The organism is Sulfurimonas sp. (assembly GCF_029027405.1).
Taxonomy (GTDB): Bacteria; Campylobacterota; Campylobacteria; order Campylobacterales; family Sulfurimonadaceae; genus Sulfurimonas.
Genome location: NZ_CP093396.1, coordinates 1,672,120 through 1,729,790 on the forward strand (window position 1 = coordinate 1,672,120; position 57,671 = coordinate 1,729,790).

General features: G+C 30.9%; 59 protein-coding genes (2 of these 59 only partly in view). 27 read left to right on the plus strand and 32 right to left on the minus strand.

Features of this window, described 5'->3' with window-relative positions:
• Both MOV42_RS07945 and MOV42_RS07950 read right to left on the minus strand, forming a co-directional pair.
• Positions 1 to 8: the start of a thiamine phosphate synthase gene (locus tag MOV42_RS07945; protein WP_324170656.1), read on the minus strand. The gene continues 544 nt to the left of window position 1, outside the view; 8 of the gene's 552 nt are visible here — the first part of the coding sequence; its start codon is at positions 6 to 8; the stop codon falls past the left edge of the window.
• A 1-nt stretch (position 9) separates the two neighbouring features.
• Positions 10 to 456, minus strand: a complete 447-nt coding sequence (locus MOV42_RS07950) for a hypothetical protein (protein ID WP_324170657.1) — start codon at positions 454 to 456, stop codon at positions 10 to 12.
• A gap of 111 nt (positions 457 to 567) precedes the next feature.
• Between MOV42_RS07950 and MOV42_RS07955 the strand changes: the two genes are divergently transcribed.
• Genes MOV42_RS07955 through MOV42_RS07965 form a run of 3 tightly spaced genes read left to right on the plus strand, consistent with a single transcriptional unit; the run spans position 568 to position 3,489 of the window.
• Complete coding sequence (locus MOV42_RS07955; RefSeq protein WP_324170658.1) at positions 568 to 2,676, plus strand: ribonucleoside triphosphate reductase; 2,109 nt, start codon at positions 568 to 570, stop codon at positions 2,674 to 2,676.
• Complete coding sequence (gene nrdD, locus MOV42_RS07960) at positions 2,673 to 2,825, plus strand: anaerobic ribonucleoside-triphosphate reductase (protein WP_324170659.1); 153 nt, start codon at positions 2,673 to 2,675, stop codon at positions 2,823 to 2,825. The genes MOV42_RS07955 and nrdD overlap by 4 nt, the downstream gene beginning before the upstream one ends.
• Positions 2,788 to 3,489 (plus strand): anaerobic ribonucleoside-triphosphate reductase activating protein, encoded by a 702-nt coding sequence (locus MOV42_RS07965; protein WP_324170660.1) that lies wholly within the window; start codon positions 2,788 to 2,790, stop codon positions 3,487 to 3,489. The genes nrdD and MOV42_RS07965 overlap by 38 nt, the downstream gene beginning before the upstream one ends.
• A gap of 2 nt (positions 3,490 to 3,491) precedes the next feature.
• On the opposite strand, the gene MOV42_RS07970 is transcribed toward MOV42_RS07965, so the two are convergent.
• Together MOV42_RS07970 and MOV42_RS07975 are read right to left on the minus strand one after the other, a co-directional pair.
• Positions 3,492 to 4,619 (minus strand): glycosyltransferase, encoded by a 1,128-nt coding sequence (locus MOV42_RS07970; protein ID WP_324170661.1) that lies wholly within the window; start codon positions 4,617 to 4,619, stop codon positions 3,492 to 3,494.
• Positions 4,603 to 5,979, minus strand: coding sequence for an FAD-dependent oxidoreductase (locus MOV42_RS07975; RefSeq protein ID WP_324170662.1), 1,377 nt, complete (start codon positions 5,977 to 5,979; stop codon positions 4,603 to 4,605). The genes MOV42_RS07970 and MOV42_RS07975 overlap by 17 nt, the downstream gene beginning before the upstream one ends.
• A gap of 160 nt (positions 5,980 to 6,139) precedes the next feature.
• Here MOV42_RS07975 and MOV42_RS07980 point away from each other — a divergent pair, with 160 nt between their 5' ends.
• Positions 6,140 to 7,852, plus strand: coding sequence for a nitrite/sulfite reductase (locus MOV42_RS07980; RefSeq protein WP_324170663.1), 1,713 nt, complete (start codon positions 6,140 to 6,142; stop codon positions 7,850 to 7,852).
• Positions 7,853 to 7,872: 20 nt separating this feature from the next.
• Here the strand turns inward: MOV42_RS07980 and adk are convergent, their stop codons facing one another.
• Positions 7,873 to 8,520, minus strand: a complete 648-nt coding sequence (gene adk / locus MOV42_RS07985) for an adenylate kinase (RefSeq protein WP_324170664.1) — start codon at positions 8,518 to 8,520, stop codon at positions 7,873 to 7,875.
• Between the two features lie 191 nt (positions 8,521 to 8,711).
• Between adk and MOV42_RS07990 the strand changes: the two genes are divergently transcribed.
• The 3 genes from MOV42_RS07990 to MOV42_RS08000 all read left to right on the plus strand — a co-directional run bounded on the left by MOV42_RS07990 (position 8,712) and on the right by MOV42_RS08000 (position 11,798).
• A complete protein-coding gene (locus tag MOV42_RS07990; protein WP_324170665.1) occupies positions 8,712 to 8,897 on the plus strand; it encodes a transcriptional regulator/antitoxin MazE in 186 nt (61 codons plus the stop codon).
• A complete protein-coding gene (locus MOV42_RS07995; RefSeq protein WP_324170666.1) occupies positions 8,891 to 9,223 on the plus strand; it encodes a type II toxin-antitoxin system PemK/MazF family toxin in 333 nt (110 codons plus the stop codon). Before MOV42_RS07990 ends, MOV42_RS07995 begins: the two co-directional genes overlap by 7 nt.
• A gap of 208 nt (positions 9,224 to 9,431) precedes the next feature.
• The gene (locus MOV42_RS08000; protein ID WP_324170667.1) at positions 9,432 to 11,798 is read left to right on the plus strand and encodes an N-6 DNA methylase; all 2,367 of its coding nucleotides are present in this window, start codon (positions 9,432 to 9,434) and stop codon (positions 11,796 to 11,798) included.
• 53 nt (positions 11,799 to 11,851) lie between these two features.
• Here MOV42_RS08000 and MOV42_RS08005 read toward each other — a convergent pair whose 3' ends face one another.
• Both MOV42_RS08005 and MOV42_RS08010 read right to left on the minus strand, forming a co-directional pair.
• A complete protein-coding gene (locus tag MOV42_RS08005) occupies positions 11,852 to 12,517 on the minus strand; it encodes a response regulator transcription factor (protein ID WP_324170668.1) in 666 nt (221 codons plus the stop codon).
• 3 nt (positions 12,518 to 12,520) lie between these two features.
• Positions 12,521 to 13,726, minus strand: coding sequence for a PAS domain-containing sensor histidine kinase (locus tag MOV42_RS08010; protein WP_324170669.1), 1,206 nt, complete (start codon positions 13,724 to 13,726; stop codon positions 12,521 to 12,523).
• A gap of 30 nt (positions 13,727 to 13,756) precedes the next feature.
• Here MOV42_RS08010 and MOV42_RS08015 point away from each other — a divergent pair, with 30 nt between their 5' ends.
• Together MOV42_RS08015 and MOV42_RS08020 are read left to right on the plus strand one after the other, a co-directional pair.
• Complete coding sequence (locus tag MOV42_RS08015; protein WP_324170670.1) at positions 13,757 to 15,331, plus strand: flagellar hook-length control protein FliK; 1,575 nt, start codon at positions 13,757 to 13,759, stop codon at positions 15,329 to 15,331.
• A complete protein-coding gene (locus tag MOV42_RS08020) occupies positions 15,328 to 15,576 on the plus strand; it encodes an EscU/YscU/HrcU family type III secretion system export apparatus switch protein (RefSeq protein ID WP_324170671.1) in 249 nt (82 codons plus the stop codon). The genes MOV42_RS08015 and MOV42_RS08020 overlap by 4 nt, the downstream gene beginning before the upstream one ends.
• 383 nt (positions 15,577 to 15,959) lie before the next feature.
• On the opposite strand, the gene MOV42_RS08025 is transcribed toward MOV42_RS08020, so the two are convergent.
• The 12 genes from MOV42_RS08025 to MOV42_RS08080 form a co-directional block, all read right to left on the minus strand.
• Positions 15,960 to 16,166 carry an addiction module protein gene (locus MOV42_RS08025; protein WP_324170672.1) on the minus strand — a complete coding sequence of 69 codons (207 nt, stop codon included), beginning with the start codon at positions 16,164 to 16,166 and terminating at the stop codon, positions 15,960 to 15,962.
• Positions 16,167 to 16,286: 120 nt separating this feature from the next.
• Complete coding sequence (locus MOV42_RS08030; RefSeq protein ID WP_324170673.1) at positions 16,287 to 16,634, minus strand: hypothetical protein; 348 nt, start codon at positions 16,632 to 16,634, stop codon at positions 16,287 to 16,289.
• Between the two features lie 164 nt (positions 16,635 to 16,798).
• Positions 16,799 to 17,008 carry a hypothetical protein gene (locus tag MOV42_RS08035; RefSeq protein WP_324170674.1) on the minus strand — a complete coding sequence of 70 codons (210 nt, stop codon included), beginning with the start codon at positions 17,006 to 17,008 and terminating at the stop codon, positions 16,799 to 16,801.
• A gap of 4 nt (positions 17,009 to 17,012) precedes the next feature.
• Positions 17,013 to 17,306 carry a BrnT family toxin gene (locus tag MOV42_RS08040; RefSeq protein WP_324170675.1) on the minus strand — a complete coding sequence of 98 codons (294 nt, stop codon included), beginning with the start codon at positions 17,304 to 17,306 and terminating at the stop codon, positions 17,013 to 17,015.
• 61 nt (positions 17,307 to 17,367) lie between these two features.
• A complete protein-coding gene (gene polA / locus MOV42_RS08045; RefSeq protein ID WP_324170676.1) occupies positions 17,368 to 20,085 on the minus strand; it encodes a DNA polymerase I in 2,718 nt (905 codons plus the stop codon).
• Positions 20,086 to 20,895 (minus strand): HDOD domain-containing protein, encoded by an 810-nt coding sequence (locus tag MOV42_RS08050; protein ID WP_324170677.1) that lies wholly within the window; start codon positions 20,893 to 20,895, stop codon positions 20,086 to 20,088.
• 55 nt (positions 20,896 to 20,950) lie between these two features.
• Complete coding sequence (locus MOV42_RS08055; protein WP_324170678.1) at positions 20,951 to 21,661, minus strand: sulfite exporter TauE/SafE family protein; 711 nt, start codon at positions 21,659 to 21,661, stop codon at positions 20,951 to 20,953.
• Between the two features lie 7 nt (positions 21,662 to 21,668).
• The gene (locus MOV42_RS08060) at positions 21,669 to 22,175 is read right to left on the minus strand and encodes a hypothetical protein (protein ID WP_324170679.1); all 507 of its coding nucleotides are present in this window, start codon (positions 22,173 to 22,175) and stop codon (positions 21,669 to 21,671) included.
• Between the two features lie 140 nt (positions 22,176 to 22,315).
• Positions 22,316 to 22,789 (minus strand): HD domain-containing protein, encoded by a 474-nt coding sequence (locus tag MOV42_RS08065; RefSeq protein ID WP_324170680.1) that lies wholly within the window; start codon positions 22,787 to 22,789, stop codon positions 22,316 to 22,318.
• 54 nt (positions 22,790 to 22,843) lie between these two features.
• Positions 22,844 to 23,677, minus strand: a complete 834-nt coding sequence (locus MOV42_RS08070; protein ID WP_324170681.1) for a tyrosine-type recombinase/integrase — start codon at positions 23,675 to 23,677, stop codon at positions 22,844 to 22,846.
• Positions 23,652 to 24,641: a hypothetical protein gene (locus tag MOV42_RS08075; protein ID WP_324170682.1), complete on the minus strand. Its 990-nt coding sequence runs from the start codon at positions 24,639 to 24,641 to the stop codon at positions 23,652 to 23,654. Before MOV42_RS08075 ends, MOV42_RS08070 begins: the two co-directional genes overlap by 26 nt.
• A 4-nt stretch (positions 24,642 to 24,645) precedes the next feature.
• Complete coding sequence (locus tag MOV42_RS08080) at positions 24,646 to 25,242, minus strand: hypothetical protein (RefSeq protein ID WP_324170683.1); 597 nt, start codon at positions 25,240 to 25,242, stop codon at positions 24,646 to 24,648.
• Positions 25,243 to 25,360: 118 nt separating this feature from the next.
• Between MOV42_RS08080 and gatC the strand changes: the two genes are divergently transcribed.
• From gatC to MOV42_RS08140, 12 genes are all read left to right on the plus strand, one after another.
• Positions 25,361 to 25,651 carry an Asp-tRNA(Asn)/Glu-tRNA(Gln) amidotransferase subunit GatC gene (gene gatC / locus MOV42_RS08085; protein WP_324170684.1) on the plus strand — a complete coding sequence of 97 codons (291 nt, stop codon included), beginning with the start codon at positions 25,361 to 25,363 and terminating at the stop codon, positions 25,649 to 25,651.
• Between the two features lie 19 nt (positions 25,652 to 25,670).
• Entirely contained in the window at positions 25,671 to 26,753 is a 1,083-nt protein-coding gene (locus tag MOV42_RS08090; protein ID WP_324170685.1) for a type IV pilus twitching motility protein PilT, read from the plus strand.
• Between the two features lie 102 nt (positions 26,754 to 26,855).
• The gene (locus MOV42_RS08095; protein WP_324170686.1) at positions 26,856 to 29,075 is read left to right on the plus strand and encodes a TonB-dependent receptor; all 2,220 of its coding nucleotides are present in this window, start codon (positions 26,856 to 26,858) and stop codon (positions 29,073 to 29,075) included.
• Positions 29,076 to 29,099: 24 nt separating this feature from the next.
• Positions 29,100 to 29,543: a TonB-system energizer ExbB gene (gene exbB, locus MOV42_RS08100; protein WP_324170687.1), complete on the plus strand. Its 444-nt coding sequence runs from the start codon at positions 29,100 to 29,102 to the stop codon at positions 29,541 to 29,543.
• Positions 29,533 to 29,913 (plus strand): biopolymer transporter ExbD, encoded by a 381-nt coding sequence (locus tag MOV42_RS08105; RefSeq protein ID WP_324170688.1) that lies wholly within the window; start codon positions 29,533 to 29,535, stop codon positions 29,911 to 29,913. Before exbB ends, MOV42_RS08105 begins: the two co-directional genes overlap by 11 nt.
• Positions 29,914 to 29,926: 13 nt before the next feature.
• Positions 29,927 to 30,586, plus strand: a complete 660-nt coding sequence (locus MOV42_RS08110) for a sulfite exporter TauE/SafE family protein (RefSeq protein ID WP_324170689.1) — start codon at positions 29,927 to 29,929, stop codon at positions 30,584 to 30,586.
• A gap of 12 nt (positions 30,587 to 30,598) precedes the next feature.
• Positions 30,599 to 32,980, plus strand: coding sequence for a 4Fe-4S binding protein (locus MOV42_RS08115; RefSeq protein ID WP_324170690.1), 2,382 nt, complete (start codon positions 30,599 to 30,601; stop codon positions 32,978 to 32,980).
• Positions 32,967 to 33,947: a 4Fe-4S binding protein gene (locus MOV42_RS08120; RefSeq protein WP_324170691.1), complete on the plus strand. Its 981-nt coding sequence runs from the start codon at positions 32,967 to 32,969 to the stop codon at positions 33,945 to 33,947. The genes MOV42_RS08115 and MOV42_RS08120 overlap by 14 nt, the downstream gene beginning before the upstream one ends.
• On the plus strand, positions 33,940 to 35,217 hold the full coding sequence (locus MOV42_RS08125; protein WP_324170692.1) for a 2-hydroxyacyl-CoA dehydratase family protein: 1,278 nt from the start codon (positions 33,940 to 33,942) through the stop codon (positions 35,215 to 35,217). Before MOV42_RS08120 ends, MOV42_RS08125 begins: the two co-directional genes overlap by 8 nt.
• The gene (locus MOV42_RS08130) at positions 35,217 to 36,026 is read left to right on the plus strand and encodes an acyl-CoA dehydratase activase (protein WP_324170693.1); all 810 of its coding nucleotides are present in this window, start codon (positions 35,217 to 35,219) and stop codon (positions 36,024 to 36,026) included. Before MOV42_RS08125 ends, MOV42_RS08130 begins: the two co-directional genes overlap by 1 nt.
• Before the next feature lie 3 nt (positions 36,027 to 36,029).
• Entirely contained in the window at positions 36,030 to 39,119 is a 3,090-nt protein-coding gene (locus tag MOV42_RS08135; RefSeq protein WP_324170694.1) for an efflux RND transporter permease subunit, read from the plus strand.
• Positions 39,116 to 39,805, plus strand: a complete 690-nt coding sequence (locus tag MOV42_RS08140) for an energy transducer TonB (RefSeq protein ID WP_324170695.1) — start codon at positions 39,116 to 39,118, stop codon at positions 39,803 to 39,805. Before MOV42_RS08135 ends, MOV42_RS08140 begins: the two co-directional genes overlap by 4 nt.
• Before the next feature lie 32 nt (positions 39,806 to 39,837).
• Here MOV42_RS08140 and MOV42_RS08145 read toward each other — a convergent pair whose 3' ends face one another.
• The 5 genes from MOV42_RS08145 to MOV42_RS08165 are packed head-to-tail and all read right to left on the minus strand — an operon-like array spanning position 39,838 to position 45,733.
• Complete coding sequence (locus MOV42_RS08145) at positions 39,838 to 40,845, minus strand: SAM-dependent methyltransferase (RefSeq protein WP_324170696.1); 1,008 nt, start codon at positions 40,843 to 40,845, stop codon at positions 39,838 to 39,840.
• Entirely contained in the window at positions 40,835 to 42,061 is a 1,227-nt protein-coding gene (locus tag MOV42_RS08150) for a TolC family protein (RefSeq protein WP_324170697.1), read from the minus strand. The genes MOV42_RS08145 and MOV42_RS08150 overlap by 11 nt, the downstream gene beginning before the upstream one ends.
• Positions 42,018 to 43,202, minus strand: a complete 1,185-nt coding sequence (locus MOV42_RS08155) for an aspartate aminotransferase family protein (RefSeq protein ID WP_324170698.1) — start codon at positions 43,200 to 43,202, stop codon at positions 42,018 to 42,020. Before MOV42_RS08155 ends, MOV42_RS08150 begins: the two co-directional genes overlap by 44 nt.
• The gene (locus tag MOV42_RS08160) at positions 43,199 to 44,935 is read right to left on the minus strand and encodes a molybdopterin-dependent oxidoreductase (protein ID WP_324170699.1); all 1,737 of its coding nucleotides are present in this window, start codon (positions 44,933 to 44,935) and stop codon (positions 43,199 to 43,201) included. Before MOV42_RS08160 ends, MOV42_RS08155 begins: the two co-directional genes overlap by 4 nt.
• Entirely contained in the window at positions 44,936 to 45,733 is a 798-nt protein-coding gene (locus MOV42_RS08165) for an HlyD family secretion protein (RefSeq protein ID WP_324170700.1), read from the minus strand.
• 103 nt (positions 45,734 to 45,836) lie between these two features.
• Between MOV42_RS08165 and MOV42_RS08170 the strand changes: the two genes are divergently transcribed.
• Positions 45,837 to 46,784, plus strand: coding sequence for a chemotaxis protein (locus MOV42_RS08170; RefSeq protein WP_324170701.1), 948 nt, complete (start codon positions 45,837 to 45,839; stop codon positions 46,782 to 46,784).
• 29 nt (positions 46,785 to 46,813) lie between these two features.
• On the opposite strand, the gene MOV42_RS08175 is transcribed toward MOV42_RS08170, so the two are convergent.
• The 3 genes from MOV42_RS08175 to MOV42_RS08185 are packed head-to-tail and all read right to left on the minus strand — an operon-like array spanning position 46,814 to position 50,185.
• The gene (locus MOV42_RS08175; protein ID WP_324170702.1) at positions 46,814 to 48,139 is read right to left on the minus strand and encodes a sodium ion-translocating decarboxylase subunit beta; all 1,326 of its coding nucleotides are present in this window, start codon (positions 48,137 to 48,139) and stop codon (positions 46,814 to 46,816) included.
• Positions 48,140 to 48,143: 4 nt separating this feature from the next.
• Complete coding sequence (locus tag MOV42_RS08180; RefSeq protein WP_324170703.1) at positions 48,144 to 49,946, minus strand: biotin/lipoyl-containing protein; 1,803 nt, start codon at positions 49,944 to 49,946, stop codon at positions 48,144 to 48,146.
• Between the two features lie 8 nt (positions 49,947 to 49,954).
• Positions 49,955 to 50,185, minus strand: a complete 231-nt coding sequence (locus tag MOV42_RS08185; RefSeq protein ID WP_324170704.1) for an OadG family transporter subunit — start codon at positions 50,183 to 50,185, stop codon at positions 49,955 to 49,957.
• 125 nt (positions 50,186 to 50,310) lie between these two features.
• Here MOV42_RS08185 and MOV42_RS08190 point away from each other — a divergent pair, with 125 nt between their 5' ends.
• Together MOV42_RS08190 and MOV42_RS08195 are read left to right on the plus strand one after the other, a co-directional pair.
• On the plus strand, positions 50,311 to 50,601 hold the full coding sequence (locus MOV42_RS08190; protein WP_324170705.1) for a DUF3817 domain-containing protein: 291 nt from the start codon (positions 50,311 to 50,313) through the stop codon (positions 50,599 to 50,601).
• Positions 50,602 to 50,648: 47 nt separating this feature from the next.
• A complete protein-coding gene (locus tag MOV42_RS08195) occupies positions 50,649 to 50,945 on the plus strand; it encodes a hypothetical protein (protein WP_324170706.1) in 297 nt (98 codons plus the stop codon).
• Positions 50,946 to 50,953: 8 nt separating this feature from the next.
• Here the strand turns inward: MOV42_RS08195 and MOV42_RS08200 are convergent, their stop codons facing one another.
• The gene (locus MOV42_RS08200) at positions 50,954 to 51,448 is read right to left on the minus strand and encodes a thermonuclease family protein (RefSeq protein WP_324170707.1); all 495 of its coding nucleotides are present in this window, start codon (positions 51,446 to 51,448) and stop codon (positions 50,954 to 50,956) included.
• Positions 51,449 to 51,496: 48 nt separating this feature from the next.
• Here MOV42_RS08200 and MOV42_RS08205 point away from each other — a divergent pair, with 48 nt between their 5' ends.
• Positions 51,497 to 51,661, plus strand: coding sequence for a hypothetical protein (locus MOV42_RS08205; RefSeq protein WP_324170708.1), 165 nt, complete (start codon positions 51,497 to 51,499; stop codon positions 51,659 to 51,661).
• A gap of 1 nt (position 51,662) precedes the next feature.
• Here the strand turns inward: MOV42_RS08205 and MOV42_RS08210 are convergent, their stop codons facing one another.
• Both MOV42_RS08210 and htpG read right to left on the minus strand, forming a co-directional pair.
• Positions 51,663 to 52,127, minus strand: a complete 465-nt coding sequence (locus MOV42_RS08210) for a hypothetical protein (RefSeq protein ID WP_324170709.1) — start codon at positions 52,125 to 52,127, stop codon at positions 51,663 to 51,665.
• A gap of 97 nt (positions 52,128 to 52,224) precedes the next feature.
• A complete protein-coding gene (gene htpG, locus MOV42_RS08215; protein WP_324170710.1) occupies positions 52,225 to 54,117 on the minus strand; it encodes a molecular chaperone HtpG in 1,893 nt (630 codons plus the stop codon).
• Positions 54,118 to 54,258: 141 nt separating this feature from the next.
• Between htpG and MOV42_RS08220 the strand changes: the two genes are divergently transcribed.
• Complete coding sequence (locus MOV42_RS08220) at positions 54,259 to 54,585, plus strand: hypothetical protein (RefSeq protein ID WP_324170711.1); 327 nt, start codon at positions 54,259 to 54,261, stop codon at positions 54,583 to 54,585.
• Here the strand turns inward: MOV42_RS08220 and MOV42_RS08225 are convergent.
• Positions 54,582 to 55,481, minus strand: a complete 900-nt coding sequence (locus tag MOV42_RS08225; RefSeq protein ID WP_324170712.1) for an AEC family transporter — start codon at positions 55,479 to 55,481, stop codon at positions 54,582 to 54,584. The genes MOV42_RS08220 and MOV42_RS08225 overlap by 4 nt on opposite strands.
• 83 nt (positions 55,482 to 55,564) lie before the next feature.
• Between MOV42_RS08225 and abc-f the strand changes: the two genes are divergently transcribed.
• Positions 55,565 to 57,520, plus strand: a complete 1,956-nt coding sequence (gene abc-f, locus MOV42_RS08230) for a ribosomal protection-like ABC-F family protein (RefSeq protein WP_324170713.1) — start codon at positions 55,565 to 55,567, stop codon at positions 57,518 to 57,520.
• Here the strand turns inward: abc-f and MOV42_RS08235 are convergent.
• Positions 57,509 to 57,671, minus strand: partial view of a class II 3-deoxy-7-phosphoheptulonate synthase gene (locus MOV42_RS08235; RefSeq protein WP_324170714.1) — the 3' end only. 1,187 nt of this gene lie beyond the right edge of the window; only the last 163 of its 1,350 coding nucleotides appear in the window; its start codon lies off the right edge, out of view; it ends in the stop codon at positions 57,509 to 57,511. The two genes, abc-f and MOV42_RS08235, sit on opposite strands and share 12 nt — an antisense overlap.

The following is a 57,671-nucleotide window of genomic DNA, read 5'->3' on the forward strand; positions in this document are numbered from 1 at the left end:
TTATGCATATTATCTCAAAAGAGGATTTGGGGAACGCAATTTAGGAGCCTCAAAAACTACTTTTCTTGACTCTACTTTAGCTTCATGCCTTTCCTCTACACCTTTAACATGGTATTTTAAGCGTTTAAGCAAGTAAAGTTCATCATCACTATATTTGCCCATAGCTTCATCTAAGTATGCAAGTAAAAAGTCTAATTTCTCTCTCTCATTTTTCAGCTCAATACTATTTATTTGCAAAAGTACACCATCATATTCATCATCACATTCAGATATAAAATCATACGATAAGTCAATAGTTTTCATAGTATCAAGAGATGCTATAAAAGAAAAATGATTATAAAGTAGACAACCTACAAAATACTCAATATCTGAACTTTCAAACTCAGAGTATTGCTTTTCTTCATCACTAAAATGTTCATGCCAAATTTTTAAAGTTTTATCTATTTTTTTATTCATGCATATATTATACACTTTTATCTACTAATGACACATAAGTGACAAAATTTATTATCACTCTTTAACTCATCTTTTTATAAACTTCTTATAATAATTTCATGAGGAATATCAATGGTTGAAAATATATTAAAAAGAGATGGAACACATAAAGAATTTTTGTCTTTTAAAATTGAAGATGCGATTAAAAAAGCTTTTAAGAGTGAACGAACAACCTATGATAGTGCTATATTTTTTAATGTATTAGAAAGATTAAAATCCAAGCGTATTGTAGCGGTTGAAGACATTCAAGATGCTATTGAAAAAGAACTATATAAAGGTCGTTACTTTGATGTTATGCGTTCTTTTATACTTTACAGACATATGCATAAAATGCAAAGAGATAACCTTCTTGATGAAGATACAACCTACATAAACTCAACTCAAACCATTGAAGAGTATATAAATGGAACTGACTGGAGAATCAAAGCAAACTCAAACACAGGTTACTCAAATGCTGGACTTGTAAATAACACAGCAGGAAAAGTTATAGCAAACTATTGGTTAGATAAAATTTACTCAAAAGAAGAAGGACATGCTCATAGAGATGGTGACTACCATATTCATGATTTAGATTGTTTAACAGGATATTGTGCTGGATGGAGTTTAAGAGTTCTTTTAGATGAAGGCTTTAACGGGGTTAGAGGTAGAGTTGAAAGTGACTCACCTAGACATTTTCGTGAGGCATTAGGACAGATGGCAAACTTTTTGGGCATACTACAAAGCGAATGGGCAGGTGCTCAAGCATTTTCATCATTTGACACTTATTTAGCTCCTTATGTTTTTAAAGATAAACTTCCATTTTTAGAAGTTAAAAAAGCTATTCGTAGTTTTGTGTATAACTTAAATGTTCCTGCTAGATGGGGGCAATCTCCTTTCACAAACATAACTATCGACTGGAGTGTTCCTGATGATTTAAAAGACCAAATCCCGACATCAAAGACTCTGCATCTATTTAAAAATCTACTTGATAGTGAGCTTGAGAATGAAGCAAAACAAAGAGGTTGTGACTCTTTAGGAGATATGACATACAAATACTTTCAAAAAGAGATGAACCTAATAAACAAAGCTTACTATGAAGTTATGACAGAGGGGGACAAAACAGGTCAGCCTTTTACTTTTCCTATTCCTACGGTAAATATAACAGAGGATTTTGACTGGTATGGAGAAAACACAGACTTACTTTTTGAGAATACAGCAAAAATTGGTTCTTCTTACTTTCAAAACTTCATCGGGTCTCAATACAAAAAAGATGAAAATGGAAAATTAGTAGAGAATGAAGAAGCATATAAACCCGGGCATGTTAGAAGTATGTGTTGTCGTTTACAACTTGACTTAAGAGAGTTACTAAAGCGTGGTGGTGGGCTTTTTGGAAGTGCTGAGATGACGGGAAGTATAGGCGTAGTTACTCTAAATATGGCAAGACTTGGTTTTTTATATAAAGGTGATAAAGAATCTCTTATGATTAGAATAGACCAACTTATGAATCATGCTAAAAATACTTTAGAAAAAAAACGAGTTTTTATTCAAGAGATGTATGATAGAGGTTTATTTCCTTATACTCAAAGATATTTACCTGGATTTAACAACCATTTCTCAACTATTGGAGTAAATGGAATGAATGAAATGATAAGAAACTTTACCTCAGATGCTTACGATATTTCTTCACAAAAAGGTATAGAGTTTGCAACAGATGTTTTAAACCATATGAGAGAGAGAATGGTTGAGTTTCAAGAAGCATCTGGAAATCTTTACAACCTTGAAGCAACACCAGCCGAAGGAACAACTTATAGGTTTGCAAAAGAAGATAAGAAAAGATATGGTGACAGCATCCTTCAAGCAGGAATGGATGACAATATTTACTATACAAACTCATCGCAAATTCCTGTTGATTTAACTTCTGATCCATTTGAAGCACTAGACCTTCAGGATAATTTACAAACAAAATATACAGGAGGAACAGTCTTGCATCTATACATGCAAGAAAAGGTAAGCTCAACTGAGGCATGTAGAAAGTTAGTTAAAAATGTTATATCTAACTTTAGGCTTCCATATATAACGATAACACCTCTGTTTTCTGTATGTCCAAAACATGGTTATATTTCAGGAGAACATGAATATTGTCCAAAATGTGATGATGAAATCATAAATAAATTTAACAAAGAGGAAGAAAAAGTATCATGAGTAAAAATGAAATATTAGTAAATTTAAAAGAGAAAAGACAAAAGTGCATAGTTTATACAAGAGTAATGGGTTATCATAGACCTGTAGAGAGTTTTAACATAGGAAAAACAGGTGAACATAGGCAAAGAAAACAATTTACTGAGTGCTAAAGTCATATACGACTTAACAAAGTTCACGCATCTAGACTATGAAAACCATCTATCTTGTATAGTTTGGTTTAGTTCTTGTAATATGAGATGTGATTATTGCTACAACAAAGAAATAGTTTTTAGTAAAAATGGAGATTATTCTTACAACGATGTGTTAGAGTTTCTTAGTACTAGAATAAATCTATTAGATGCTGTTGTTTTATCTGGTGGGGAAGCAACTTCACACTCGTTAGTAGAATTTTGTAAAGAGATAAAAAAACTCGGATTTAAAATTAAACTAGATACTAATGGAACTAATTTTTTAGAAATAAAAAAACTTATAGAACTAGAGCTTTTAGATTATATAGCACTTGACTATAAAGCACCAAAAAATAAATTTACCAAAATCACTCATTCAAATAAATATGATGAATTTTCAAAAACACTAGACTTAATTATAGATGCTTCAATAAGTTTTGAAACTAGAACAACTCTGCATAATGACTTGTTAAATGAAAATGACATAAATAAAATTATAGATGATTTAGTACAAAGAAAGTATCTGGGAAAATATTATATTCAAAGATTTTTAGAGACTGATATAAATATAGGGAATCTTAGCGAAGCATCTATGGAATTTGATAAATCACTTCTATCAGATAAGATAAAAGTGATTTGGAGATAATGCTAAAGTGACTCTAACTCTTCAAAAAGTTCTTTTGCCATTATCTCATAGTTACGCTTATGCTTAAGAAGTTTAGCTTGACCAGAGTGTCCCATATCAGCAATTTCTCCTTCACTCATAGCAATACTTTTCTCTATTGTAGCGGTGATTGAATCTACTTCAAAAGAACAAAACAGAGCATCTTCATCAGATAATATTGTACGGTTTTTAGGGTTATCTGTTAATATAGTAGGAATAGCGCAAGTATAATAATCCATAACTTTTGCAGGTATAACGGTATTATAAACCGAAATATCTGGAAGTAAAGCAATACCAATGTCACAATCATCAACTTGAACTAAAAGTTCATCTAAATTACCTGCTTCTCTAACAGTAACCTTTCCAACTAAACTTGGGTAGTTATTTAAAACTGTTTGAGCATACTTTGGATTAAAAGTTGAGATATTCAAATGCCATTCTTGAGATTTGACTCTTGAAAATGCAACTAAGACTTGTGCAAAATTTCTTAAACCATCAAGTGTACCAACATAGATAAAGTTACGATCAGCTCCATCAGAAATACGGTGAGAAGTAATTCTATTTGGACAAAGTCCTGCTGGAAGAGGGTAACTTCTTACGCCACTATCAGCATAAAATACTTCTTCCATATCTTTAGATGTTGGCATAAAAAGGTCACACTCTGACAAAAGGCGTTGTTTGTTAAATTTTTCAAAATAACCACCAACAGTTTTTAAAAGACTTGCCTTATTCTTCTCTTTATTTGCAGCGAGGGCTTCTTCTGTTTTAGGAAAAGATGCTCTATATCCGAGTTTAAAACCAAACTTAGAACGATTTTTAAGAGTATCACTTAAAACATCAAGCATATTTCTTACAAAAACATAACTAAAAGAGTTTAACTCTATATCTTTAGACTCTAAATAATCACAAATATTCTTTGTATATTGTTGAGGAACAATATAATCAGTTCCTTTTTTTTGAAAACTATTTTTATACTTAGTTAAATAAACAACATGAACATCAAGATACTCTTTTAAGTAACCGTTAAATAGCGCACTAATTGATCCATGGTCAGTATACTCATGCTGATCTGTTATATATAATAGTTTTTTCTTTTTATTTTCGTTTGACATTTTTATCTCCTTTGGTAGGTTCTTTATCTACTAATTCATCTTCAAATTGTTTTTTATTGAATTTTAAATTTAAATGCTCACAAATCACTTCAACATCACGAACTGCATTTCCTAAACAAGATGTAGCACCTGGAGATGGAGTCATATTAAATATAATTCCTTCTCCTGTATTTATAGATGCTTCACCAAGCATAATTTTTTGCTTCTTTTTGTCAAGAATCTGAGGTCTAACCCCACCAAAACCTTTAGCATAAGAAATATCATCTTCAGTAAGTGAAGGAACAATTTTTCTAGCGTCTTGAACAAATAGTTTTTTATTAATAAAAGGAACTTCAAACATAAAGTTTTTAAGTACATAGTTGCGAATATCACTATCTTTAAGTAAATCATAAAAGATTTTAATGATATTATGGTCAAATCTTAATGTTTTGATAAAATCAAGATAAGTACCTGATCTAAAACGCTCTAGTTTTGGAAGCATTAGCGCAGTCGGTCCAAATCTAGTAAAGCCATTTACTAAGATATCAGGGTCACCATGAAGTGCAGCAAACGGAAGCTTAGGGTTTTGAACCATATAAACTTTTCCGTTTAATATTTTGCGGTCAGCAAGATAAAAACTACCTGCCATTGGAAGACAACCAAAATCATGACCATGTCCCATCTTATGTGCTAAGAAAAGACTGTGAGCACCTGCATTTACAACAACAAAGTCAGCAGTAAAATGACTCATTGTAGTTTGAATATGGTAAGTGCTTCCGATTTTTTGAATATTTTCCACTTCATTATTAAAGAAAATATCTGTAACTTTGTCTTTAATTTTTATTGTTTCATCTATAAAAGAATCACTCAAACCTTTAAAATCACAAGTAGTATATTCACCTTTTGCGCCCATTCCTACAATATCTTCAGGACGCTCTTGTCCATTTTTATCATAAATGATTGCAGGCTCCATTTCTGCTAGTTGTTCTTTGTTATAAAGCTCCAAATATGGATAAAGACTTTTAAACTCTTTAAAACGGTTTTTTATATACGCAACTTCTTCAAATCCTACACCAATAGCTAGTTTTTGGTGAGCAAACATTACCTTGTCTTCAAGCTTATACTGAAGACAATATTTCTCAACCATTTTAGCAGTTTTCTTAACAGCAGCAGCTTTTTCAAGTGTATAATTTGTTTCTATATCTCCACAATGAATGGTCTGTGAATTTGCAGAACCATTTGAGTTTAACGAAGCAAGCGAGCCGTATTTTTCAAGTAAACAGATTTTACTAGCATCTGTATATCTACCTAATTCATAAAATAGAGCAGCGCCTGAAACACCGCCTCCTACAACAATTACATTATAATGGTGTTGTGTCATTGATTCCTCTTATTCTTTGTTGGATTTTGTATTAGAGAAAATTATACATCAATAATTATTAAACCTATATATAATTTATTGAAATACTTCATCAAATTTTTATCAAATTTTATATAATAATTTGCTAAAATAGGCTCAATAAAAATTGGAGCCTATTTAAATGCAAAATGAAGATTTAAATTCTAAGTTAAACAAAAGAGAAAGATATAAAGCAAGACTTAGACCTTATGATTACTTTAGTGAATTTGAAAGCCTTGACTTTGAAAATCTTGGTGAGGGAGATAGATTTTTTCTTCAAGATTTTGGAATATTTACAACAGATTTTTTAGAAGATGAATTTACTATGCGTATCCGTGTCCCTGCTGGTCGTCTTAGTGCGCAAGAATTTTCATATATTGCTGATGTTGTTGATGAGTATGATTTAACTATCATTATCACAGCAAGAGGAGGTTTACAACTTCACGAACTTGAATGTGATAATGTTTTAGAAATCTGGAAAAAACTCAATACAAATGGTCTTACTACATGGCAAAGCTTTGGTGATAATATCCGAAATATTGTCACAAATGTTTATGATGGGCGAGGAAAATATTGCGAAATAGAAACTTACCCTATTATTATGCAGATGCAAGATTATATAGTAAAAAATCCTCGTTATGTTGGTATGTTACCTCGTCGAGTTTCCATTGGAGTTTCTGGTAATCGTGCAAGTGTTACTTCATTTTTTGCCAATGACCTTTACTTCGCACTAGCACTAAAAGATGGAGTATATGGTTTTAATGTTTACATGGGTGGTAAAAATACAGAGATAGCTAAAGATGCAGATATATTTTTACTTAAAGAAGAAGTTTTTGACTTTTTCAAGGCTTTTGTTGAAGCTTTTTATCTTCATGGCTCTCGTTTTTCTCGTTCAAAAACTCGTTTATTTTATATGATTGAAAATATTGGTTTAAAGACTTTAAAACAACATATAGAAAAAGAGTATGGCAAAACTTTTGAGAGTGCTGGTAAAATTCAACTTGAAAAAGTTGTATTTTCTCAACATGAACAACTTCGAGATGGAACTTACGCATATTGTTATCAAACAGATTTTGCACGCCTAGATGCTAAAGAGATGAAACAAATTTCAAAACTTTCATTAGAAAAAAACTTAGACATTAGACTTGGAATTGATCAAAACATATATCTTCTTGGACTCCCTGATAAAACTACACCTTTTCCTTCACCTGCACAAAGTGCTACTATCATAACATGTGCTGGTAGTTTATGCCCATACTCTTTTTGGAGCATAAAAAATGAAACTAAATACTTACCACTAGAAAAAATTTCAGAGCATAGTATAAGTGTTGGTTTTTCTGGCTGTATAAAAGGATGTGGGAGACATCGTCATACGGATATAGGTTTAGTTGGACTAAAAACAAATAACTTTGGTAATACAGATGGCGGGGCAAGAGTATTTGTTGGTGCTGTTCATACAGATGGTTTAAGTATTAGTAGAATGCTTTTTTCTATGGTACCACTTGTACATCTTCATAAAACTTTAGATTTAATCATAGAGTTATATGAACTAAGCGGATATAAAAATTTCGAAGAGTTCTCAGATGCCATCTTAAATAAATTCTCAGAAGAATTTTTAGCGCTCTGGCTATTAGCAAATTTAACAACAAATAAAGCTATAAAATTAGAGCCGACAGACAGTGGTTTTGAGTATGAAAAAAATCTTTTAAAAGAAACTTTTAGTGAGGTTGATTTTATAGAATCGATTGAAGAAAAATTTGCTCCATCTGTAAGTGCTTTAGCTAAAAAGCTATGGACAGTTGCGGGTGCTGACCCAGTTTATAAACCAAAACTAAACAGAGTTAACTTTCGTTAATTCTGTTTTAGTTTAAAACTCTAACCTAGTTGAGAAGTAATAGCAGTTTCAACATCAGAAATATCTGCTGTTCCATCTACTGTTATATAAGTTAAAGAAGCTTTAGCTTCTGCTTGAGTTTTGTAGTAGTTTATAAGTGGCTGAGTAAGCTCATGATAAACTTTAATACGATCAGCAACTACTTCTGCTTTATCATCATCTCTTTGAACTAAATCTTCACCAGTAACATCATCTTTTCCATCTACTTTTGGTGGGTTGAATGTAACATGATAAGTTCTACCAGATGCTAAGTGAGCACGACGACCTGACATACGCTTTACAATTTCTTCATCAGGAACATCAATCTCAATAACAGCATCTATCTCAATACCAGCGGCAGTAACAGCATCTGCTTGAGGAAGTGTACGAGGAAAACCGTCTAAAAGAAATCCATTTTTACAATCATCTTCTACAATACGGTCTTTAACAAGCCCAATAATAATCTCATCAGTTACAAGTTGTCCAGCATCCATAGCTTTTTTAGCCATTTTACCCATATCTGTGCCAGCTTTGATAGCTGCTCTTAACATATCACCAGTAGAAATTTGAGGTATTCCATACTTCTTGGTTAAAAATTGTGCCTGTGTACCTTTACCAGCACCTGGAGCACCTAATAAAATAATTCTCATATCACATCCTATAATTTAATTTATGCAAGTATAGAATAATTTTCTTTAAAATATTTTATATCCTATACCTTTTAGATTAATTATAAGTTTTTTTGATGTTTTTACCCGTAGTCTTGAACTACTTAAAGTTCTAAGCATCGCGAACAATATCTAAAATATAAAAGGAGGGTTTAAGATTTCCAAAAGATATAATGAAAGAGTTACATTTAACTATTGGTGATAAAATGAAAATTTTAATTGAAAATAAAAAAATTATATTAGAGCCAATAAGAGAAGAAAGAATAAAATATAATATTAATGATTTAGTTAAACAATTACCAAGTAACTACAAAACTTATGAAGAATTTGATAATAAAATTGGACTAGAAGAGTGGTAAAATATATTCCTGCACAAGGAGATATTGTAGCTTTAAATTTTGACCCACAAAGTGGACATGAACAAAAAGGCAGAATACCTGCAATAATTATAAGTAATAAAATATTTAACCAACATTTAGGTTTAGCATTTGCTTGTCCAATCACAAATACAAAAAGAGACTTTCCTTTTCATATTGAAGTGAAAAGTGAAAATATCACAGGTTTTATTATGGGAGAACAAATGAAATCAATAGATTATAATTCAAAAAATATAAAATTTATTGAAAAAGCAAATCAAAAAACTATAAATCATATATTAGGTATAATAGATAGTATCATACAATGATGCGTACAACAAATCAAAGGATAGAACAAGATTATAATGGCGAAAATATCTTCTTATCCAATTAATATTAAATTTTAGATAAAATGCAAATATATAAATTTCTTAATTGGTAATGATTAGTCTATATAAAAACATTACAAAATGACATGCTTTTAAATAAAATTTAATTTTTATGTTAAAATTTACAAAATAAGAATAGGATATTAAAATGGCGAATGAGAGAATTACAGAAGATATAGTAAGAGAACATTTTAAGAATGATATTTTAAATATAGAAAATGAAATATTCATAGAAGAACAAAAATCAAAACATAGATCTAACTTATTTGATAATGCATCAAAAAAAGGAACAAGTAATAAAGGATATCCAGAATTTATAATTTCATTTAAAAAATATCTTAATTTTATTATAATAATTGAATGTAAAGCAGATACAGATAAACATGAAAGTGATAATAGAAATTTGCCAGTAGAGTATTCAGTTGATGGTATTTTACATTATATGAAATGCGTAAGAAAAAAAAATAAAGATATTGATATACTAGGAATAGCCGTTTCAGGATTAAATCAAAATGAATTAAAGGTATCCAACTTTCTATTTAAGCATAATTCTAATATTGAAGAATTACAAGACAAACACTTATTATCATTTAATTCTTATTTTAAACTATATGATATGCACGACTTTTCAATAAATTTACAAAATTTAAAAATTATTGAAAAAGCTGTTGAATATAATGGAAAATTAGAAAACTACTCAATTCCCACTACGGAAAGAGCAACATTAATAAGTGGTATATTACTAGCACTACAAAACAAACGATTTAGAGATAGCTATCAACAAAGTAGTGATGTCGTAGATTTAGTTAATTTTATATTAACATCTTGTGAAATTATTTTAAAATCGAATAAAATTGAAGAAGAACGAAGAGAAAGTATATTAAGAGTATATTCAACAATAAAAAATCATAAAATTACTACTGCTAAAACAATAAAAGATAAAAAAACAAAAAAGAATATTCCTAATACATTGATTAGTGATTTAGTATATGAAATAAAACAAGATATTTATCCTTTAGTAAATTACGATAATTCTGGGTTTGATGTACTAGGAAAATTTTATACAGAATTTATTAAATACTCAGGTTCTGATGGTAAAACTGGTTTAGTTCTTACTCCAGCACATATAACCGATTTATTTTGTGATTTGATTGATTTAAATGTGGATGATGTTGTATATGATTGCTGTTGTGGTACAGGTGGTTTTTTAGTTGCCTCAATGAAAAGAATGATTAGTTTAGCAGGAAATGATGCTGAAAAAATAATTTATATTAGAGAAAATCAATTAATTGGGACAGAAGAAAGAGCTGATATGTTTACATTTGCTTGTTCTAATATGATGATGAGAGGTGATGGGAAATCGCATATTTATAATGAAGATTGCTACAATGATAAACATAAACAAAGAATTAAGAAATTAAAACCTACCGTTGTTATGTTAAACCCTCCCTACTCTGTTGGAGCAGATGGTCAATTAGATTTTATTTTAAATGCTATGGAAAGTTTACCAAAAGGAGGGAGATGTATAGCAATTGTTCAAATGAGTTGTGCATTAGATACTCCAGCTGTTTTAAAAAAACATAGACAATTATTAGAATTGCATACCTTAGAATCTGTAATAACAACACCTATAGATTTATTTTATCCATCGGCAAGTGTCCCAACTTGTATAATGGTATTTAAGGCATATGAAAAACACAATAATAATAAACCATCTTGGTTTGGAGCATTTAATGATGATGGTTTTATAAAAAGAAAAAAACAGGGTAGAATTGATATTGGATGCTACAAGGAAAAACATAATCATTTACTATCTAAATATAGATATTATGAAGAAGCAAATTTTTCTGTTTTAAAAAATGTTTCGGATAAACAAGAGTGGTGTGCTGAAAGCTACATGAATATTGATTATGATAATAATAATGAAGATGAATTTATAAATACAATCAAAGAATATCTAAGTTCACTATTTCTTTTTAGTAAGATTAATTCAATTAGCGAGAAAAGTTTATCTAACAGTAAAACTAATACAACAAACAAAAAATACTTACCATTTTTATTAACAGATTTATTCAATATTGAAAAAGGCGAACGATTAAATAAAGAAGAAAGAGTTTTGGGAGAAATTCCTCTATTAACATCTACTTCAATGCAAAATGGTGTTTCAAATTTTATTAGCTATGATGAATTTAAAGATAGTAAAAAAATATTTAAAGATAAAATAACTATTGATATGCTTTGTAATGTATTTTATCATAATTATGAATATTTCAGTGATGACAATATACATACATTAATATTTGCAGACAAATATAAAAATAATGATAATATTTATACTTGTATTTTTATTGCAACATTATTAAAAAAATTAATTATAAAATTTGCTTATGGAAGACAAGTGAGATTAAAAAGATTAGATGGTGAGAAAATATTACTGCCAGTAACTAATAATAATATAGATTGGGAATATATGAAAAATTATATAAAATCATTGTCATATTCAAGTAATTTATAAAACAGATAACAAATCGTAAAAATCGAACAAGGCTATACTGAGTTTTTCTCTCTTTAACTTATCTTATAACCTACTCCTTTTAGATTTATTATAAGTTTTTTTGATGTTTTTACCCGTAATCTTTTAATAAAAGTTCTAAGTCTATCATCACTAACCTCTTCATTCCATATTTCTCTTTTTATTGCTTTATCATCTAGTATATTGTCTTCAGTATTTAAAATAAGTGTAAAAAATTTAACTTCATTTTTTGAAAGTGCTATAAATTTGGAGTTTTTATAAAGAGATTTACTTGTTTTGTTAAAGTTAAAATCGTCACTTAGCTCTACAAGTTTATCTTCAAATTCATTAGATATAAAACTTATATAATCAAGTATCTCATCAGGATCATAAGGTTTTAAAAAATACTTTATAACTCCCACATCAATAGCTTCAAAAAGTTTCTCTTTCTCACTAAAGGCACTAAGTATAATGATAGGGATACTTTTATCTATCTTTTTTAATTCTCTCGCCATATCTAAGCCTGACATATGGGGCATATTTATATCGGTAATTACTATATCCGGTGAAATTTGCAGAAATTTTTCTATGCCCTCTTTACCATTAGATGCCAATGTAAAGCTATAAAAACTATCTCCTATTGCATTTTTCAAAAGTTTTGCAATATTTTCTTCATCTTCAACAAATAAAACACGCAATTTTTTTAAACTTTTATTTTTCATAGGTTAAGACTTTATCAAAGGAATTTTGATACTAAAAGTTGTTAAACCTTTTTTAGAACTAACACCCATGTAACCCTCTAAACCTTGTTCACAAATCATCTTTGACATAAATAGACCAAGTCCTGTTCCACTACTTTGATGTTTTGTAGTAAAGTATGGTTCAAAAATTTTTTCTATATTTTCTTTCTCAATTCCACCAGCATTATCCTGAATCTCAATATAAGCAAAATCATTATCTTTTTTTGTTTTTATATTTATCTCTCGGATTAAAATACCTTTACTAATAAAAGCATCTGTTGAATTTTTTATAAGGTTTATAATAACTTGAGTTAATTCATTTGAGATGCCAAGAACTTCTAAGTCTATAAAGTCAGTGTTTACACTTATCATCTCTGCTTTTAATATTTTTTTTAAAAGGCTCAAAGATTCATTTATACTATCACTTACATTAAATGGATGCTTCTCTTTATGAGGTCTAAAAAAGTTTGTAAAATCATCTATAGTTTTTGACATATTATTTATAATAGATTTACTTTCTCTATAATACTCCAAAAATTCTTCTTCATCATTATTTAGAGCTGATTTTTTCATATTAAAGTTACTTAGATTTAACTCTGTTAAGGGCTGTCGCCATTGATGTGCGATGTTTGCGAGCATCTGACCAAGAGATGCTAGCCTTGATTGCCAAAACATCACCTTTTGCTTCTCTTCATTTTTACTGATTTCTTTTTTAACGCGATTTTCAAGTGTTTTGTTTAACTCTTCTAGTTCTCTCGTTTTTTCTTGAACACGATTTTCAAGTGTTTTGTTTAACTCTTCAAGTTCTTTTTCTTTTTTTTGCAACTCTTCTTTGTAAAAAACTTCTTGCGTAACATCATAACGGATAGCTATAAACTCTGCTATATTGTCATCTTCATCCAAGATAGGGATAACAGTAGTATTTACATAAAAAGTTGAGCCATCTTTTGCTATATTTTTTACAGTATCTTTATGTATTTTTTTAGCTTTTATTGTGTCCCATAGAATTTTAAATGTTGATACATCTACATCTGGATGCCTTACAATATTGTGGTTTTGACCAATCAACTCTTCTTGTGTGTATCCAGAAATCTTACAAAATTCATCATTAACAAAAGTAATTATTCCTTCCATATCAGTTTTAGAAATTATATTGCTCTTCTCTATGGCTTCTTTATACTGCTTTAACATAATGCCATTATATAGATGCTATACTTAAATATGATTAATATCTCAAATAACAAGCACCTTGATATTATATTACCAAATACAAACAAGGCTTTAAAAGAGGTTTTAAAAAGTGCCTCGCCAAAAGAGTTAGAAGTCTTAACTCAAAGTAAAGACCTAAAATCAGTCATAAACTCCCTGCTTCAAGAAAGTTCCAAAAACTCAGCATCTGATAAAACAATTTTAAATTTAGTTAAAAACAATCCAACTTTAAAAAATCTAGGAACTATCTCTTCAACTATAAAAGACTTACTAAATTCTTTAAAATCAACTCCACAAAATCAAACAACAGAAAAAACTCCACTTCCAATAGAGAAAGTTTTAAAAGAGTTTCTTATAGATATAAAACAATTAAGTGAAAGTGTCTTAAAAACTAAAATCACAAACTCTGGTATTTTTTTAGAATCAAAACTTAAAAATGTACAAAACCCTCAAGTCCAACTAAAAGAAACTCTAAACTCTTTACTAAAAAGTGTTGAGAAAAGTTCTATCTATCCTGTAAAAGTTTTAGATAAATATATAAAAGAAATTTTAAATAGTCTGGTTATAAAAAATACTACAAATAAATCTTTAACTACTAATACACCAGATGATAAACAAGTCTTAAGTAAAGTTGCAAAAATAGTAGAAAAAATCATCCAAACAATGCAAACAAACCTAAAAAATGAAGATATCACTACTACAAAAGAATTTTCAAAAATCTTAGAAAAGCTTCAACATACAATAGAACCAAAGGTTTTAACACCAGAAAATTTTAAAGTAGCATCTATACAAGAGAGCATTGTACAACTTTTACCACAACTAACAAAAAGCCAAGTTCCAGAAGCTAAAGGTCTTTTTGATGCTCTAACAAAAATTTTAAAAATCCTACCAAATACCTCACTAGAACAACTAACACAAACAAAAATACCACAAGAGATAAAAAGTGCCATAGAACCACTAAAAAGTGCTATTGCCAATACTGACACGCTATTTTCAAAAGACACCAAAGCTTTGTTAAACAAACTAACAACTCTTGATACTCCACAAAAACTCAGCTCAACTCAAAATGTAAAAGAGATAATTGCCAATGACTTAAAATCTGTTTTACTAAAAACAGGTGAAGAAATAGCAAAATCTCCTATAACAAACCAAAGTGAAGTTTTAAAACATATAGATAAACTATCTCTGCAGATTGATTATCATCAATTAGTTTCTCATCTAAACAATTCATCTTCTTTATATTTGCCCTTTTCATGGGATGCTTTAGAGGAAGGGACTTTAGATATAAGAAAAGATGAAGATGATAAATTTTACTGTGATATAGAGTTGAAACTAAAAGAGTATGGGGAGTTAAGTTTGCGTTTGGTTTTGTATGAAAAAAACCAAATCAACATCAAAATACACTCTGATAATATAGAGTTTCAAAAAATCATAAAAGAGAATATCCCAACTCTTCGCTCAGGTTTGATAGATGCTAACATAACACCAAGAGAAATTCGTATACTAGATGCTAGTAAAAGAACACCTATATCGCCTTATGAGAGCCAAACAAAAGCTATAAATGTAGGGTTTGAGGTAAAAGCATGAGAAAAGCAGCCGCACTTAGATATAACAAAGACAAAGAATCCGCACCTCGTGTTATAGCAAAAGGAAAAGGTGAAACTGCACAAAACATCATAAAAATTGCCGAGCTTCACAACTTACCAATCAAAAAAGATGAAGACCTCATCGAGCTTCTCTCAAAAGTAGAACTAGACAAAGAAGTCCCAGCAGAACTGTATAAAGCAGTAGCAGAGGTTTTTAGTTTTATTTATAAGGTATCAAAGAAGTAGTAAAATAATTCATATTAATCATACATTTTATTTGATAATTTAAGTGCAAGCTTTTAATTTTTAAGTTAGCTTCTATCTTTCCAGTAGTTTGGCTTTCTGTTGAGTTGCATAACAGCTAAAATAATAATTTTATTATCTCTTTGATAGTAAATTATTTCAAATGGAAATCTATTTGTTAAACATCTTCTTATATTTCCATCTAATTTTTGCCAAGCAATTGGGAATTTTAAAATTCTTTAAATTGTTTTGTAAACTTCATATGCAAATTTTGAACCAAGGTCTTCTTTACACTCTTGATAATAATCAACAGAAGTATTTAATTCTAGTTCAGCATCTGGATGAAAAGAATATGTAATTTATAAATTAAGTCTTTGAAAGATTTTTTAAAAAACTTCATCTCCATCAACAAGAGATACTCTGTTAGTTTCAATATCAATTTTTCTTTTATTTACTTCTTCTATCCATAGTGGATCTATCGAAGTGTTTGCAGGAACGATACTTGCTAATATTTTATCAACAATTTCAGTTTTTAAATCTATTGGTAAAATATCTATCTCATCGAAAAGTTGTTCTTGTTTGAAAGCCATCATAATTAACTCCAATTTTAAATACACACCATTATATCAAAATAATGTATATCTTGAGAAATAGAAAGCCGCGCTTGGCTTTCTATTTCTATCCTATTACTTGTTATATTTACGGTGTTATTTTTATACATCTTGAAGTATGTTTCCTAGTGAGCCAATTAAAATGATTAATCCAGTATAAAATAAAATATTAAATATTGATTTCCAATTTCTAGACTTTTTTGATAATGAAAAAAGCCCAATAATAATTAATGGTAAAGCAAATACTTTACCAAGAATAAATCCTATTGAAGCTTGACTAACAATAAAAGCAAAATATAGATTTACAAAAATTATTAACATTGTAATAATTGCAAATATGCTATTTGGTTTAGAATTTTCTGTAACTTTTTTTTCTTGTTTTGAATAAATTATCATAGGGATAATACCAAAAACAATGACGATTACTAAAAAAATACTGATTTCTAACATGCTTTAAATCCTTTTATAATGAACATAACTATTTATTTAACATCATTATATAGATTAAACTCAAAATAGATAATTATCTACTTCAACTCACCCCAATTATCACCAATGTTCATACTAGCTTTAAGTGGAATACTTAACTCATAGGTATTTTCCATTATGTTTTGTTAGACTTCAGCCCTTGTTAGTTCAATAAGCTCTTTGTCTTTGAATAGTAAATTGTTTACAACTTGAGTAACAGTTGTATTTCGCTCATTAGCAATTTTATTTATAAAATCTTCAAGTTCTGAATCTAAATATATTGGTAAGTGAAAATTTGCATTTTCTTTATAAAACTTTCCTCTTGTACCTTTTGAAAAATCATATTCTTTTTGCATTTGCTTATCCTTCATTATAAAATTTTATTTCATTTTTTGTTGCTTTTCTTGCACTTATAATTCTTATATTATAAGTCTTTTCATTTACTGAAATATAAGTATGAATAACAACAAGTGTTCTGGTTTTCATATCTAATCCAATAGTGGCCCATCGTTCTTCATCTTCACTATGGCTTTCATCAAAAAGGGAGATTGACTTCTTGTCTTTAAAAATTGAGGTTGCATCTTCAAAGCTAATGTTATGTTTAGATAAATTACTTTTTGCTTTTGTTGGATCCCATTCAAAATTATAATTCATTGAAAGCCTTGTATATTTTATATATTGTATCAAAAATAAAAAAATATTACGAAAAACAACTCTATTTCAGTTCACCCCAATTATCACCAATGTTCATACTAGCTTTAAGTGGAATACTTAACTCATAGATATTTTCCATTATGTTTTGAAACTTCTCTCCTAGCATCTGTGCCTGAGGGGCATCTACTTCAAAGATAAGTTCATCATGAATTTGTAAAAGCATCTTGGCATCTAAGCCTTCCTTTTTTATAACTTTTGCTATCTCATTCATAGCAAGTTTGATTAAGTCACTTGCACTTCCTTGAAACACACTATTAACCGACTCTCTATCATAAGCTGCTCTAAACATAGGAGATGCTGTTTCATAGTCAAAGTATCTTCTTCTTTTGAGTAAGGTTTCAATATAGCCCATCTCTTTAGAGTTATCTACGATTGAGCGAAAGTATGTTTTAACAGTTGGAAAAGACTCGAAATATTTTTCAATAATCTCTTTAGCTTCTTTTGTTGTTATACCAAGAGTTTGTGATAGTTTTTTTTGCCCCATTCCATACAGAAGTCCAAAGTTTACAGTTTTAGCAACTGCTCTTTTTTTAGGAGCTTCGTCTTCTCCAAAAAGAGCAATAGCCGTTTGTAAGTGAATGTCTTTATCTGCTTTAAAAGCATCTACTAACACACTATCTTGTGAGTAGTGAGCCAGAAGTCTTAACTCTATTTGTGAATAGTCAATTCCTATAAGCTTCTTACCCTCAGATGCCACAAACGCTTCTCTTATCTTTAAACCCTGAGCAGTTCTAGCAGGGATATTTTGAAGATTTGGATTTTTAGAACTTAGTCTTCCTGTTGCCGTTCCTGTTTGGACAAAAGAAGTATGAATCCTAGAGTCTTTATCTAAAGCTGATAGTTTTAAAAGTGGCTCTATATAAGTAGAGTAAAGTTTATATGTTTCTCTATACTCTAAAAGAGAAGTAATTATCTCATGTTTATCTTTTAGCGAACTTAGTACCTTCTCATCAGTAGAGTAACCTGTTTTTGTTTTTTTACCAACAGGAAGTCCTAGATGCTCAAAAAGTATAACACCTAGTTGTTTTGTTGAATTTATATTAAACTCACTTCCAGCTAAAGCATAAATATCTTTGGTCAACTTAGATAGCGTAACTTTAACCTCTTTTAAAAACTCTTCTAAAAAAGAAGAATCAACTCGTATGCCATCTTTTTCCATATCTAGTAAAGTGTTTATAAAAGGAACTTCTACTTTTTTTGAGTAGTCTATCAGATGCGAAGCATCTTGGAGTTCTAGTTTTTCATTTAAAAGATAAAACAGTTTTAGTGTAATATACGCATCTTCAGCCGCATATTTAGTAGCATCCTCTAGCTCTACACTTGCAAAAGTTTCACCTTTTTTAACTGTATCTTTAAAAGCTACCATTTTATGATTTAAAAGTTTATCTGAGAGTTTGTCAAGACCTAAAGCACTTTCTGAGTTTATGAGCCATGCAAGTATCATACTATCTGCATAAACATCTAAGTCATTCTCATTTAAAAACCTAGTTACAAAATGAAGGTCAAACTTTATGTTATGCCCAACTACTTTAGAATTAAATATCTTTCTCATAGCAGATGCCACAACCTCTTTAGAAATTTGTTCAGGTACTCCTAGGTAGAAGTGAGCGAATGGCACATAAAAAGCTTCTTCATCATTAAAACAAAAACTAAAACCAACTAAAGAGTTTTTATCATAGTCAAGCCCTGTTGTTTCAGTATCAAAAGCGACAATAGTCTCTGGAGTTAAACTATCTAAGATTTTTTGCAACTGTGACACTTCACTTACAAGAGTTGCTTTGAACTCTAAGTTTTTACTCTGTGTTTCTTGTGCTACTTCTGCTTTTACTTGCGTTTTAACTTCATCACTCACCATATTTTTAGCATGGATTACTCTAAGAACAGCATTTTGTTCATACTTTACAAGTTCATCATAAATATTTAAAAATGGATTCTCAACATCCATTTTATACTCTTCAAAATCAATAGAATCTAAAACATCATTTTTAAGCGTTACAAGCTCTTTTGACATATAGGCTGACTCATGTGACTCTTTAAGCTTCTTTTGCACTCCTGGTGGTTTAATCTCATCTATATGAGTATATATAGAGTCAAGTGTCTTATACAGAACTAAAAGTTTTTCAGCTCCAACCTTTCCTATGCCTTTTACACCTGGGACATTATCTGCACTATCTCCTAAAATTGACTGATAATCTATAAACTGCTTTGGCGTTATACCGTACTTTAAAAAACAAGCATCTTCATCCATATTTTTTCTTTTTATAGCATCTATAACCACTACTTTGTCATCTTCTATGAGTTGGTAAAGATCTTTATCGTGAGAAACCACCCTAACTTTATACTCTTTTTCTTTTGCAAGTTTTACAACTGTTGCTATCATGTCATCGGCTTCGAAGCCTACTTTACCTAAGGTCTTGTAACCCATTTTTTCTATCCACTCTATAGCAACTGGAAGTTGCATACTTAACTCTTCTGGCGGTGGCTTACGATTTGCTTTATAATTTGGGTCTATCTCATTTCTAAAAGTAGGACCCTTAGTATCTATTGCAAAGATAATATAGTCACTATCATGCTGTTTTTGTAAAGTTGATATAAAATTTGTAAAACCTGTTAGGAGTCCTGTTGGAAAGCCATCTTTATTTTTAAGATGCTGAGGAAGTGCATAAAAACTACGAAAGAAAAAACCAAAAGTATCTATAACTGTAACTACCTTAGACATCTATAATACATCCAACATATCATCAATAGCATCTTCTAAAAGTTCATGATTATATCCAGCATCACTTGCTTTTTTAAGTCCAAAGTTTATAGAAACCTCAGAAAATGGCTTATTTACAGGAACTACTGTTTTTATAATATGCAGTGCTGTTGCATATTCCTTTATAGACTCGGGTGCAAATGTAGGGGCATCTGAGTATCTAATCATCTCAATAAAATCACTATCAAATCCCCAATGCTTAAATATAATTGCTGTGACTTCAGCACAACTCATATCAACATAAGATTTCTCAACAATAGCGATGTTATTAGTTGTTCCTATCTCAGATGCAAAACTTATAGTTTCATCATCTTCAATAACATCACTAGCTATTAGTATCTTTCCTGTTTCTTGAAGAAGTGTTGCAAAATAGAGTTTGTCTGCTTTGATTTTATCTAAACGATTATACCAATTAAAAATAAGTGCAGATTGTTGTGTTGATATATCTGCAAACTGTTGAGATGTGATGCCATAAGGTTGCATATCAACATTTAAAAGCTTTCGAACAGAATTTCCCAAAGCAATAGAACGGGTCATACTCATGCCAAAAAGGCTTACTGCTTGAGATGCATTTTTTATATCTTTTGAAAAACCATAAAAAGGAGAGTTCGCAGCTTTTAAAAGGTTTGCTATTATCATAGGGTCATGCTCAATTGCTTTTGCCATATCAGCTATTCCAGCTTCTTCATCTGCGTAAACTTTATTTATATCTATTATGGTTTTTGAAAGTGGAGGCAGTGATTTTATACTATCGAGAATTGAGCTTTTCATAAATAAATCCTATTTTAATTTAAACTTATTATATCAGGTTACAAATAAATACTCTTTAAGTATGACACTCTGTTAATGTTTTTTCAGGTCTTGTAATGTAGTCGTAACCATTATAAATTGTATAAACACCATATATAACCACAGCAATAGATGCCAAAGACATCATCATATTTCTAAAACTTGTTGCAGAAGTAAGAGAGGTTAAAAAACCCAAGCCAAACATAGCAGGAACTGTGCTTAGTCCAAATACCGCCATAACTAATGCACCATAGACTGGACTTGCTGTACTAGCCGCAGTTATAGCGAAAAAGTAAACAAAACCACAAGGAAGTAAGCCGTTTAACATTCCAAGTAAAAAGAAACTTAGATTTGATTTGGAGTTTAGTACGCTTTTAAAAGCTTTTTTATAAATAGAAGAAGATGAAAAAGAATGCTCTATAAGAGTTAAGAACTTTATTTTTCCCATCAAGGACAAACCAGCTAAAACCATTGCAATTCCCGCAAAAATTAGTAAAGCTCCATTTGCATTATTACTAAAAGTAACTACTCCACCTATGGCACCAAAAATTGCACCTAAAATAGAGTATGTAAAAACTCTACCAAAAGAGTAGAGTAGATGTGCTACACTTTTTGTCACTTTAGAGCTTTGTGGTTCTATCTTTATGGTTGAGTATGCCAAAACTATACCACCACACATTCCGATGCAATGACCAAAAGAACCTAAAAATGCTATACTCATAATAGTTAATATATTTACAGTTTCCATATTTGTTCTATTTGTTCCCTAGAAGTTGTTTTCTTATATGAGGATTATTAAGAGTTTCTCCTCTTAACATTCTTAACCTCATTGTATCAAAATTCACATATCCGAAAGCTTTTTTTTCATAAGCACCAAAACCATACCCCATTGGTGTTTTATCTATTAAGGAGTAAAATGCATCTCTTGCATCTACCCACTGCTTTGTATCTTTACTCATAACCCAGATTATAGCTTCATCTTTAAACTCTTTATCTTCAAGCCATTTTACAAAACCGCCATGGTCATGAAAAAACCAAGTTTGTGCTGATGGCGATATAACTTGAGAAATATACTCCATATTATCAATAAGCATTCCGCAGTCACTATCTTGATATTTGTTTATTTGCATCTTAATAGGTAGTTTTTTTGTATTGTTTTTTATAGTAACTATCATCTTATTTTGTGAGGCTAAAGATAAAAAAACTGTAACAATAATAGAAACAAAAACAGATATTATAAGAAAAGGTAACAATTTTTTCATCATTTTTACAAACTCCACATATTATTTGATTAATCAAATATAAAATGATATTTCAACTACTTTATAGAACTAATATAGTGTTATAAACTATTTTAGACGAGCATTAATACACATTAATTATCAAAAAAAAATATAATTAATTAAATTCTTCTTTTACCTTTGCCTAAATCATCATAAACAAGAAATCTTGCTAAATCATCTTGCATTTCACTATCAAGATTATCCCAAATTGTTTTTTTACTTTTATATCTTGTTTGATTTTCATGTTGACTCCAGTCCATATCTCTTATAAGATAGTGATAACGAACTATCTGTTTCGTATAGTCACTTAAAAAAAACCAATTTTTTATAAGTTGATAAGAGGTTTCCTCATGGTCTGTAAAACTATACTCAAAAAAAGGCACCTCATCATCATGCTTATCATATGCTACAAATGGTTTTCCAATATCGTGAAGAAATGCTCCACCAATAAGCTTATAGTCTTTTGCCTTTAAAGCATAGTATACAACTCTTAAGGTGTGTAAAAAAACACCGTGTTGGTGCCATTTATTTTGTCTAAAGAGTAACGAAATTAAAAAAGTTTTTGATAACATTTTATTTTTTATATTTTTCATAATTGATATTCATTCTTATTTTCTTAGTTATAATATTATAACAAAAAAAATACTTTATGCCAACGGATGGCAAACTTCCACAGTTTCCTTTAAGTCTTGCTTTTGAACATGCGTATATATTTGTGTTGTCATCAGTGATACATGACCTAACAACTCCTGTACAACTCTTAAATCTGCTCCACCTCGTATAAGTGATGTAGCATACGAATGACGAATAACATGAGGTGAAACTTGTAAATATTTTTTAGTTATCTTATAAGCAGATATACGGCTTAAACTATCTCCTTTATAATTACACCAAATATACTCACTATCTGACTCTCTTTTTTCCATATATACTCTAATAGCATCTACTGCTACTTTAGCAACGGGAACTACACGCTCCTTTTCACCCTTTGCATGTCTTATATGTAACCAACCTTCTTCTATGTCTTCACCTCTCAAAGCCAAACACTCACTAATTCTTGTTCCACTAGCAAACAAGAACAATATTAAAGCATAATCACGAAGCCCTAGCCAACTACTTCTGTCTATGTATTTTAAAGCATTTTGTATATCTTTATATGATAAAAATTTAGGAAGAAGTTTTGGTATTTTCGCAAATCTATATTTTATTTGCTCATCTTTAAACTGACTTTTATAACAAAAATCAAAAAAAGCATTTAGTGTAGATAGTTTTCTATTTAGGGTTCTTTTATTCTTATACTTTGCAAGAACACTTAGAACACTATCTTGATTTAGCTTTATTAAAGAAGCGCAAGTCGCTTCTTCAATTTGTAACAAGTCACTTCGGTAAGCTTCTACAGTTTTTTTACTAAGTGCTCTTGTTACGCTAATGTATTCTAAAAAAGCTTCTAGCTCATTACTCAAATGAGATATACTCATCATCTATGTAAAATATTTTATCTGCTACAAAAATATATCCATCTTCAATATCAACTTCATAAACATCATACTTTAGTAAATCTTTTGATAATTCAATAATATAACCTTCTTTTTCTAAAGCATATATTTTATCTTTATGCATAATTAAGCCTAAAAAATGAGCAAATGGAAATTTAACTTTTGCATTAACTTGTAAATCTGGTGTTAAAGAGATTATCTCACCTTGTTTTGTAGTTATATAAATATATATATCATCATAAGCTATGTTTCTTATCTCATAACTAACTCTTATCTCTTTTTCTGCCATAGAAAGTATTTTATTTCCAGTTGATGCTATTAGTTTTGAGTCAACTACTTTAAAATCAATAATATTATTAAAATTATCTTCAGAAGAGACTATAACAGTTCTTAGTTTCTTTTTTAGTTTTACATTTACAATTACAATTTTCCCATCTAAAGTCAAAAATACAACTAAGTCCTTCATAAAGTAAGGGTTTACTATTTTTGCATTTACAACTACGGGTGGAGAGCCTTGAATTTTTACAAGAAGAGAGTTTTGTGAGATAGAATACAGAGCCATCTCATTATCAGCGAATAAAACAGCTAAAATATCATTTTTAGCACTCGCTGCAGCAATAGTCTTTTTGAGATTAAAAGTTTTTTTCATAGATGCGTCTTCTATGTAGTTAATAGTAAGTTCTCCATCAATACTTGAACTAACAATCCAACCATCACTACTACCAAGAAGTCTATGTGATTCTTCAACCTTAGTTTCAATCACACCATCTTTCAAAAGAACTTTTCTACTCTCAAGCATCGCAACATCAGAAGAAACATCAACAATTCTTTCTTTTTTTGTTCCGTAAAATTTCCAATCATCTTTTACTATTTTTGGCTCATACACTTCTTTTGAACTACATGCTCCAAAAATAAAAGCAATTAAAAATAGTAATAATATATTTTTCAAAATCTTACTTTACTCCATAATGAAGCAGAGCAGATGCAATCTTTGCAAATGATGATTGAAGTGGAACTTTTTCTAGTATTTCATGTGCTTCATCAATTTTAGATTCACTCAAAAGTATGATTGCACTTTGAACTAAAGCTAAATCTTTATATATCGCGTCTTGCTTTGAAGAGTACTCATTTAAAGATTTTACATCTTTATTGTTTTGTGCTAATTCATAAGAAGCTAAATCACCAAGCATAAATGCTGAAGAATTTTTAATCTCTTTTAAAGTTATAAAATCTTCATTTGCAACAGCATTTGAATAAATCCAAACATCGTATAAATTTGGAGATACATTTTTAAGAGTTAACAGTGCTTCAGAATTTGTAGAATCTATATTTAAAGTAGTTAAAGCTTCATTTGCGGAAGTTACTTTACTTTGTTTATTTAAGTCATAAGCTATATTAGCTCCAACCAAAACTATCACTACAACTACTGCGACTATCATTTTATATTTATATTTTTTTACAAATCTTTCAGTAATAACTGCTTTTTCAAAAAACTTTTCTTCAGAATTCAACTCTTCTTTTACCATATTTATATCATTTTTTAAACTCAAAAATATTCCTTATTTCAAATAATTTCAAATAATACCCTTAAGTTTGTTAAAGTTTCATCAAACACATAGAATAATTTTGATACAATTATTTAAAATTAAGTAAGATTAGGAACTATAGATGCAAGTAGACGACGCATTACTAACAAAACTAGAAAAACTATCTTTTTTAAAAGTTTCAGATAACAAAAGAGAATCAATAATTACGCAACTTTCAGAAATAATGAGTTTTGTAGATAACTTAAGCGAGTTAGACACTGATGGTGTTGATGATAAGTTCGCTATGAACAATAACGCAACATTTACAAGAGAAGACTTAATATCTTGTAAAACTAGCGTAAATGACGACATTATAAAAAATGCACCTCTTAGTGGTGACCACTTTTTTATAGTACCAAAAATCATAGAATAAGATATTAGGAGTAATTCAGATGAGTGAAAAAATGAAAAAAGCAGTTGACATAAAAAAACTCCTAAAGAGTGTTTTAGCCTACGGTTCGAGTGATTTACACCTTGTTGTTGGAAGTGAACCACAAATTAGAATAGATAAAGAACTACGCCCACTTAATCTTGCTGTATTAAGTGCAAAAGATATTGAAGGAATGGCTTACGCACTTATAGAAGATAAACAAAAGAAAATTTTTGAAGATATAAACGAACTTGATTTTTCATTTGAGTTACAAGATATAGGTCGTTTTCGTGCTAATTACTACCGTACTATTGGTGGGATTGCTTGTGCTTTTCGTATGATTCCTATTGATATACCAACGCTTGATGAATATGGAAATCCTCCAATTTTTAAAGAACTTATAAAAAAAGAAAAAGGTCTTATTCTGGTTACTGGTCCAACAGGAAGTGGTAAATCAACCACATTAGCATCTATGCTTCATGAGATAAATATGACAGAAAGAAGACATGTTATTACAGTTGAAGACCCAGTTGAGTTTGTTCATAAAAATATAAAATCTCTTTTCTCACAAAGAGATGTCGGGAATGATACTGCTTCATTTGCATCTGCACTTAAATTTGCCCTGAGACAAGATCCAGATATCATACTAATTGGGGAAATGCGAGATGCTGAAACTATTGGAGCAGCATTAACAGCGGCAGAGACAGGTCACTTGGTGTTTGGAACACTCCATACTAACTCTGCACCTGGAACTATTAACCGTATTATAGATGTTTTTGATGGAGAAGAGCAAGCTCAAATTAGAGCGCAATTAGCTTCTTCACTTGTAGCAGTTGTCTCTCAAACATTAATACCTCGTGTTGGTGGTGGTAAAGTTGCAACACAAGAGATTTTAATAACAAACCCTGCTATCCAAAATCAGATTAGAGAAGACAAGGTTCATCAACTATACTCTCAAATGCAACTAAATCAAAATGAGACTCACATGTCTACGCAAACGCAAGAATTAATAGAGTTACTTCAAAAAAGAACAATTACAAAAGAAAATGCTATTAAAAATTCAAACAGACCTGAAGAGCTTATTAAAATGATAGAAGGGTTATAGCACTTAATATTAAATATTACTTAAACATACAACTTAATACATAATTAACACTTTTCCCTTATAATCCACCCGAAGAATTTTAACTATACTCAAGGGAAAGATATGAAAAAAAGAGTTTATCTATCGGTTATCTGTGCGCTTGCAATTAATGTAGCGGCTTCAGATTTAGGAACAATACAGGTTGAATCATCAACAATTGATGATAAATTTGATACAAAAAAGTTCAATGTATCAAGTACAGCAACAATGAGTGCTAAAGAAGTTGAGTCTTTCCATGCAGAAAATATTGCTGATGTTTTAAACACTATTCCAGGTGTTACTGTAAGAAAAAATGAGGGTGATTCGAACAAGATTCACATTAGAGGTATCGCAACTGAGATGTATATGGGAGAAAAACCTGGTGTAGCAATCGTAATCGATGGTGTACCTGTTCAAGAGAGAGCTGGAAGTGTTAATATTGATATTGATAATATTGAATCAATCAAAGTATTAAAAGGTGGAGCTTCATATCTATATGGTAATGATGCTATTGCTGGTGCAATTATTATTACTACAACAAGACCTAAAAATAAGAACCAAGGTTTCGCTACTGCAGAAATAGGAAGTTATGGATATCAAAAATATTTAGCTTCATATAATATGGGTAAAGAAAATTTTGCAGCAAATGTTCAAGCAAGTTATAAAAAGAGTGATGGTTACTGGGAAGATTCAGATTACTCTATTAAATCTATAAATAGTAAATTTCAATACTATATAGATGATAGTAGTGATTTAACAATTGGTGCAGATAAGACCTTAAGATATGAAAATGATACAGGGTCAATAACATATGCTACTTATAATGGAACTACTGGTGTATATACAAATAATGTCAATGATAATCCAAAAAGTGTTGGTCAAGTTGGTTATTCAACTAAAAATGACATTGATTTAACAAAATTATTTTTAACATACTCTAAAAATTTTGATAATGGCTCAAACTTAATGGCTCAAATCTATCACTATGAAGATAGAACTATTAATGATAGTAGCCCAATTGACAGTAATGGCGATGGTATAAGAGATGAGCATAAATCAAAAGTCGATAAAAGTACAATTCAAAGAGGTTTAAAATCTGAGTATAGAATGGATGGTACTACATTGGCTTCTATGCTAGGAGTTGATATAGCTAGAAATGAAGAAACATCAAAAAGTAAATATAGAATTGAATATACAGATACAAGACCTCCTTTCACTGTTCATCCTATTGATGAAGTTACTCGTAATACAGAAGGTAAAGAAGATATCAATGCAATATATGGTGAGTTTAAGTATGTATTTACAAAAGATTTTACTACTACACTAAATGCCAGATATGATAATATAAATTATGATTATAAAAATATATTAACTTCTAATGATTGGAGGACTAATTTTAATGAGAGTTCATATAGAATTGGTGCTACTTATAAACTTGCAGATAAACAAGTGTTGTATGCTAGTGTATCAACAGGATTTAGAGTGCCAACACTGTCGCAATTATATGCAGGTGATATGTCAACATCATCTTACCCTGGAACATACGCCAATAACACAGATATTGATACTGAAAAAACATATAACTATGAAATTGGACTTAGACAAAAAAGTGGTTTACTATCTTATGAATTATCTATTTTTCAACTTGACAGAAAAAATGTTATCGGTAGAAGTAGTGGTAACTACGCATCTACCAAAGGTGTGGATGTATATTATGACAACATGGCTGATGTTCAAAACAGAGGATTAGAGCTTAGTATAAAAAGTGATAAACAAAAAGATTTTTCATTTTTACTTAACTACACATACTTACATTCTGAATATACTAGATATGACAGATATACACATATTCTAAATGAGGGTGGCACTGCAAACGGTACTGACCAAAATGGTGATGGTGATTTTAGAGATGATTATGTTGAAGGTGTTTATAATCTGGCTGGTAACAGAGTACCAAGAACATCAGAACATACAATCTTCCTGGAGGCTAATTATAGACCATTGAAAGGTTTACTGCTTACAGCTGACATAAACTATAGATCAAACCAAAATGCAGATGAGATGAATGAAATAAAAGTTGATGGATATTCGATTGTTAATCTAAGAGCTAAATATAATCTTAAAGTATCAGGTTTAGATATAGAAATATTTGCAAAAGTTGAAAATATTTTTGATAAACAATATTATATGATGCCTCGTGTTACTGGTGATAGAAATGATGATGGACTATACGATGTAAGAGATATGGGATTGACTGTTAACCCTGGTAGAACTTTACTTGCTGGTCTTTCTGCAAAATTCTAATAATAAATAATATAGGTAAATATAATGAACATAGAACTAATAAAAGATATTGTTGACTACGGTGTTATCGGCCTTCTAGGAGTTATGAGTTTCATGACTTTTTGGTTTTGGGTTGAAAGGATTCTTTTTTTTAGAGGAGTAGATGTAAACAGCTTCGAGACAAAAGAAGAGCTTGAAATTGAACTTACTAACAATATCAACATTATCTCAACTTTTGGTTCTAATGCACCATATATTGGACTACTTGGTACAGTATTTGGAATTATCATAACTTTTTACTCTATGGGACAAGGCAGTGACTTGGATGCCAAGACAATAATGACATCTTTAGCTCTTGCTCTAAAAGCTACTGCTATGGGACTTATAGTAGCAATTCCAGCCATAGTGTTTTATAACCATTTAGCTAGAAAAATTGAAGTTGTTCTAGCTTATTGGGATATAAAAGAAAAGAGAAAACTTGCAAATTAAAAAATTTGATTCAATAAATGTAGTCCCGTTTATTGATATTATGCTTGTACTTCTTGTAATAGTCCTTACTACTGCTACATTCGTAGCAAAAGGGATTATTCCCGTTGACCTTCCAAATTCAAAAACTGCAACAAAACAAAATAACAAAAAGAATCTTACTATTACAATAAAAAAGAATGGTGATATTTTATTTGACAAAGTGAAGGTCTTAAAAAAAGACATTATTTTAAAACTTTCAAAATATGATATAGAAATACCTGTTCATATCAACTGTGACAAAAATGCAAAGTTTGACCTGTTTGTTTCAGTTCTAGATTCCCTAGAAGAAAAAGAGTTTAAAAATCTTGGAATAATTACCAAGAAGAATTAAGAAGAAAAATCAGATGGAATATACAGCTTTTATATCAATATTTATCATTGGTCTCTCTTATGGAGCAACAGCATGTATGTTCTCATGTATGCCGTTTCTAAGTCCTATTCTTATTAGTAATTCTAACAATACAAAGCAAGCACTAGGCATAATTGTGCCTTTTAGTCTTGGAAGAATATTTAGCTATACACTTATAGCAATTGTGGCGTATTTGAGTTCTGTATGGGTAAAGCAGATGCTAAATGACAATTATATTTTTAGCATTGTATTGGGTGCTAGTACTATCTCTATGGGAGTATATCTATTTTACAAGAGCTTTAAATCAACTCGCTTTTGTGGACACACTACACCATTAATAAAAAAACCAAAGTTAAATAAACTTGGTTTTTTTACTATAGGTGCAACTATGTCCATAAATCCATGTGCTCCGATAATGGCACTCTTAGCAGTAGCAGCAAATAGTAGTAATATTTACAACTCTATAGGACTAGGTCTGTTCTTTGGAGTCGGTGCTGTTATATTTTCAATTATATTTTATGGTTTTATAGTCTCAAAATTGATTAAGGGATTGATGCTTCAATTCTCTTCTTACAAGCTTTTGATGGAGCGAATAGCAGCACTTCTACTAGTTACAGTAGGAATATTAGTATTAAACGGTGTTTTAGTACTTTAAAAAAGGTAAATAATGGTAGATTTTATAAAACGAGACAAAGATGATATTTATTCTAAGCCGATAATAGGTTTTTTATTTAAAAACCAAAAGTTTTTAATGACTCTAAAAATAATAGTCTTAGCTCTATTTTTATATGCTATATACTATGGTTACACTCATACAGGTAAAGACAACTTGTTTACTTGGGCTGTATTTTGGGGTATCTTTTGGTCTCTGTTTATGGTTATTACTCTGCCTACTTTAGGAAGAGTTTTCTGTGGCATCTGCCCTCATGGTTTTATAGGAAAATACATTACAAAATTTGGTTTGAAAAAAACTATGCCAAAATGGATGCAAAACCAGTATATAGGTCTTTTACTTCTTGTTATTGGATGGTGGGGAATTTACTATATGTTCCCTGGAATCTACAGAACAGCTATAGGAACTGCTGTTATGTTTAGTGTTATGACTCTAATCTCTTTTGTAGTATATTTTTTGTATAAAGATATGAGTTACTGTAAATATGTTTGTCCTATTGGAACACTAACTAGAGCCTACTCAAAACTATCATTTACATGGTTGGGAACTTATAAAAGTGCTTGTAATGAATGTAAAACATTTGAGTGTGCAACTGCTTGTCCTTATAACTTAAAACCATTTACATTTGATAAAAGAAATTCTATGACTGAGTGTACCCTATGTATGGATTGTAGCTCTGCATGTGAAGCGGTTAGTTTCAAAGTCAAAAAACCATCATTTTCTTTATTCTCAAAATTTCAACCTTTAAAAGCAGAAGTATGGGCATTTATTCTTATACTTGCTGCTATTCCAATTACTATGTCATTTCACCATGGAATCGGACGAAGTAATGCTGCGGGGGATATGATTTGGTCAAAAACAGCAGAGTTCTTCAAAAGTTTTATTAGTTTTGGTTCAGTAGACCCTATCGGTTTATTTGCATTTCTTTATGCGATGCTATTTACTATTGTAGCGGCTCTTGTTGGTATGTTTATAGCATCTAAGATTCTTCAAAAAGATTTCTCCAAAATACTTTATGATCTTGGATACTCTTATGCTCCACTATTTATATTAGGTTCTATCGCTCACTCGTTAGAGGCATTTTTCATAAGAGGATATGAAAAAATAGTAGAAGGATTTGCTCAAGGTTTTGGATTTAGCGTTGATGTATCATCTCTGGCAAATAGAGGAGATAGTTGGCTACATATGTTTGGCATATTCAAATGGATTGCAATAGCTTGGGCATTAATCATACTTTATAAAAGAATGAAACTACTAGATGTTCATAAGATGAGAAAGATTGTAGCCTACCCTTTTGCGGCATCTTTAATCATTTTCTTCCTAAGTATTAATATGTACAGATCACATATCTTAGATACATATGGCAGAGCTTCAGGCGGGCATGGTAATCATAGTACAAAAGTATTTCAAAGTACTTCAACTCCAGAAGACTTTAAAAGAAGAGCCACTCAAAGTTATAAAAAACCAACAGCATTTGATACCGTATATTTTTCAGATACTAATCCTGCAGCCAAAAAGAAAAAATATGGGGGAGGACATAATCATGGTCGCGATAGAAATAAAGTAGCATCGAAAAAAATGTGGCCTATCTTTGAAGACAATTCTGGAAAAAAGAACTGCTTGGGTAACATAGATGCTGATCTTTATGTTCTAGATGCTAACTTAATAACAACAAAACTAACTGGGTCAAAAGATAGAGGCTGCAAATCTGTTAGTTTTAAAATGCCTAATAATGGATACTACAACCTCTACTATAATAGTAGAACACTCCAAGATAACACTCTTTATATTCAAACAGCAAAGTATGAGAAAATGAGATTTAATCATAGTAACGATGCTATTTATGACGAAGAAAAAATGTCAGCTCACACAATTTTTGAAGTACCTTTTGATATTTTAAGACTAAGAGAAGACGGAGAGACATTTTATTATCGTCTATATTCAGGCGACAAAATAAGACTAAAAGTTATGCTCAACTCTAAAGCAATTCAAAATGCATCTCTTACACTGTCAACTAAAACAGGTTGGTCAAAAACTATTAAAACAGATAAAGATGGAGTAGCAGTTTTCACACTTCTTAAAGATTATTTTCCCAAATGGAATAAGTTTGACAGAAGACATAAGAACCAATTTTTACTCACTGCAAATTACACAGAAAATTCTAAAGGTACACATAATGATAAAGAGTATGGTTCTATAAACTACGAATCGACATATACATCTATTTACTATCCAGCAGAGAGTGCTTATAGATCTTACGCTTACGGTCTGTTTGCTGCAACTGCTACAGCTATACTATCTGGGTTTGCTATATACTGGTTTAGAAAAAGAAGACAAAAACCTTTTAAAGAGGTGAGATTTTATGAAAAAAATTAGAGACTTTATAAACAAAGCAGATATTCGAAAATTTCGTTTTTGGCTGCAACTGTTTTTCTTTGTCATCTTTATATACGGCGGTTACTTTTCTATTAATTTGGGAAATAGTATTCCTGTATTTTCATGTGGTTACGATAGAGAAGTTGGAGGTATGTGTTACTTTCTGCCTCTGCAACATCAACTGGCTCGTCCTTTGGATGTACTCTTTAGCGTAGCAAGCATCTCAGTTCTTATAGGTTTTATAACTTTTTTACTATGGTTTATAGTATTTAATAAGGCTTGGTGTGGTTATGCTTGTCCTCTTGGAACTATGCAAGACTGGTTAACGGGTCTTAGAAAAAAGATGGGTATCAGGTACAGTACTTATACGCAAGCACAATTTAGTAAACTAAAAAAGATAAAGTACATTATGCTCGCACTTGTAATTTTAGCACCTATGGCTGTTGGTATAGGACTTCTTGGCGGTGAGTGGAGAACAGCATTTTGTGAGATTTGTCCGGGAAGAATGATAACACCTCTTTTTGTAGGCGATGTGTCTCAATGGAGTTTAGACTTCTCAACAAAAAGTGCGATGATTCTTACTTCACTAGGGTTAGTATTTACTGGTCTATTTGTAGTTGGTTCGTTTGTTAAAAAAAGATTCTTCTGTTTTTTCTGTCCTATGAGTGCCATGCACTACATCTTTAGTGATGCGGCACTTTTAAAGCTTAAAAAAGATGGTGACAAGTGTACAAAATGTGGTGACTGCTACACAGTTTGCGATATGCAAATAAAAGATATTGCTGATGATGTAACAAGTACGAATATCTTAAGAGATGACTGTATTTTATGTATGAAGTGTGTGGCTGCTTGTCCAGAAGATGATGCCCTGCATGTTGACTTTATAAATTACCCGATATTTAAATCTACTAAAGGTGGCTTTGCTAAAAGAATGCAAATGGATAAGTGGGAGAAAAAAGATGACTAAAAATATGAGAGAACATACGATAGAGACTCCAAAAGAAAAACAAAACCGTCACAAAGCTATGGAAGCTATCTCAGTTTTAGACAAAATAAAACATGAGTTTAAAGAACCTCCAAAGTCTATGGATTATTTTTACAATCTTTTTGAGAGTGTACATTGCAAACATGAGCCTCTACATAGTGACAAAGTAAAAGTTGGTACTATGTGTATCCAAGTACCATCTGAAATCATCTACGCTCTAGATGCTGTTCCACTTAGGCTATGTAACGGTTTTTATACTAATGATGAGATAGGAAGTGACCTGCTTCCTTCTAAAGCATGTCCTTTAGTTAAAGCAACTGTAGGACAGTTTGCATCTGATAATTTCTCCGATAAACCAGATGTGGTTATATCTCCTACAACTTGTGATCAAAAAGCAAAATCTGGTGCTATTATAGAAGAGATGGGATTTTCAGTCTATGATATGGAGTTTCCTAGAACAAAAGAGAGTGAAGAGAGCCGTGAGTATTGGAGACGCAGTGTTAGAAAATTTACAAAAGAGTTGTCAAATAATTTAGGTAAAAAACTAACTAAAAAGAAGTTAAAAGAGTCCATACAAAAAGTCGGTTTCGCTCAGCATCTCTATCACAGACTAAATGTTTTAAGAAAAAATATAAATGTTCCTATATCTGGAGTAGATATGTTCATGATTACTAATGCTTTTTTCTTCGATAAAATAGATAACTGGATAGAAGCCATCGAAGCAGTTGCAAAAGAGTGTGAGCAGAGAGTAGAAGATGAAATCAGTATGGCACATAAGAGAAGTCCAAGAATTGTCTATACAGGTTCCCCTCCTATATTTCCAAACCTTAAAGTCCCTCTTCTTATAGAGCAATCAGATGCTATTATCGTTGCAGATGAGACATGTTCATCAAACAGAATGTTTAACGATATGGTGAGTGTTGATGAGTGGTTTGTAAATGACATGGTTGATGGTATTGCAGACAGATATCTAAAAGGGTGTACATGTCCGATATTTACAAAAAATGAAGATAGAAAAAGAAGAATTATTGATTTAGTAAAAGATTATAAGGCAGATGGTGTTGTTTATCAGGCTTTTGCAGGATGCCAAGTATATGAGATGGAACAAAGATCTGTTTTAGAAGCTATGGAGAAAGAAGGAATCCCTATCATTTACCTTGAGAGTGATTATTCTCCTAGTCATTTAGGACAGCTGACAACTAGAATCGAAGCATTTGTAGAATCACTAAAAAACAGAAGAAGGAAGCGTTAATGCAGTATTTTGCAGGGATAGATATAGGTTCAACTGCTATTAAAGTTGCACTTGTAGATGAGAATAAGAAGTTAGTGGGACATAGAATAAGTGCCAGTGGAAGCATGTTCTATAAATATGCGAAGCAAAGTTTAAAAGAGATGCTTATTGAACTTAATATAGATGAAGAAGATTTAGTTTATACCGTGTCAACAGGATATGGGAGAAAACTATTTAAAGAAGCCGATGAAAATATAAGTGAAATCACTGCAAATGCAATTGGTGCTAGAGCGGCTACGGCAGATAAGTGTGAAATAAAAACCATTATTAATATTGGTGGACAAGATTCTAAAGCAATTTCACTAGATAGTGAAGGAAATGTAGTAAATTTTGCCATGAATGACAGATGTGCAGCCGGAACTGGAAAATTTTTAGATGTTGTTGCCATGAATTTGGAACTTGAAGTTGACGAGTTAGGTGATTATCACTTTAAATCAAAGGGTACACCACTAGCTATTAATAGTACTTGTGCAGTCTTTGCTGAGTCAGAGATTATAGGACTTTTAGGAAATGACAATAGTGTAGAAGATATAGTTGCTGGAGTTCACTACTCTATAGCAAAAAGAATCATCAAACTAGTAAAGAGAGTCGGTATAAAAGAGAATATCTATTTTGATGGTGGTCCAGCTCTTAACGGTGGTTTAGTTCATGCTATTGAGAATGAGCTTGGAAAAGAGATCTTCATTCCTGAGTTTCCACAAATAACTACATCATATGGAGCGGCAATTTTGGCACATGAGTCTCATACATATGAAAACGAGGTAGACTAATTAATGTTTGAAAGAGTATTAAACTTTTTTATTGATAACTATAAAATTAACTATATTCTATTTTTTCTACTATTTGGAGTTGGAATCTTTGCATATACTCAGATTCCAAAAGAGATATCTCCTACTATAGAGCCTAACTCGGTAACCATAAGAGGCTCATATAGCGGTGCATCTGTAGATACACTAAATAAAATGGCTGTACAAGAAATCGAAGAGGAAGTAAAAAATATTGTCGGGGTTGAAAGTGTAACATCAGTAGTATCCCCAGGAAGATTTTCAATAATTTTAGAGCTTGTAAAGGGTGCAGAAAAAACAGAAGTTATCACAAAAGTTGAAGATGGCATATCTTTAATAAGAGAAAACCTTCCAAGTGATATGGATGAACCTGTAATAAGAGGAGTTGCACACTCAAGAAGTATCATGCATGTATCTATGATATCTCACGAAATACATAGAAACCAACTAAAAGCACTCTCAAAAAAGTTTAAAAGCAGACTTCTTTCAATCGAAAATGTTTCAGATGTAACTATATTCGGAGATTCTGAACTCTTTTATGAAGTGTTAATAGATGAGAAAAAAGTAAATGCTTATAATATTTCTCTTGATGAAGTACTGCGTGTATTTTCAGAAGTATCATATATATTTCCTCTTGGTAAAATAGAAAACCTCAAACAGCAGTACTATATCTCTGCTCACAATGACAAAAGACAGTCTTATGAGCTTGAAAGTACTATCTTAAACATAGATAATCAACGCATCGAACTAAAAGACATAGCTAAAATAACTAAGAGATATGAAGATGCATCTACACTTGCAAGTATGAATGGGAATAACTCTATCACACTTGCCGTTTCACAAAATCCAAAAGGTGATGCAGTTAAAATAGCCGAAGATATCAAAACACTCATATCCAAGATGAAAGTAAAAGGTGTTAACTTCGATGTCAGAATGGATAAATCAACTGTTATAAAAGATAGACTAAATATTGTTATCTCTAACATCCTACTTGGTGTGATTCTGATTACTGTACTAACTGCAATACTTATAAATATCCGTATTGCTTTTATTATCGCTTTGGGTATTCCAACATCTTTTGTTATGGGTGCTATTTACTTCTACTTTACAGGGCACAGTATCAATGTCAACTCTCTTGTTGGTGTGCTTATTGCCATTGGTATTATCGTCGATGATGCTATTGTTGTGAGTGAAAATATACAACAGTACATAGAAAAAGGTTATTCCCCAAGAGAAGCTGCGTTTTTGGGTACAAAAGAGATGGCTAAACCTGTGACTATTGCATCTATAACAACTCTCTTTTCTTTTATACCTCTACTGATGCTAAGTGGAAGACTTGGAGAGATAATACAGCTTATACCAATAGCATTCTCCGCTCTTGTTATAGCTTCACTTATAGAGTCGTTTATATTTTTACCTATTCACGCTTCACACACTCTCTCGGCAAAATCAAGGACTCTCTCGTGGGACAGAGTAAATGCACTCTACCTAAGAGTTCTCATACAACTTGTAAAGTATCAAAAGACTTTCTTACTTACATTTGTAATAATCGTACCTACCCTGATTTACTACGGTATAAAAAGTTCAAAGTATCAAATGTTTCAGCCATTTGATTCTTCATCAATTAATATAACTTTTAAGGCTAAGCCTACAACTACTTTAGAAGAATCACTAGAGATTATTCAGACTTTAGAAAAAAGTATTTTAAAAGAGAAAGATAGATTTTTTCTAAAACATGTAAGTTCTACTGCCGGATATAGAAGAAGTGCGACAGGTTCTGCTGAGATGTATCCTTATGTAGGATATATCTCTCTTGAACTGCATAAAATGGAACCTTCAAACTTTGTAGACAAATATATTACTCCGTACCTTAGTTTCTATTATGACCCTACTGACAGAGTAAGAGATAAATCTTCACAAGCAATATCTAAAGACCTTAGAACTTGGCTCAAAGAGCAAAAATACAAAAAAAGCTTTAACCTAAGCAACCTAATGGTTGTTGAGAGAAAAATGGGACATACAAAAGCTGATATACGCATCGGTATCATCAGTGAAGATTATCAAAAGGCTATAAAGACCATACGAGAAATAGAAAACAGTTTCTCTAAAATAGACGGTATAAAGTACTTTGGAGACAATGTTAAAACAGGACTTGATGAGATAAAGATAAAACTAAATTCTTACGGTGAAGATTTAGGTATTACAGAGAGTTCTCTTGGTAAATATATATCCGGTCTATACCTCACAAGAAAAGTTGGTACTATCTTTGACGGGAACGAACTTGTAGATGTAAAAGTAAAATCATTCAATATTGAAGATGACTTGGAGAGTTTTAAAAGACTGGAGATTCCTCTTAAAGATGGTGTCTTTGTAAAGTTAAAAGATATATGTGAGTTTGAAAAAGTTGAGTCTCTGGAGAGACTTGTTAAAGATGATGGCGAAACTAACTTTTATGTCTTTGCTAATGTAAATCCTTCCATAGTAACAGCAACAGAGGTTTTACAAATGATATCTCCAACTATCAAAAAGCTAAAAGAAGTAAAGGGTATAAAACTCAAATTTAAAGGTGAGAGAGAGCAAAAAAGAGTTATGCAGACTGAAATGATTTTAGCATCTGGACTTGCTGTTATACTTATATTTATATCTATACTCTACCTTTTTAACTCTATAAGAGAGACTATGATAGTTATGTCTGTTATTCCTTTTTCTCTTCTTGGTGTCTATGCAGGGCATTTTATTATGGGTTTAAATATTTCACTACCATCTCTCATCGGTGCATTAGGATTAGCCGGAGTTATTGTCAATGACGGTATTATTATGATGGCAACTATAAAAAAGGCAAAGACTAAAGATGATATATTTCTTCTTGCTCCAAGAAGGCTGAGACCTATTATGCTAACTTCTATCACAACTATTATAGGTCTATCATCTCTGATATTTTTTGCAACAGCACAAGCTGTAACATTTCAGCCTTTGGCAGTTACCATAGGTTTTGGACTTTTGTGGGGGACTATACTAAATCTTTTTTATCTCCCGACAATGTATAACTTTTTCCATAAGTACAGGGCAGATTCATGAACAGATATATCTCATCATTTATAATCAGTTCTATTTTTTATTTAACCATAATTACAGGACTAATTTATTTTGTAAGTATTGATGACAGTTGCAAAGCAGATGTAAACATAAAGGCAACTAAAAGAGTCTGCTTCTCTATCGTAACACAACCGGAGACTTCTAAGCCAAAAATAGAAAAAAAAACTAAGCCAAAGAAAAAACCAAAATCAAAACCAAAATCAAAACCAAAACCGAAACCAAAACCGAAACCAAAGATGTTACCTGTTTCGGTTAAAGAAGAGCTTATTCCGGAACTAATACCAGAGCCTATAGTAGAGGGAACAGAAGTAGTTGAAGAAGAAACTAAAGAGGTTGTTGAGCCTATCACAGAGGCTCAAAACAAAATCAATCATGAAGTTGTTCAGGCAAAACAAGATCTGTTTATTAGTCATTTAATCCATAAAATAAATAGTAATAAGTCCTATCCAAATATGGCTAGAAGAAGAGGGATAGAGGGTCTTGTAAATGTTAAGTTCAAGATACTATCAGATGGTAATGTAGAAGACATTAAAATAGTTTCAGGAAGAAGTATCTTTAAAAAATCAACGATAGAGGCAATTTCTAGAAGTTTTCCTGTTATCGTAAAAGATTCACTATTTGACTTCCCAAGAGAATTCAAAATAAATATTTCATATATTTTAAAATAATAAGCTTAAACCTAATAAGAGCTTTTGTCGTCTTAAAATATTTTTCTAAACTTAATCATCTTAAACCGTTCACCTAAAAAATTTGGCATTATCAGCATCTTCGCTTTTTGGAGTTCTTGTTCATAAATCTTTTCATCAGCATTGTCCTTTAGAATCTCTAGTAGGTTTAAAATACCCATATCTATAAGAGCGACCATTTGAGCCTTTAGCTCTATAAACTCTACTCCAGCTTCTTCATAAGCATCTTTAACATGCTCAAATGTAACATCATAAGTAATATCAGATTTTTTAAATAACTCTTCTCGTTTTATATCTTCTTGGAAAAATGGTATTACATTATGGTTTTCATAAACTCTCAATGAAAAGTCAGGTCGAGCTTGCATCTCTCCATAATCAAAGCTCATAAACTCAAACTTTTTACAAGATTTAGCCATACTTAAAGCGAACTCTTCATAACCAAGGGCAATTTCACCTCTTGATTTGTTATACTTTTGTGCTTTTTGTTTTACCCATTCATTATCTACATCAAACTCTATTTCATGCCCATCAACTCTTGCTGTTTTACCTTTATAAAAAAGCTCACAAGAAAAAGCATCAAATATTTCATTTGCTATAAAAAAAGCATTTTCACATTTCAACTCATCTAAAGATTTATAATGAGTAAGAGAAACAACATCTCCAAAAGAGCTTTGAAAATAGTTTCTCTGCTGCTCTTGAAGGTCATCAAACCTTTCTATGATGACAAACTTCAGAGTATTTAGAAGTTTCGGTCTAAGAGTAAATATAAACTCAATAACATCTGCTAAAAAGTATCCATGATGAGCACCAATCTCACAAATAACACTATTTTTATGCAAAAAGCCTTCATCAACTAAAGAGATAATATGTTTTGCTATTGTTCCACCAAAAAATTTACTTGTACTTACAGCAGTATAAAAGTCACCTTTTTTTCCAATATTTTTATATTTAGTATAATAACCATCTTTGCCATAGAGCCATTCATTCATATACTCACTGAAAAGAGTACTATTATTTTTCATTTTTGTACATCTCGTATAGTGTTAATAGTTCAAGTTGTTTATCTATTTCAAAAATTTGAGCATCTATGTTTTGAATATTTACAGAATTTTCAAGTAGTGAAACATCATAATGAGTCTTATACCCTGCACTATACATATCTTTTGTTTCTAAAAGCAGCTTTTTATATATATCAGCATTTTCTTTACTTAGAGTTTTTTTCTTTTGAAAATTTTGAATATTTTGCGTAACTTGTTCAAAAATAGCTACCAATTCTCTTTTTGTATCTTTAATCATTACTTTTGATTTTAGATACTCAACTTTTGACACTTCTATATCATTAAAAGTATTTATATCAAGTGGCATTGTTGCACGAAGACCATAGTTATAATAATCTGTATTTCCTGAGGTCGTAGCTCCTGTATTTCCAAACTGCTGATTTTGGGTTTTATCAAAATTATATCCAGCAATAAAATTAACCCGTGGTAAATATTTTGAGATAGTTACATTTTTATTGTATCTATTTTTCTCTATATCGCTTTGCGACATACTTAAAACTATGTTATACTTTAAAAAATTCTCTTTTGTAAGTTCTTTTAGATGAGGAACGAATGCACTTGCATAATCCATATCACTTATAGCATTGAACTTTGAGATAAGTCTTTCTTGATTTGTCTCTATGTCATAAAGAGCTTGAATAACAAAGTTTCTCTCAATCACAGCATTATCTAAAAAACCTGAATCAAGTTGTCCATTTAAATATTGCTCTTTTTTTTGTGCCAGTGAAATTTCAGAGTTTTTAATTTGAAGATTTTGTCTTTTTACTTTTAAATCCATCTGCTTTATCTGCATTAAAAGAGAAATAGCATCTTTAACAAGCTTTCTTTTTGCAACATCAACAGAGTAGTTGGAGTATTTTTGAGAAGCTTGTGCAAACTTTATACCATAGTAAATTCCACCACTTGCAAAAATAGCTTGATCCATCTTTATGTTAGCTTGCTCTGCAGTTTGCTCGTTCTGATAAGGGGTACTCTTGGAATAGCTATAGTTTAGATTAATTGGTGAAATCCAAGAATCACGAAGCTTAGAACTCTCTGCTTCAACTTTATCATAATCATAACCAAACTGCTCTTTTTTATTTTTTGATATATACTTATCTAGAGCTTCATTGTTTTCGTTTTCACCGTAAGCTAGACTACAAAGAGCTAACAGCACGATTAAGGGAGTTAAAACCTTCATCAATTTCCTCTTTTGTTATTGTAAGTGGTGGTAAAAATCTTAGTGTATTTTTTCCAGCTTTGAGAACCATTACACCTTCATCTTTTGCATTTGACAAAATAGTAGATAAAATATCTCCATCTTTTGCACGAAGACCACACATCAGACCAATTCCAACTTTTTTTGTAAATAATTTTTTATTATTATTAAAAAAAGCATCTAATTTTTCATTGAAATACTCTATTGTTTTATCAAGGGTTCCTTTACTTTTTAGCTCATTTAGTATATCTATAACACTGCAAGCCGCACTAGAACTAAGGTAGTTACCACCAAAAGTTGAACCATGATCACCAGCACTCAAAACATCTTTTAATGAAGTCATTACTACACCGATAGGAACACCTCCACCAAGACCTTTTGCTAAAGTAATAATATCGGGTTTAATGTCGTAAACTTGTGAAGCTAAAAACTCACCTGTTCTATATACACCTGTTTGTACTTCATCAACAATAAGAAGAACATTTTTAGATTTTAAAAGTTTTGCTAAGGCTTGAACCTCTTTTTTGTCTTGTGGTTGAACTCCGCCCTCACCTTGAACAAGTTCTATCATTACAGCAGTTGTGTGATTATCAAGCAAGCCTTCTATATCACTTATAGTATCTGCATATACAAAACCATCAGGAAAAGGTCCAAAATAGTTATGCATTTCTGCTTGACCTGTTGCTTTTACTGTTGTAATTGTTCTACCATGGAAAGAATGTTGTAAAGTTATAATTTTGTATCTCTTTACTTCACCATTAATTTCACCATATTTTCTAGCTATTTTAATTGCACCTTCATTTGCTTCTGCTCCACTATTTCCAAAAAAGCATTGCATCTCATAACCACTAGTATTTACGATTTTTTGTGCAACCTTAGCTTGTGGTGCAATATTATAAAGATTAGAAGTATGTGTAAGATTTGATATTTGCTTACAAATAGCTTCATTTACAAGTTTATTTGCATGACCAACACTAACAACACCGATACCAGATGTGAAATCAATATATTTTTTTCCATTTGAATCTACTAAAGTTGCATTTTCACCACTTACAAACTCTACATCTGCTCTTGCATATGTAGGTAAAACATATTTTTTATCTAACTCTTGTGTATTACTCATCTATTTACCTCTACTCTATTTTCTTGATATATAGCATTTTTACCTTCGTACGAATGCTTTGAAGATGTTAAGTTATTAACACCTTTTGTTCCGCTAAAAATTAAAACACAATCTTCTCTTAAATCATCTTCAACTTTAACCCTTAGCTCTACACTTCCACTTACAGAAGATATAAAAACTTTTTCATTTTCCACAAAACCTAATGAACTATGAAGATATACACTATTATCTCTATGAAACTGTGAGTTTAAGCTTAGTGGGCTTTTTGAAGTTATAAGATGTAGTTTAGTACTTTTAGGAATATCGCAATCTACTTCATCTAAAAATAAAAACTTACTATCTTCTGTGTCAAAACCATCTTTATATGGAATTTTTTCTCTGCCTTTAACTTCATAAAGTCCATCTTCACCTTCTTGTGCAAAACTTTTAAAATAATTTATATAAAATTCTTCTGATTCTAACTTTATATTATATATTGTACAAAAATAAGAACTTAAATCATACTCACTTATCCCAACATTTGTTTCTTTTTGCTTTGGCATAAAATTTATTGAATTATGAGAATAAGAAGTTCTTACATCATCTTTATATAAAAAACTTTTTGCTGGAATAATAAGGTCTGCTATTTGACTTGTTTCATTTTCATACAAACCAAAATAAATAACATTTTTAGTTTTGGAAATAGATTTTTTAACCCTAAAACTATCTGGCATCTGGGAGAGAGGATTTGCACCTTGAATAAAAACAGTTTCAAAGTCAGAAAACTCCGTATCAACTTTTGATACTCTCTTAGCATCTGTGAAAAAAGGTGAAGTTATTTTTTCTTTTGAAGATCCTAAATAAGCTACTCCACTTCCTTCTTTACCAAAAAGACCAAGCATAACCCCAAAGGCATCTATCGCTCTAATTACATCAGCTCCATCAACATACTTTTGAATTCCAACACCACAAATAATAGATACTTTTTTTCCTTCAACTAACTCTAAAACTTTTTCTATTTGGGATAAATTTACATCCATTTCATTTAAAGTTGGAACTATTCTAATACTTTGAGTAAGTTCATGATAATCTTCATATTCACTTGCAAATTTTTCTAAATACTCTTCATTATGAGTATCATAGATATATAAAAACCTACTAAGTAACATAGCTAAAAATAAATCTCTATGAGGTTTTATCTGTATATGTAAGTCCGCCATTTTTGCTATTTTTGTTTTAATAGGATCAATTACAATAATAGTTTTATTTTTTATAATAGGAAGAAGATGACTAGAAGTTGTATGCGGATTTCTTCCCCAAAATATAATTACTTCAGATTTTTCTATCTCACTAAAAGGCATATTTTTATTGCTACCTCGACCTTCTATGATTCCTGCTTCACCAGCACCATCACATAAGCTTCCATTAGTTAAAGTTGCTCCAAATGAAGCAAAAAAGTGTTCAGCTGTATCTTGGAGTAGAGAAAAATTTCCACTACCTTTATAATGTAAAACTTCATTTGGGTTTGATTCTTTTAACATCAACTCTAGATGCTCTAAAGCTTCTTCAATAGTAATCTCTTTACCTTTGTATCTAGGAGTAGAAATGAAATCATTTTTTTCAAAATGATTCATATGTGGACATAAAAAACCATTAGTATGACCTTTTTTTAAAGCTTTTAGCTTTCCATCTTCATAAAAAATCAAACAAGCATCATAACAATCAAGAGGACATGCCGTAGTGTTTTCTAGCATCTACTTATCTTTTAGTTCTACGGTAACGAGCTTTGAGAAAAGTTTTGGAGATTTAATAATTACTTGTGCCATATATTTTGAAATATTCTTTGAATCTGCAATATTTAATGTTCTTGAAACTTTATATGAAGTTTTTTCTCCATTAATATAAACAATTTTATTTTTTGCACTCGCAACATCTACTTCATCAAGATATATAGTCAATTTTGCTCTTGAAGTATCGGCGACTTTTGCAAGAGGAGTAGATATGCCAACAACCTGCCCTACTTTTACTAGAATTTCATATAAAACAAATCCTTTGTTACTTATGTTTTTATCTTTAACACTTCTTTTTAGATGAGCTTTTCTAAGTTTTAAGTCTGCGATTTGTACATTTAAATTTTGTATCTCTTTTTGTGTATTTAGGTATGAATTTTCACTAGAAACTAGCTCATGATACTCTCTATCTTTTTCAACAACTGACTTAAACTTTAAGCCTTCAATTCGTTTATAGTTTTCTCTTTTTCTAGTTAAAGATTTATCTAAGTTTTTTAAAACATCTGCATTTACTTTTACTATCTCATTTAGATATGTAAGTTTTTCCTCTATAAAAATTAATTCTTTTGAATCAAGTTCAGAATCTATGCGTATGTATGCTTTTGAAGATAGCTTTTTACCTATTTTGTCTTCATCTATAAAAAGCACTAAACCAGAAACATTTGAAGCTATATCTCTTAGTTCGTAAGGTTCAACTTTGGCATAATATACTTTAGAATAAGAGAGAGTAAACATTAAAAAAAGAGTTATTAAAATTTTCACTATATAATTACCTTTATTAAAAACAATATCTTTATTTTAGCATTTAATTGTTAATACTACTTATTTTTGGTACTATTAAAGTAGATTTAATAAAAGGGTACTTATGTCAGTTTTAGATAATGTAGACGCATCCACAAACTTAGCAAAAAACAATGAGCTTCAACTTTTGGTATTTAGAATTAGTCATAGCGATGAATCTGCTTATTATGCAATCAATGTTTTTAAGACAAGAGAAGTAGTTGAATCTAGAAATCATTTTTTAACCCAGATACCTTCAGCACATCCTCTTTTAGAAGGATCAATAATACTTCGTGGTCTTCAAATGCCTGTGCTAAATCTTCCAGCATGGCTTGGTAAAAGTCTTACAAAAGAAGAACTAGCCTTATCTAATATACTTATTTGTGATTTCAATGGTATTGTTATTGGACTTAGAATTATGTCAGCTTTTAGAGTTATAAAGAAAAACTGGAATGAAATGCACGCTCCAGACGCTTACAGACTAAGAGATGATGGGGTAGTAATGAATGATACAAAACTAGATGATGGTTCACTTTGCCTTATACTTGATTATGAAAAATTACTAGCAGATGTCATTCCTCAGGCAATGGTTAACGTTTTTGAGTCTCCTACAAATTTACACAATATTAATATACCACTTAAGCTACAACATGGTGAAGTTTTAATAGCAGAAGACTCAAAAACTGCACAAAAACATTTACAACAAATTTTCAAAAATTCGAATATCAATATTAAGATGTTTGATAATGGAAAATTATTAGTTGATTACATTAAAGAAATGCCTGATTGTTCTATTATTCCAGCTATTATTACAGATATTGAAATGCCAGAAATGTCTGGGTTCACAGTGTTAAAAACTTTAAGAGAATTTGCAGGAACTAAGCTTACACCAATTATAGTAAATAGTTCTATGACAGGTCATAACAATAAAAGAGAAGCTGAAGTTTTAGGTGCTAGTGGCTTTATAGACAAAACAAAAAGTCATGATGTCATTCCACTCATCGTAAAAACTATGAATGCAGTTGATCAGTAGGCTTAAAGAAGCCTATTGATCGGGATATTTTATTGAAATAGTGAGATAAGAACACCAGCTGCAACTGCTGAACCAATTACACCTGCAACATTTGGACCCATAGCATGCATAAGTAGCATGTTTGTACGGTCGTACTCCATACCAACTTTATTTGATACACGAGCTGCCATCGGAACTGCTGAGACACCAGCTGAACCAATAAGAGGATTAATTTTATTTCCTGGAAACTTATTCATAATCTTAGCCATTATAACACCCGCCGCTGTACCAACAGAAAACGCTACGATTCCAAGAGCTAAAATAGCTAAAGTATCTGGAACTAAAAACTGGTCTGCTGCTAGTTTTGAACCAACTCCAAGACCTAAGAATATAGTTACTGTATTTATAAGTGAATTTTGAAGAGTATCATTAAGACGCTCAACAACACCAGACTCTTTTAAAAAGTTACCAAACATAAATGCACCGATTAGAGGAGTAGACGCTGGTAAGACTAAAATAGCTAAAACTAGAACCATAATTGGGAAAACCAACTTTTCTAAACGAGAAACATGACGAAGTGTAGTCATTTTTATTCTTCTCTCTGCATCAGTTGTTAATGCTCTCATAATTGGAGGTTGAATAATCGGAACCATCGCCATGTAAGAGTAAGATGCAACTGCTATAGCTCCAAGAAGTTCAGGTGCAAGTTTAGACGCTATAAAGATAGATGTCGGACCATCTGCTCCACCAATAATTGAAATAGCCGAAGCTTGTTGAAGAGTAAAATCAACTATACCATACTGAGTTAAAGCGACTGCTCCAACTAGTGTTCCAAAAATACCAAACTGTGCAGCTCCACCAAGAAGTGCAGTTTTAGGGTTTGAGAGAAGAGGACCAAAGTCTGTCATCGCTCCAACACCCATAAAGATGATTATCGGAAACATCTCATTTGCTAAACCCATATTGTATATCACACCCAAAAATCCATGAGCACCTGCAATATTTGCAACTGGGATATTGGCTAATAAACCACCAAAAGCGATAGGCAGGAGTAAAAGAGGCTCAAAACCTTTTTTAATCGCTAGATAAAAAAGACCAAAAGTAATAAGAATCATCATAACTCTACCCCAAGACTTATGAAAATCACTCATCTTATCACCATGAGAGTTTAACTCATTTGGATCTGGGTTAATTAATGCATTTATACCTGTTGACTCTAAAAATCCACCCACCATTTCAGTAAACGATTGTGATTTATAAGTCTCTTCTTTATGCATTGAATTCTCAGCACTAGAAGCACCCTGAGTACTAGCAAAAACACTACTAAAGCTAAAAAGCATTAGTAGCGTTAATAGTTTTATAACAAAAGATTTCATATGCCTATCCTATTACTGCTACGACTTGACCTTCCACTACCTTGTCGTTTGTCGCAACATTGATAGATTTAACAACACCGCTACGAGTTGCAACTACATCAATTTCCATTTTCATAGATTCTAAAATTAGAAGTACATCGCCTTCTTGAACACTTTGACCTGGATTTGCTACTAATTTCCAAACGCTACCTGGAAGAAGTGCTTTTATAGAAACTTCATCTCCAGATGCTGTTGCAGGAGCAGCTGGTGCAGATGCTGTTGCACTTTCACCATTTACTGCTGTGACTTGAATATTTGCATCACCTTCTGCAACTTGAACACTAAACTTTTGACCATCTACTACTACTGTATAATTTCCATTACCCATATTTGAACTTCCTTCACAATCTGTTTTCATTTCTGATATTTTACGAACATTTAACTCACCTTCACCTTTTAAGAAAGCTATACCCTTCTCTTGACATGCAGCTGCGATAAATATATTCTCTTCTGTAATTTCTAACTCTTCTTCTTTAAGTTTATTTATCCAATTTTCTAATGATTTTGAATAATCAGCATTTGCTAAATCAAGAGCATTATCAGTTGTTGGAACTAAATTCAACTTCTCAGAAGCAATTTTTACAATTTCTGGATCTGGAGCAACTGGTGTTTTACCAAAATAACCAAGAACCATTCTTCCATATCCTGGAGCTATTGCTTTCCATGGACCTTGCATAACATTGTTAAGTGCTTGTTGGAAGTAAAATTGAGAAACTGGAGTTACACTTGTTCCGTAACCACCTTTTTTAACAACTTCTTGCATCGCGGCTATAACTTCTGGAAACTTATCCAAGATGTCATTATCACGCATCATTTGAGTATTTGCAGTTAATGCACCACCTGGCATTGGAGAAAATGGAATTATTGGAGAAACCATAGTAGCTTCAGGAGGCATAAAATAATCACTAAGACAGTACTGTAACTCTTTTTCATAAGTTAAAATTTTATCAATCTCTAAGCCACCAAGGTCATAGTTCATTCCCTTAGTTGCATGAAGCATAGTTAATATATCTGGTTGACTTGTACCACCACTCACAGGAGCAGCGGCCATATCTATACCATCTATACCAGCTTCAAGAGCAGCCATATAAGCAGAAACACTTACACCAGCAGTTTCATGAGTGTGCAGACGAAGATGAGTTCCCTCAGGAACTAAACCTCTTGCCATTTTAATAGTATCAAAAACTTTTTGAGGGTTTGAAGTTCCAGAAGCATCTTTAAAACAGATACTACTATAAGGGATACCACTATCTAAAATTTCACGAAGAGTTTTTTCATAAAAATCTACAGTATGAGCACCATGACATCCTGGAGGTAAGTCCATCATTGTAACAACTACTTCATGCTTCAATCCATGGTGAGCAATTCTTTCACCTGAATACTTTAAGTTTTCTACATCATTTAAAGCATCGAAGTTTCTAATTGTAGTTGTACCATGCTTTTTAAATAATTTAGCATGCAAGTCAATTAGTTCTTTTGAACCTGTTTCAAGCATAACAGTATTTACACCACGAGATAGAGTTTGAAGGTTTGCATCTGGACCAACAATCTTACGAAATTTATCCATCATTTCAAATGCATCTTCTCTTAGATAAAAATAGAGTGACTGAAATCTAGCTCCACCGCCAAATTCATAGTGAGTTATTCCTGCAGTCTTTGCAGCTTCAACAGCTGGAAAGAAATCGTTCATTAAAACACGACCACCAAAAACCGATTGGAAACCATCTCTAAAAGTGGTGTCCATTACATCTATAAATTTTTTAGCCATTATAATCCTTAACCTTGTCTATGATGAGAAATTGCAGCTGTGATTGCTGCAATTATCTTTTTATTATCTGGTTTTGACTCCACTACTGGATCTAAACTTGCCTGTGGTTCTGGAAAATATTTATTTACTATTTTTGACATTGCATTCATCAAAAATATTAAAACAATAAGGAAAAGTAATACTGTTCCCATTCCCAAACCCATAAACTTAAAGCCCTCTAGTATGAGGTTAGTTTCCATAAAATTACCTTTTGTAAATTTTGCCAAAGTATAGTATAAAGAAGTTTAAAGTTTTCTAGTCTTGTTTAAAAATTGTTACCTTTTGAGTATATACTTTCACTTAAATTATACAAGGAAGATTACTTATGATAAAAAACAGTGTTAAGAAATTTGGACAAATCAACTCTATTGAAGGGTATTCATACCTGATTTTACTATTTATTGCGATGCCAATGAAGTATTATTTTGGATACCCAATTGCAGTAAAAATTGCAGGTATGCTTCATGGTATTTTATTTATATTATTTTGCCTTTTACTACTTCTAGCATATAAAGATACAAAATGGTCGTTTAATGAAAATATTATATTTTTTATAGCTTCACTTATCCCTTTTGGAACATTTTTTACAAAAAATAGAATAAAAGCTTATGAGTAAGTAAAGTATTATTTTGATAAAATGTTAAACATTAAATCGGAGAAATTATGATATTTGGAATGAATGAACAAGATTTTGTTGCATATGTGGTTTTTGGAATTACACTTAACTTTCTTTTTTCTATACTATTTGGAATATATCTAAGCAAAAATATTGGTATGCAAGAGATGATAGAATCAAAAGGGGATAAAGAACAATCCTTATTAGTAAGTTTGAGTCTATTTTTACCTTATGCAAAAATGCTAATAACACTTTACAGAGTAACTATACTTCAACTTTATTTTTTAAATAAAGGGTATTCACATAAAGAATTTTGGGTTTATATGACTCATAATGAAAGTTAAATTTTCAACTACAGTTCTGGCACACAACTTGTGAATATATTTGTACCCCATAAACCTTTTTTTTGCATCTTAGCTTTTCTTTGTGCCGCTGTATAATAATCTTGAAACTCTTCATCTTTAAAAATTGGTTTTTTTATGGCTAAACCTTCTTTTAATAATAATTCAGAAAGAGTTATTTGTCCTTTCGCATAAACAACACATCCATCCTCTTTATTTTGAATATGATATAGTTGTTTGTCTTTTAAAATAAAATTTACAAAATACTCTTTCTTTGGATATCTTTTATAAAAAGCATCTATACTTTTTTGACAGATAGAGTTTCTTTTTGACTTATAATATAATGTTTCTAAAGCTAATACACCATATGCCTGACATTCAAATGTATAATTTTCTATACCAAACTTTTGTTTTTCGTTTGACATGATATTTTCAAGCCTAGCTAATACCAATTCATTAGCATCTAAGCTCAAGATAATGTAAAAGTAGATAAATAATTTTAACATGATATAATTATAGCAAGCTATAAATAAATATAAAAGGAATGTAGAGTTTTGGATGATTTTAAATTAAAATTGATTCTTAGTCTGTTAGTTGGAGTTATATTCTCATTTGTATTTATACTCCTCTCATTTGCCTTGCCTTTAGACAACAAAAAGGTATTTAAAAAAACACCTAAAAATACTTTAGAAAAAGTTTCTCACTCAGTTAAACAATAATTTAAAAAGAGCTTTTTATCTCTATTAAGCGTAATGTTTCGTGTGCACGCTTTGGTTTTAATCTAATTGCACAATAGACTAAAGCCTCAACACATAAACTAAGATACTCTAAATCTGTACTTGTCATCATATCTTTCAATATCTTACCTGCATCAAGAATACGAAGATTTCTAACAACACCTAAATTTTTATGAGTTAATTCTCGTAATGATGTAAAATCAAGTTTTCTTGATATCTCCTTGTTTGCTTGTAATGCTTCTAAATATTGTAAATATATTACTTTTGATGTTAATATTTGAGTTACATAATCTTCTACTAGCTGATTTACCAAGTCAAAATCCAGACCTAGTTCTTCCATCGCTTCATCAGGAAAATATTGATAATTTTCTATTTGTAAATCTATAAAATTTTTTTGTAAAAAAATTTTTGTATCCTCTTGTTCTTTTAGTGCAATTGTATTGTTCATAATAAAATATATCATATTTATATCTTTTTATTACTATGCTTGCCTATTTAATATAAATTAATTTAACGAGTGCTACAAAAGCACTCATCAAAAATAATTATAAGGCTTTAGAAATAATTCTATTTAGTCTTGAAATAAAATCTGCTGTATCATCAAGTTCTTTTCCATCAAACAATTTTGCTTGGTCAAGAAGTACATGCGCAGCATCATTTACTAAATTTTGGTCAACCGAATCTTTTAGTTTTTTAAGTAGTTCATGATTTGGATTTATTTGTAAAATCGGAGCAGGTTCTGGCATATCTGAATCTTGTCCCATTTGCTTCATCATTTGAGCCATCATATAAGCTTGATCTTCTTTATCTTCTTTTAGTTTTACAGGAGAATCAACTAAATCTGATGTAGTCTCAACAGATTTAACACTATCACCTAGTGCATCTTTGAGCTCTTTTGCTAAACCTTCATAAGTTTTTGCTACTTCTTCTTCAGCTTTTTTCTCTTCTTCACTCTCTTCAAACTTAGCATCTGCTACTGCTACTAATTTATAATCTTTATACTCTGTAACCATAGGAAAGATGATAGTATCAACTTCTTCATTTAAAACTAAAACATCAAGACCTTTTGCTTTAAATCTCTCTAATGCAGGAGAAGATTTTAACATTGCTAAAGAAGCTTTACCAGTGATATAATAAATTTCTTTTTTCTCATCATCGATATTTTTTACAAAATCTTCTATCATTACAGTTTCTTGAGAGTTCATAGTGCTAAACTGCATAAGTTCTAAAATCTTTTCACGATTTTCATAATCATTATAAAGACCTTCTTTTAAAACATTACCGAATTCTCCATAAAAAGTATTGTATTTTTCTTTATTTTTTTTAGCCATTTTTGCTAATTCTGAAAGAACTTTTTTTACAGATGTTTTTTTGATTTTGTCCATTGTTGGATTTGATTGTAAAATTTCACGAGATACATTAAGTGGCAAATCTTTAGAATCAATTACACCTCTTAAAAATCTTAAGTAAGTTGGCATCAATTCTTTTTCATCATCAGTAATAAATACACGGTTAATATATAGTTTAATCCCTGTTTTATAATCAACTCTAAAAAGGTCCATAGGAGCTTTTGATGGGATATAAAATAGTGTAGTATATTCAACTGCACCCTCGGCTTTATTATGTATCCAACTTAAAGGCTCTTCAGATGAATGTGCGATAGAACTATAAAAATCTTTATACTCATCTTTAGTAATATCTTTTTTAGGAATTGTCCAAAGAGCACTTGCTTTATTTATTTGCTCATTTACTATATCTGTTCTACTTGGCTCAAGTTCTTTGTCATCATCATCTTTTACAGCAGGAACAAAATTTTCTTTATCCATAAAAATAGCAAAAGGAATATGATTTGAGTATTTTTGAATAATACTTTCAACTCTATAAGTTTCTAAAAATTCACTCTCATCATCTTTTAGATGCATTACAATAGTTGTACCATGCCCATCTTGAGTTGTATTTTCTAACTCAAAAGAACCATCCCCTGTACTTGTCCATAAAAATGCTTGGGTCTCACCCGTTTTCTTAGTTGTAACTTCCACTTTATCTGCAACCATAAAACAAGCATAAAAACCAACACCAAACTGACCAATAAGATTTGAATCTTCTTTTTGATCACCAGTAAGGTTTTCTAAAAATGCTTTTGTACCTGACTTTGCAATAGTACCAAGATTGTCCATCAAATCTTGCTCATTCATTCCAATACCAGAATCTTTGATTGTTAAAGTTTTAGCTTCTTTGTTTACAACTATGTCTATGCGAGGTGCGAAAACCACATCTTTGTATTTATCATCTGTTAAAACTAACAAATTTAGTTTATCTAGTGCATCTGAAGCATTTGAAACTAACTCACGAAGAAAAATTTCTTTGTTTGAATATAGTGAGTGAATCATTAGATGTAATATTTGATTTGCTTCTGTTTGAAACTGATGTTTTGCCATTTTAGTTATCCTATTTAATAATATTTTGTAAGTTTAGCGAAAATTAGTTAATAAATACAAGTTCTATCAATAAACTTTAGTCACTAAGACTAAATAAACTTTAGTCCTATTTCTATTTGTGTAAATTTGATATACTTTCATATGAATGATTTTATAGATATGATAGAGCCGACTCCAAAACTGCACTCAAAAAAGTGTAAACTTATTTCAATGCTGTTGAGAATCTTTTTACAATATGGCATCTATATAATAGGTTCACTAGTTTGGCTAAAATATGACTACTTTATTAGCATCGCTACTTTTCTTTTAAGTTTCATAATTATGGGAATAGTCCGCTCAAAAATAAGAAATAGCGTAATACCGATTAAACAAAGAGAGTATCAATACAATGACAAAGGCATAGCGGATTGGTACACTGCAAAAGAGATATGCAATGATGAACTTGAGAGCAAGATAGAAAAAATCTAAGTTATATAATTATGCAAAATCCAAGTAGTCAAGAAAGATATTAATATTCCATATCCAACAATAGCAGAGCTAAGTCTTGGAGCTAAACCAGCCATAGATGCCACCGCACCTGCTGTTATCATAGGTCCCATACCTGCTTCCATAATAGAAACTAAGGCAGCTTTTCCTTGCCATGAAAATATCATAACCACGCCAATAGCAATGAGTGGAGAAAGAATTAGTTTTACACTCAAAGCACCAATAAAAGGTTTCACATCTTCAGGTGGAAGTTTAAATCTAAGTTGCAAACCAACAGCAACAAGAGCTAAAGGAACTATCGTACTTGCTAAAGATTCTAAAACACTTACTACAACTGGGTTAAATGTTCTTCCTATAAAAAACATTGATATTATAAGAAACAAAAATGGAGGAAAAGTAATAATTTTTCTTGCAATAACTTTAACATCTACACTCTCTTCACTAGAATAATAAGCAGCGATAAAAGTACCATAGGTTGCAAGTGCAATAAACGAGCCTAACTGGTCATACATAACAACATAAGGCAAAGCACTATCACCAAGATATGCTTGAATAACAGGAATACCAACAAAAGAAGTATTACCTAAAACTGCTACAAGCATTAAAGCACCTGTAACTTCTTTAGAAAAGTTCATTATTTTACATAAAGATAAAACTGCAACAGCACTAATCCCCATAACAATCCACGCAATAATAACAGGAATAATAATCTCAAAAGAAAAAGTAAGTTGAGGAACTTTAAGTAAAACCAAGGCTGGTAAAGAAATATATAAAATAAATTGATTTAAAATTATAGGTGTGTCTTTTGGAAAAATATCTTGCTTATTTATAATATAACCTATCAACATTGCTATAAAAATTAACGCAAAATTTTCCATACTTTTCCTTCTGGTTGAATTATAGCAAAGTTTATTATAACTTCATCAAGCTATAATTATAAAAATTAAACTTAAGATTATTTATGGCACTAATAGACCTACAAAACATCTCAAAACATTACTCCGCTCAAAAGATACTCACAGAAGTAAACTTTCATATTGATGAGGGTGAGCGTATCGTTATTATTGGTAAAAACGGTAGTGGCAAATCAACCTTGATGAAAATTATAAATGGAACATTAAATCAAGATAGTGGAAACAGAATCACTAAAAATAATTTAGAAATAAAAATGCTAGACCAAAGACCTAACTTTAAAGATGGACAAAGTGTTCGAGAAGCTGTTGAAGATGGACTTAAAGAGTTAAACGATGCAAAAAATAAATACAATGAACTCTCGTTAAAATTAGCCGATGATTTTGACAATAAAAAACTTCTTGATGAGCATGAAAATTTATCTCGCTACATAGAGCATCATAATGCTTGGAATTTAGATGATAAAGTAGAGAGAATTATTAATCATTTTGATTTAAAACAGTATGAAGACAAACCCTTAGTTCTTCTGAGTGGCGGAGAACAAAGACGAGTTGCTCTTGCTTCTTTACTCTTACAAAAACCTGATATCCTACTTCTTGATGAACCTACAAATCACTTAGATGTATATATGGTTGAATTTTTGGAAGAGTTGATTTTAAAAGAAAAATTTACTCTTATTTTTATATCTCATGATAGATATTTTATAGATAGAATTGCTACTAAAAGTATAGAAGTTGAAGATTGTACTTTACGCGAATACAAAGGTGGTTATAGTGATTACCTAACACAAAAAGCAGAACATATAAGAACTCTTCAAAAACAACATGATAATCTTCTTGACATTTTAAAAAGAGAAAATGCTTGGTTTGCGAGAGGAGTGAGAGCAAGGCTTAAAAGGAATGAAGGTAGAAAAGACAGACTTATGAGTCTTAGAGAAGATGCTAAAACTAACCCTGCAAAAATAAGAAAGATGTCTATTGAACTTCAACGAGAAGATAAACATTTTAACCGAGACAAAAGCATAAACAAGCAAAAAATGCTATTTGAAGTAGAAAACTTATATCTAACTTTAGGAAGCAAAGAACTTTTAAAAGACTTCACAACTCGCATACTTCAAAAAGATGTTATAGCCATAGTTGGACCAAATGGAAGTGGTAAATCAACACTACTTAGAGCTCTACTTGGACGGCTTGAGCCAACAAGTGGAAAAATAAAACAAGGTGAGTTTAACATCGGTTACTTTGACCAACATAGAGAGATGCTAGATGATGATAAAAATATTATGGAAACATTTTGTCCTCATGGAGGGGATAGAGTGATTGTACGGGGTAAAGATATGCATGTATATGGTTATCTTAAAAACTTTTTATTTCCTAGAGAATTTTTAGAAAAAAAAGTTGGTATTTTAAGTGGTGGTGAAAAAAATCGTATAGCTTTAGCCCTTCTTTTCACAAAAGATGTAGATATTCTCATACTTGATGAGCCTACAAATGATTTAGATATTCCAACTATAAATATTTTAGAAGAACAATTAACCAACTTTAGCGGTGCGGTCATTATAGTAAGTCATGATAGATATTTTGTAGATAAAATTGCAAAAAAATTATTTATTTTTAAAAGCAATAAACATATAGAAGAGTCTTATAAGCAGTATTCAGAATACTTAGAGATTGAAAAAGAAGTTCAAGAACTCGCTATTATGGAACGTGAAAGCAGTAAAACTCAAGAAATTAAAATCATAAACCTAAAACCTAAAACCTTAAAACTTACATTTAAAGAAAAAATGGCTCTTGATAGTTTACCGGCAGAAATAGATGCTCTTGAAGAAAAAATAGAGAAAATGAATGAATGCTTAGCAAATCCAAAATGTTATGAAGATATTGGAATTACTCAGTTAGCTCTGGAATTAAAAGAGTTAGAAGAAACTTATGAGTTAAAAATTGAAACCCTTTTAACAATAGAAGAAAAAGAAGAACAGATAGAGTCTAAAACTCTATCTTTTTGATTCTTTTAAAGTATCTGCGATTAAAAATGCCAATTCTAAAGACTGGTCAGCATTTAGTCTTGGGTCACAGTGAGTATGGTAACGAGAACTTAAATCTTCTTCAGTTACTGTAAATGAACCACCAATACACTCAGTAACATTTTTACCTGTC

What these genes read in the sequence shown, in the direction of transcription:
- MOV42_RS08130 (WP_324170693.1), top strand. Translation starts at nt 35,217, where the DNA reads ATGCAGTATTTTGCAGGGATAGATATAGGTTCAACTGCTATTAAAGTT.
- MOV42_RS08055 (WP_324170678.1), bottom strand. Translation starts at nt 21,661, where the DNA reads ATGGAAACTGTAAATATATTAACTATTATGAGTATAGCATTTTTAGGT.
- MOV42_RS08135 (WP_324170694.1), top strand. Translation starts at nt 36,030, where the DNA reads ATGTTTGAAAGAGTATTAAACTTTTTTATTGATAACTATAAAATTAAC.
- MOV42_RS08195 (WP_324170706.1), top strand. Translation starts at nt 50,649, where the DNA reads ATGATATTTGGAATGAATGAACAAGATTTTGTTGCATATGTGGTTTTT.
- MOV42_RS08210 (WP_324170709.1), bottom strand. Translation starts at nt 52,127, where the DNA reads ATGAACAATACAATTGCACTAAAAGAACAAGAGGATACAAAAATTTTT.
- MOV42_RS08150 (WP_324170697.1), bottom strand. Translation starts at nt 42,061, where the DNA reads ATGAAGGTTTTAACTCCCTTAATCGTGCTGTTAGCTCTTTGTAGTCTA.
- MOV42_RS08180 (WP_324170703.1), bottom strand. Translation starts at nt 49,946, where the DNA reads ATGGCTAAAAAATTTATAGATGTAATGGACACCACTTTTAGAGATGGT.
- nrdD (WP_324170659.1), top strand. Translation starts at nt 2,673, where the DNA reads ATGAGTAAAAATGAAATATTAGTAAATTTAAAAGAGAAAAGACAAAAG.
- MOV42_RS08170 (WP_324170701.1), top strand. Translation starts at nt 45,837, where the DNA reads ATGTCAGTTTTAGATAATGTAGACGCATCCACAAACTTAGCAAAAAAC.
- MOV42_RS08040 (WP_324170675.1), bottom strand. Translation starts at nt 17,306, where the DNA reads ATGAATTATAATTTTGAATGGGATCCAACAAAAGCAAAAAGTAATTTA.
- MOV42_RS08175 (WP_324170702.1), bottom strand. Translation starts at nt 48,139, where the DNA reads ATGAAATCTTTTGTTATAAAACTATTAACGCTACTAATGCTTTTTAGC.
- MOV42_RS08065 (WP_324170680.1), bottom strand. Translation starts at nt 22,789, where the DNA reads ATGAAAAATATAAAAAATAAAATGTTATCAAAAACTTTTTTAATTTCG.
- MOV42_RS08050 (WP_324170677.1), bottom strand. Translation starts at nt 20,895, where the DNA reads ATGAAAAGCTCAATTCTCGATAGTATAAAATCACTGCCTCCACTTTCA.
- MOV42_RS08110 (WP_324170689.1), top strand. Translation starts at nt 29,927, where the DNA reads ATGGAATATACAGCTTTTATATCAATATTTATCATTGGTCTCTCTTAT.
- MOV42_RS07970 (WP_324170661.1), bottom strand. Translation starts at nt 4,619, where the DNA reads ATGTCAAACGAAAATAAAAAGAAAAAACTATTATATATAACAGATCAG.
- MOV42_RS08225 (WP_324170712.1), bottom strand. Translation starts at nt 55,481, where the DNA reads ATGGAAAATTTTGCGTTAATTTTTATAGCAATGTTGATAGGTTATATT.
- htpG (WP_324170710.1), bottom strand. Translation starts at nt 54,117, where the DNA reads ATGGCAAAACATCAGTTTCAAACAGAAGCAAATCAAATATTACATCTA.
- MOV42_RS08090 (WP_324170685.1), top strand. Translation starts at nt 25,671, where the DNA reads ATGAGTGAAAAAATGAAAAAAGCAGTTGACATAAAAAAACTCCTAAAG.
- MOV42_RS08115 (WP_324170690.1), top strand. Translation starts at nt 30,599, where the DNA reads ATGGTAGATTTTATAAAACGAGACAAAGATGATATTTATTCTAAGCCG.
- MOV42_RS08060 (WP_324170679.1), bottom strand. Translation starts at nt 22,175, where the DNA reads ATGAAAAAATTGTTACCTTTTCTTATAATATCTGTTTTTGTTTCTATT.
- MOV42_RS08015 (WP_324170670.1), top strand. Translation starts at nt 13,757, where the DNA reads ATGATTAATATCTCAAATAACAAGCACCTTGATATTATATTACCAAAT.
- exbB (WP_324170687.1), top strand. Translation starts at nt 29,100, where the DNA reads ATGAACATAGAACTAATAAAAGATATTGTTGACTACGGTGTTATCGGC.
- MOV42_RS08005 (WP_324170668.1), bottom strand. Translation starts at nt 12,517, where the DNA reads ATGAAAAATAAAAGTTTAAAAAAATTGCGTGTTTTATTTGTTGAAGAT.
- gatC (WP_324170684.1), top strand. Translation starts at nt 25,361, where the DNA reads ATGCAAGTAGACGACGCATTACTAACAAAACTAGAAAAACTATCTTTT.
- adk (WP_324170664.1), bottom strand. Translation starts at nt 8,520, where the DNA reads ATGAGAATTATTTTATTAGGTGCTCCAGGTGCTGGTAAAGGTACACAG.
- MOV42_RS08155 (WP_324170698.1), bottom strand. Translation starts at nt 43,202, where the DNA reads ATGAGTAATACACAAGAGTTAGATAAAAAATATGTTTTACCTACATAT.
- MOV42_RS07980 (WP_324170663.1), top strand. Translation starts at nt 6,140, where the DNA reads ATGCAAAATGAAGATTTAAATTCTAAGTTAAACAAAAGAGAAAGATAT.
- MOV42_RS08010 (WP_324170669.1), bottom strand. Translation starts at nt 13,726, where the DNA reads ATGTTAAAGCAGTATAAAGAAGCCATAGAGAAGAGCAATATAATTTCT.
- MOV42_RS08190 (WP_324170705.1), top strand. Translation starts at nt 50,311, where the DNA reads ATGATAAAAAACAGTGTTAAGAAATTTGGACAAATCAACTCTATTGAA.
- abc-f (WP_324170713.1), top strand. Translation starts at nt 55,565, where the DNA reads ATGGCACTAATAGACCTACAAAACATCTCAAAACATTACTCCGCTCAA.
- MOV42_RS08185 (WP_324170704.1), bottom strand. Translation starts at nt 50,185, where the DNA reads ATGGAAACTAACCTCATACTAGAGGGCTTTAAGTTTATGGGTTTGGGA.
- MOV42_RS08025 (WP_324170672.1), bottom strand. Translation starts at nt 16,166, where the DNA reads ATGATGGCTTTCAAACAAGAACAACTTTTCGATGAGATAGATATTTTA.
- MOV42_RS07975 (WP_324170662.1), bottom strand. Translation starts at nt 5,979, where the DNA reads ATGACACAACACCATTATAATGTAATTGTTGTAGGAGGCGGTGTTTCA.
- MOV42_RS08120 (WP_324170691.1), top strand. Translation starts at nt 32,967, where the DNA reads ATGAAAAAAATTAGAGACTTTATAAACAAAGCAGATATTCGAAAATTT.
- MOV42_RS07990 (WP_324170665.1), top strand. Translation starts at nt 8,712, where the DNA reads ATGAAAGAGTTACATTTAACTATTGGTGATAAAATGAAAATTTTAATT.
- MOV42_RS08035 (WP_324170674.1), bottom strand. Translation starts at nt 17,008, where the DNA reads ATGCAAAAAGAATATGATTTTTCAAAAGGTACAAGAGGAAAGTTTTAT.
- MOV42_RS08220 (WP_324170711.1), top strand. Translation starts at nt 54,259, where the DNA reads ATGAATGATTTTATAGATATGATAGAGCCGACTCCAAAACTGCACTCA.
- MOV42_RS08160 (WP_324170699.1), bottom strand. Translation starts at nt 44,935, where the DNA reads ATGCTAGAAAACACTACGGCATGTCCTCTTGATTGTTATGATGCTTGT.
- MOV42_RS08030 (WP_324170673.1), bottom strand. Translation starts at nt 16,634, where the DNA reads ATGTTAGAAATCAGTATTTTTTTAGTAATCGTCATTGTTTTTGGTATT.
- MOV42_RS07955 (WP_324170658.1), top strand. Translation starts at nt 568, where the DNA reads ATGGTTGAAAATATATTAAAAAGAGATGGAACACATAAAGAATTTTTG.
- MOV42_RS08140 (WP_324170695.1), top strand. Translation starts at nt 39,116, where the DNA reads ATGAACAGATATATCTCATCATTTATAATCAGTTCTATTTTTTATTTA.
- MOV42_RS08070 (WP_324170681.1), bottom strand. Translation starts at nt 23,677, where the DNA reads ATGATGAGTATATCTCATTTGAGTAATGAGCTAGAAGCTTTTTTAGAA.
- MOV42_RS08095 (WP_324170686.1), top strand. Translation starts at nt 26,856, where the DNA reads ATGAAAAAAAGAGTTTATCTATCGGTTATCTGTGCGCTTGCAATTAAT.
- MOV42_RS08200 (WP_324170707.1), bottom strand. Translation starts at nt 51,448, where the DNA reads ATGTTAAAATTATTTATCTACTTTTACATTATCTTGAGCTTAGATGCT.
- MOV42_RS07950 (WP_324170657.1), bottom strand. Translation starts at nt 456, where the DNA reads ATGAATAAAAAAATAGATAAAACTTTAAAAATTTGGCATGAACATTTT.
- MOV42_RS08145 (WP_324170696.1), bottom strand. Translation starts at nt 40,845, where the DNA reads ATGAAAAATAATAGTACTCTTTTCAGTGAGTATATGAATGAATGGCTC.
- MOV42_RS08125 (WP_324170692.1), top strand. Translation starts at nt 33,940, where the DNA reads ATGACTAAAAATATGAGAGAACATACGATAGAGACTCCAAAAGAAAAA.
- MOV42_RS08000 (WP_324170667.1), top strand. Translation starts at nt 9,432, where the DNA reads ATGGCGAATGAGAGAATTACAGAAGATATAGTAAGAGAACATTTTAAG.
- polA (WP_324170676.1), bottom strand. Translation starts at nt 20,085, where the DNA reads ATGTCTAAGGTAGTTACAGTTATAGATACTTTTGGTTTTTTCTTTCGT.
- MOV42_RS08020 (WP_324170671.1), top strand. Translation starts at nt 15,328, where the DNA reads ATGAGAAAAGCAGCCGCACTTAGATATAACAAAGACAAAGAATCCGCA.